Raw genomic sequence first — 57671 nt, 5'->3', positions numbered from 1 at the left:
TCTTATCAGCAGTCTCAGGACTAAAGCGCGGGATTCGTATTTTATCGTCAGTCAATGCCTATATCTTTTATATCTTTCTTTTTATTCTATTAGTCGTGGGTCCGCTTGGCTATATTCTCAGCTTATCGACCACCTCTTTAGGATACTGGCTAAACAATGTGATGCTATGGTCATTCGACACTAAAGAGCATGGCGGTGAAGCGCTAGTGACTTGGTGGACAATGTACGATTGGTCGATATGGATTGCCTACGCACCTCTCATGGGCTTGTTTTTGGCACGTATCTCTTATGGACGCACAATAAAAGAATTTTTGATTATTAACTGGATACTACCTGCAGTGTTTAGCATGGTTTGGTTCGCTGTTTGGGGGGCTTCTGCTATCAAGTGGCAACTGGATGGTACGCTAGACTTGATTCAAATCATTACAGACAATGGCGCAGTTGCTGGTCTATGGGCATTTTTACAAAACCTGCCTTTCGCCTTTATTCTAATACCGCTTGCCATTTTCACCCTGATTATTTCTTTTTCGACTGCTGCTGATTCTATGACCTCAACCATTGCGACAATCTGTACCAAAAATATCGATGCAGATGAAGAAGCACCAACATATCTAAAAATCGTATGGGGTGTCTCTATTGGTGCCATTGCTTATGTCATGGTGGCATTTGGTGGTGGTTCACAAGGGGTTGACGGCATCAAGTACCTGGCAGCGGCCGGTGGCTCGATGGTTGTCATATTGTTCATACTTATTTTGATGTCGACATTTAAGCTATTTATTTATAACAAAGACACAATGACGCCAGAAGCACTATCAAAGCCCAGTCAGAAAGAGGAACCATAATGCAAAAAATTATTATTGACGGTAATTTGGTCACTTGGAAAGATATTGCGGACATTGCTGACGGTGCAAGCATTGAACTTAGTGAGCAAGTTTGGCAGCGCATTAGTGAGTCACGTCAAGCGGTGCTCGATATGTCAAACTCAGACACACCTCACTACGGCGTAAACACTGGACTTGGCGCTTTGTGTGAGGTTGCCTTAAACGAACAGCAACTCAGCCAACTATCGTATCACACGCTTATGAGCCATGCCGTGGGTGTAGGTAAGCCTCTCGATAAACGCTCAGTGCGTGCCATTATGGCCTGTGCCGTTGTAAATTATAGCCACGGCTATTCCGGTATTAGCGAGACCGTTGTTCAAAGACTGATTGATTTTATTAGACATGACATTATCCCTGTTGTTCCAAAGCAAGGTTCTATTGGCTATTTATCACACATGGCGCATATTGGCTTGAGCCTTATCGGGGCAGTAGATGTCAATTATCAAGGTGAAATTCACGCCACAACAGCACTGCTGGATGAGCTTGGTTTAGCACCTTTGAAACTGGGCGCAAAAGACGGTCTATCATTAGTCAATGGTACACCTGCTATGACAGGAATGGCTTGTATTGCTATTCATGGTGCTGACCGCTTGGCGGAATGGGCAGATGTGATTGCTGCCATGAGTTTTGAAGCACAAGGTGGACAAATAAGGGCATTTGATGATCATATCATTCGCCTCAAAAGATCAATCGGTGTACAAGCCACAGCAAATAACCTCAGAACCTATTTGCAAGACAGCGAACAAATTACTAAAAATAAAGGGGTACGCGTACAAGATGCACTAAGTATGCGCTCAATCCCGCAAGTGCATGGTGCCTGCCGAGATCAATTAAGACATGCAGCTGTACAAATAAACAATGAAATTAATTCTGCCACAGACAACCCTTTAGTCATCAAAACACAGACAGGCTATCAAATTGTCTCGCAAGCCAATCCACATGGAGAATCAGTGGCAATAGCATGCGATACGCTTGCGATTGCAGTCAGTGAATGGACGGGGATATCTGAGCGACGTAGCTACCGACTAATCACACCGCAAACCAGTGGCCTGCCTGCTTTTCTGATAGCCGATAGTGGTGTCAAAAGTGGTTTTATGATTGCCCAATACACAGCAGCGGCACTTGCCTCAGAAAATAAGCGCCTTGCTGTACCTGCTGTCATTGATAATTTTATCACCTCAGGAATGCAAGAGGATCATGTCAGCTTTGGCGATAATGCAGCTATTAAACTAAACACTGCTATCCGTAATGCCTTTTACGTGTTGGCTATTGAATATCTATCGGCGGCCCAAGCTTTCGAGTTTATAGACAATAAATTTGGTAATACAACAGAGGTGGCTTATCAATGGCTTAGAAAGCATGTTGATGCTTACCAAGAAAATCATCCATTGGCAAAAGATATAGAGACCACATACAACCTGATTAGACAGCATCCCTTGTTTGAGCAGTTTGGTCGCGATGGCACAGACCATTAATCACTATATACCCAAAGATGTTTTCATTAATTTTAACAATACTGAGAAATGTGAGGTCAGTATCAGTCAAACAAAGAAGATAGTGCAGATACTAGCAAGCGACTACGAATTAGATTTAACGATCATTGAGTAGCTTGTCCAAAATTTGTATCAAGGAGGATAATATGATTGAGCAAAATACAGCACCTGATCTACACGATGAAAATGCAATGCCATCGTCAAAAAAACTGCTATCACCTACTATTGCTCTCGTACGGCTAATCGTATTCAGTGCCATCGGTTTGGTAATGTTTTTTGTGCCATTTACCATTGGCGAGAAAAGCACGATTTTGTTCGATCATGGTGCGACCTATCTGGTGACTCAGCAGCATACTTTGTCCGTTACGCTATTGTTTTTACTCATGCTCTATGGCGTGAGTAAACCATTTATCGACGGCTCATGGCGCAAAAATATCACGCACATGATTATGACTGCCTTCAAAGCCATTGGTCTGGTATTGGCAGTGATTTATGTGGCTGACATAGCACCTGCCTTTATGATGGAAAAGGACATGCTGCCGTTTTTATTTGAAAAATTGGCTCTACCAGTCGGTATGATTGTACCGCTTGGGGCATTGATATTGGCATTCTTGGTTGGTTTTGGCTTATTAGAAATGGTTGGTGTGCTCATGCAGCCAATCATGAAACCTATTTGGAAAACCCCAGGCTCATCAGCGATTGATGCCGTGGCTTCCTTTGTTGGTAGCTACTCTATTGGATTGCTCATTACCAATCGTGTGTACTTGCAAAAGCAATATTCAGCGCGTGAAGCCATTATCATTGCGACTGGGTTTTCGACTGTATCAGCGGCGTTTATGGTGATTGTTGCCAAAACGCTTGGCCTGATGGAGTTCTGGAATGTGTTCTTTTGGTCTACGCTAGTGATTACTTTTATTGTTACTGCAATTACTGCTCGTATTCCGCCTATCAGTCTCTTTGATGATCATGTCGAACGCCCCGCTTTCAACCATAAACGTGGCACACGATTGGCTGCAGCATTTGATTTGGGTTTATCCACTTCCCGCCGTGCCACTGACCTCAAACAAATATTGTGGTCTAACTTCCGCGACGGTCTAACGATGGCAGCCGCTATCGTACCCTCCATCATTGCTGTTGGCTTGACAGGCTTGCTATTAGCAAAATATACGCCTGTCTTTGACGCATTAGGCTTGCTCCTTTATCCATTCACATCGCTTGGCGGCTTACCAGAACCGCTAGTTGCAGCTAAAGGGATGTCAGCGGGATTGGCTGAAATGTTCCTGCCAGCATTATTACTGAGCAATGCTGACATATTGACGCGTTATGTGGCAGGGGTAATCTCCATCAGCAGTGTACTGTTTTTTTCTGCCATGATTCCATGCGTGCTGGCTACCGAAATCCCTATCTCTGTTGCCAAAATGGTCATCATTTGGTTTGAGCGCGTGGTACTCAGTATTTTGTTGGCTGCAGCTTTTGGTCATTTAGCGATATATTTCAATTGGATTGGCTAAAAAATTCAAACCTGACAATCGCTAAAAACACTTAAAACACGCCATTTTAGTAAAGATATGAATTAAAAATAATATAGCCCTTATGACTATGCAACTAGGATTACCCCTATGAACGACATCAAACCGTTAACCCTACACCCTCGCCAGCTTAGCTTTGCGATGCTGCGTGATATTTATGATCAGCCTGTCATATTAACACTGCCTGAGAGCGCTTACGAGGCAATAGATGCCTCGCACGAAGATGTACGAACCATCATTGCGCGAGACAAAAGCGCTTATGGTATCAATACTGGTTTTGGCCTATTGGCAAAAACGCGTATCAGTGATGACCAACTTGAGCTACTTCAGCGCAACCTGATCATTTCTCACTCAGTAGGCACTGGTGAAGCACTACCAGACGGCGTGGTGCGATTGATTATGGTCATGAAAGTTGCTAGCTTGGCTCAAGGTGTCTCTGGCGTACGTCGCGAAGTGGTAGACAGCTTACTTGGACTAATCAATAATCAAATCACCCCACATATCCCAGCCAAAGGATCTGTTGGCGCATCTGGTGATTTAGCGCCGTTATCACACATGACGCTGGCGATGATGGGCGAAGGCCATGTCTATGTCGACGGTAAAAAAGTACCTGCTGCTGACGCTCTAGCGCAGCATGGACTTGAGCCAATCACATTGGCAGCTAAAGAAGGCCTTGCACTTATTAATGGTACGCAAGTCTCAACCGCGCTCGCATTACGTGGTTATTTCTTAGCGCGTGATTTACTCGAAACCGCTACCATCGTTGGTTCATTATCGATTGATGCAGCAAAAGGTTCAGACTCCCCATTTGATGCACGTATTCATGAAGTGCGTGGCCATCATGGTCAAATCGAAATCGCCAAAGCACACCGTCAGCTAATCAAAGGTAGTGCTATTCGTGCCTCACACGACAGCGAGCAAGACGACAGGGTTCAAGATCCTTACTGCTTACGCTGTCAGCCGCAGGTCATGGGTGCTTGCCTTGATATCATCAATCAAGCAGGAAAAACTTTATTAATCGAGTCCAACGCAGTGACTGACAACCCGCTTATCTTCAATAACGAAGATGGCCCAGTTGCCATATCAGGTGGTAACTTCCATGCTGAGCCAGTTGCCTTTGCTGCTGATATTTTAGCTTTGGCCATCGCCGAGATTGGTTCTATGTCTGAGCGTCGTGTGGCCTTGCTTATCGATGCGACGCTATCGGGTGGCTTACCGCCATTCCTAGTGGATAACGCTGGGGTGAACTCGGGCTTTATGATTGCCCATGTAACCGCTGCGGCACTGGCATCAGAAAACAAATCTATCGCTCATCCAGGCAGTGTCGATAGTATCCCGACTTCTGCCAACCAAGAAGACCACGTATCTATGGCAACCTATAGCGCCCGTCGTCTACATGAGATGGCACAAAATACCGCGACTATCGTTGGTATTGAGCTCTTGGCCGCTAGCCAGGGCATCGACTTCCATCGCGGATTAGACACCTCAGAGCCGCTGACTATCGCCCACCAAAAACTACGTGAGCAAGTGACTTTTTATGACAAAGATCGTTATCTAGCCCCAGATATTGAAGCAGCTAAGCAGTTAGTATTAGACGGTACGCTTGCAGAACATTGGCAAGCACTACGCAGTGACTGGTATGAGTCTAAATAAAGATTGATTGATTAACGGAGAGCAGCGATGACGACAGCGATAACAGCAACGACTACCACACGCATTAGCCACACACCTGCTGATATGACTCAGTGGACAGGTCGTGCAGAGCCATTTGAGACTGTGCGTGCCCGCTATTGGTATCAGCTTGCTCAGCCCTATGAGAAACAACATATTGGGCTAATCGGCTTTGCTTGCGATCAAGGCGTCAGACGCAATCAAGGCCGCGTGGGTGCTAGACACGCTCCGCCATTAATTCGTCGAGCGTTTGCCACGCTGCCAGTCATCGCTGACTTGCAACAACGTTTTGATGGTCAACTATCAACCTTATTAGGTGACGCTGGTGACATTCATTGTCACGACGATGATGATTTTGCCGACAGCACTCTTGAGCAGGCACAGGTTAAATATGCTGATGAAGTTAGCACTATTATTAAGCAAGGCGGCTTACCCATCGGCATTGGTGGTGGTCATGCCATTGCTTATGGTAGCTTTTTGGGATTATGGCAGGCCTTAGGCAATACAAGCGAAGCAAATATCAGCACAAACACAGTGCCTACTATCGGAATTATTAATTTTGATGCTCATCTTGATATTCGTCAGTCGGATGTTGCTACTTCTGGGACACCGTTTCGCCAGATTGCCAAACATCTTGATACGTATGAACAGCCTTTTCATTATTGCTGTATCGGCGTCAGTCGGTTTTCCAACACGGCGGCGCTGTTTGATCGCGCTGAGCAATTGGGCGTACAAGTCATTAGCGATGAGGACTGTCATTATAAGCCTTGGGACGAACTGGCTAAACAGGTTATAGATTTTATCAATCAGGTTGATGTGGTGTATCTGACCATTGATATGGATTGCTTGCCATCCAGTGTCATTCCGGGGGTCAGCGCACCTGCCGCTTACGGCATTGAGATTGGGTTCGTTGAGCGCATGGTAAAAACCATCATGGCCACAGGTAAAGTAAAAATGTCCGACATTGCCGAGATTAATCCTACTTTCGATGTTGATGGTCGTAGCTGCAAGGTTGCTGCGCGACTGCTAGCCACTATTGTGGAGCAGCACTTATTTATCGCTTAGATTTTACCCACAACGATCACTGACTTTACAATAATCAGGAGCATATTATGCATCCATCAAAAAACTCTGCATTAAAAAACACTACAGAACAGACACTAGATGAGCCTACTATAACGTCTTTTGATCACATTATTATTAATGCCAATATCGCGACCTTTTCAGAGCAATACGGTTTTGATATTTATGCCAATAATCACGCTAATAGCATTCCATACGGTCAGCTACTTAACGCGGCTGTCGGTATCAAAAACAGTAAAATTGCTTGGATCGGGACACAGGATCAGATCACTGCTCATTTGCCTAAATATCAAGATAGCCAAATCACAGATATAGATGGTAAATGGATAACCCCAGGACTGATCGACTGCCATACGCATATTGTCTACGGTGGTAACCGTAGCAATGAATTTGAAGCGCGTCTGCAAGGCGCTAGCTATCAGGATATTGCAGCACAAGGTGGCGGTATTGTTGCGACAGTCGATGCTACACGCTCCGCTAGTATTGAATCGCTATTTGCACAGAGTGAGAAACGCTTAGTCGCGCTCATAAAAGAAGGTGTCACCAGTATCGAAATCAAGTCTGGTTATGGTTTGGACTTAGACACTGAACGCAAAATGCTCACAGTTGCCCGCCAGCTGGGAGAAAAATACGACATTCATGTGAACACCACTTATCTGGCTGCACATGCACTACCTCCCGAGTACAAGTCTCACGAGCAGGATCGCTCGGACGACTATATCGAGCAAGTCTGCGAGTGGCTGCCTATTTTGCATTCAGAAGGTTTGGTCGATGCGGTCGATGGTTTTTGTGAAAATATTGCCTTTAGTAGCGAGCAAATCAGACGAGTTTTTGAAGTGGCTCGCTCATTAGATCTACCAGTCAAACTACACTCTGAGCAATTATCCGATATAGGTGGTAGTGCTTTAGTTGCTGAATATAACGGACTATCAAGCGACCATCTGGAGCATTTATCAGAAGAAGATATCAAAAAAATGGCCACTAGTAATACCGTTGCCGTCATACTGCCAGGGGCGTTTTATACGCTACGTGATACTAAACTGCCTCCCATTGAGGCGCTACGTAAACACCAAGTACCCATGGCGCTTTCTACCGATTGTAATCCTGGCACTTCACCCCTCACCTCGCTTTTATTAACGATGAACATGGGCTGCACACTATTTTATTTGACCACTGAAGAGGTTTTAGCTGGGGTTACGGTTCATGCAGCCCAAGCACTGGGACTACTTAATAAAGGTAAAATAGAAGTCGGCTGTGATGCTGATTTAGTACTATGGGATATCGCTCGTCCTGCCGACTTGGCTTATCAGATGGGGCTAAACCCTATCCAAGGCGTTATGGTACAAGGCACATGGCGCAAGACAGTGTAATCTTCCCACCTTGACTTATTACTAAAAAAGCCACTAGCTGACATGTTCAGCTGGTGGCTTTTCGTTTGGCTTGTTTGAGCATCTTTACCAGCTCTTATACTTGTTGGCAAACGTCTCGCCTGTATTGGCATCCACATTAATACCGACGATCTCATTGCCTTTTAATAAGTCAACTTTATAATACAGAGGATGACCATCATAGTCGCGATCTGCTTCAAATTCGACATCTAATATCATACCGCCTACGTCTTTTTCAGCGATACCTATCGCGCTCATCACATTTACTTTTGCACGGCTCTGTACGTTATAGTCGCTAATATCACCACGATCTAATTGCTCAGTATCCGTACTAACAACTGCTCCCGTAATAGCATCAACGATTACTTCGTAGCTATCGCTAGCCGTACTAAACTCTATTTCATATACGCCGTTTTCTGTGTCATCGTCGTCCTCATCATAATCGACACCGATGAGCATACCTGATGCATTTTCGGTTGCAATCGTAATCGCTTGCTTTAGACCAACCTTGTTATCTTTTGCTGATGTGACTTCGGTAGATAGGTTTGTTTGAGCGGCTATCACAGTCGTGCTCATAGTACCCACTGTCAGCGCAACGATCAAACTCGCACCTAAAGTGTTCAACTTCATATTTTTAGACAGTTTTTCCATTGTCTTATCTCCTGCATTTGTGACTTACTTTATTCACCAAGTTGTTACGTTTAATCCATTAGTAGACTTTGGCTTCGTTATTCGCAGATATATGTTAGCTAGGTTTTCTACTCACTGTAGAATGAAAAAGTATCAAAGTGTAGTTACTTTGTTTGAGTACCCAATCTAGGTGCATTGCCGATAAAAATATTTATTTCCGATTAGCAATGGCTATTGTTTCGACAAATGTTTCGACAAAAAAAATGCTGCGTGTGCCTAAAGAAAGCAAACGCAGTATCGACTATTTCAATAACTAGATGGTTGTAAGGAATGCTAGTTTAAAATACCAAATGCGACCAACGCGTCAGCCACACGTTTAAAACCAACCATATTGGCACCAGCCATATAATCAACATAACCGTTGTCAGTTTGACCATACTCTGCTGAAGCGTTTGCAGCACTATCATGGATATCTTTCATGATACCTTTTAAGCGCTCATCAACTTGCTCAAAGGTTTGATATTGACGGACAGAATTTTGAGACATTTCAAGCGCCGATACCGATACCCCGCCAGCATTGGCCGCTTTACCAGGTGCATAATGAACGCGGTTCAGACGAATATAGTCAATCGCTTCTGCAGTAAGCGGCATATTAGCGCCTTCGACCACATATTTGATACCATTTTCAACTAATAGCTTAGCGTCTGCTTCATCAACTTCGTTTTGAGTAGCACATGGAATCGCAATATCTGCCTCAAACTGCCAAGGTTTTTGTTTGGCAAACCACTCACCGCCGTAGATATCGACATACTCTGCTAGTGGTTTATGCTGTTGTTTTTGTTTTTTTAGCCAATTTATTTTTTCTTGATTAAAACCTTTTTCATCATGCAAGACCCCTTGTGAATCAGAGACAGTTATTGCCATACCACCAAGAGCATTCACTTTCTCGGCGGCATGCAATGAAACATTACCTGCTCCTGATATCAGCACTTTTTTACCTTTAATAACGTCATTTTGGGCGATGAGCATATTTTCTAAGAAATAGACCGCACCGTAGCCAGTCGCTTCTGTACGCATCAAGCTACCACCAAAGCCCACGCCTTTTCCTGTGATAACACCTGTAGATTCACGCGTTAAGTTCTTATACATCGCAAACATATAGCTGACTTCTCGACCGCCGACGCCGATGTCACCAGCAGGCACATCCATATCCTTGCTAACATAATGATGTAGCTCACGCATGAAAGCGTAGCAAAAACGACGAATCTCGCTATCTGTTTTACCTTTAGGGTCAAAGTCTGACCCACCTTTGCCGCCACCAATAGGCAAACCAGTTAGGGCGTTTTTAAATATTTGCTCAAAACCTAAGAACTTCAATACAGACTGATTGACAGTAGGATGAAATCTAAGACCTCCCTTATAAGGCCCTAAAGCATTGCAGAACTGCACACGCCAGCCACGATTAACTTGTACTACGCCTTGATCATCTTCCCAGTTAATGCGAAAACCAAATACCCGATCAGGCTCTACCAAACGCTCAAACACCTTTAATGTACTATACTCAGGATGCGCATCGTATAAAGGTTGAATGGTAACCGCCACTTCTTTTACTGCTTGAATGAATTCTGGCTGATGGGCGTAACGCGCTTCGACTTTTTGGATCGCTTCACTGATGCTCATATGTCTCTTCCTTAGAATAAAAGTGGTGGTAGTAATTATTGATAGTAACTATTTACATCGACGCCATAACGTATGTGAGTAGACAAGAGGACTATAAACGTTGATGTAAAACTGAAAACGCCCCTATACAAGTTTATGCATAGAGACTAATGGGATTAGAGTAGCTGACTAAATTTGTCTTTTTATAGCGAGTTTAAAAGTAACAATATTTTTTATCTCATAAATATATATCATCTTTAATGCTTACAAGTCTAGTAAATATCTTCGTCATAAGCATCTATAAGCAATTTTTGTTGGCTAAATTTTAGCAGTTCCGTTTAATAGCAAAGGCGGACATTAATTGATAGTTACAAAAAAATTTCTACTCAAAAATACAAAGTGTTTTGATAGCTCTCTAACCGTTGATCAACCAAACTTAATAAAAGACGGCTACCTGCCTTATAAATTATGGTTAAAAGGTAGTTATTTGATGATAAAAGGCAAAAAATTCCGAAAAATTCACTTTTAATTGAGCAAGTGTATATCAATATTATTAGTGAGGAATTATAATACCTTTCTTAAAACAAGGATATTTTTGACTAACTTCATTAGCTCATCAATAAAAACCACTCACCAGTACAGAGAAAGCGATATGCGTACAGATTCATTTCAGCAGATATTGGAAGACTTAAACAGTTCATCAGCAGATGTAGAAGCATCTGCCCTAATCTCTAACGATGGTCTTATGATTGCTTCAGCTCTACCAACCGGCGTGGATGAAGATCGCGTGGGTGCTATGTCAGCCGCATTATTGTCATTGGGCGACCGTGCAGGCCGCGAGTTGGCACGCGGTAGTATCGATCGCATTATGATTCAAGGCGAGAAAGGCTATGTCATTATGACCTCATCAGGCGATGAAGCCGTACTTACCATCATGGCAAAACCCAATGCCAAACTTGGCTTGATATTTCTAGATATTAAGCGCGCCTCAGAAGCGTTGGCAAAGCTCATTTGATTAGCGGTTAACGAGTGAATTTAGGCTTTTTGATAAGTACTATATCTATTCGCTTGTTAATCCTTATGAATATTAATCATTATAAATATAACGACCAACGAAGGAGATGACCATGGGTTCTCCAATCCCTGATGCACACAAGCCCGATATGCCTGCTGAGCAAATCACGATGACCTATCATGATGGCACCTCACGAACTGTCTATGATACTGGTATAGAACGCCCCTACCCAGATGGTAAACTGATTGTCTCGCGCACTGATTTAGACGGCATACTGACACATGCCAATGATGCTTTTGTTGAGATTAGTGGCTACACGATTGATGAGTTAATTGGTCAACAGCATTATATTTTGCGTCATCCTGATATGCCAAAGGCTGCCTATAAAGACTTATGGAGTACTGCCGAATCTGGACAAAAATGGCATGGCTATGTCAAGAACCTATGCAAAGACGGCAGTCATTATTGGGTCTATGCCACTGTAGTACCTAACGTGCGTCACGGCAAAACCGTTGGCTACACATCAGTACGCCGCAAACCATCACGCAGTAAGATTGAAGCAGCGATGACTCAATATGCTCAAATGAAACAAGATGAGGAAGGCTAAGTCATGACGACACACAATATGTTAATCGCCCCTGATTTTTCGCCTGACCGCTTTGCAGGCTGGCATATGCTCAATACCTTGATCCAAAAACGTGCCAATCTGAACATGCATCTTAATATCCCTGCCTCTCATGCTGAGCAAGAGCAGGTCATTGGTGCTGGTGACATTCAAATCATTTACGCCAACCCTTTTGATGCAGCCACTCTCATCCGAGAGCAAGGCTATCGAGCCATTGCCCGTCCTATCGGCAAATCTGATGAGATGGTCATTGCAGCAGCGGCCAACAGTGCTATTGACCGTCTAGAAAACGTTCAAACAGGGGCTACTGTCGCGATGGCTGACAACCGAGATGTCAAACTGATTGGTCTGCGTTTGCTAGAGGCCGTCGATATAGAAGCGTCTGATCTTAGCTGGGATGTGACCGAGACCTATCAAGCAGCTGCTCGCAAAGTCATCAAAGGTGAGGCTCAAGTCGCGTTTTTCTTAGCAGAGATTTTTCATAGCTTTTCACGCCTGACCAAAACTCAGCTATCAGTACTGATCGAAAGTGACTTGGCTGATATCAGTCACGTGCTCCTTATTAAAGAAGACTTTCCTGATGCGAAAATATTCTCAGAGGCCATCCTCAATTTGCATAACGATGATGATGGTAAAGAAGCATTGGCTGAGCTTGGTATGCCTCAGGGGTTTGAGCCGATGAGCGAAGAAGATGCCGAATTTATGATTGATTTGATGCAGACATTATTGGACTAATCGCTTAATTGTTATATTGATATCAAGCGCTATTTCTCTGAACTAAATCATCGCTTGTTATACGACGCCATTATCACTACAGCAAGCACCGTCGTAATAGTAGCGATGACAGGAGGGTATTATTATGTCTGACTCAGACCTTATCAAAGAAAATGAAAGAGTCGCGCACCGAGTATTTCGGTTTTATTCACGTAAAGTGTTTTTGGCTCCCAATAACCGTCATTTTCATGAGCAGCGCATCAACGCCGCGTTACTATTGACGGAAAAAGAACCTCTACAAGGCGCGGTGGCAGACTTTTTCTATGGATGTTGGTTTGATATTCCATATGATGTAAATAACCTATTTACTCGTATTAAAGACCGTCTGTATCCTCATGTCCAGCAAGGCTTTCGCGATTGTATTGATAAAAAAAGATACATTCAGCGCAATAGTATGTTGGCCACTCGTTGGAGTGTGCTGATATCCCCTTCTCTCAATGAGCAGAAACAACGGCTACGTATCAGTAGCGACGATGCCCGAGAAATTGCTAAAGATATTACTACCGAGCTGATGCAAGCGCGTGATGACGAAGACTGGGGCACGATTGAACAAATCGAAAATGAATTTTTTGCCCATTGTACTTCGCGTAATGATCGTCTCGCATTTTCGCTAGTATGGTTCCGCTTGGGTAAAAGTGATTGGCAGTTCGATGCGCGTTGGGATGACTGCCAACAACACCTTGACCAAACCACCAAACCTTCTGCTGAACTATAAATTACCATTTGTTTATAACGTTCATCGCACTTTTATTACTTTTTGATCACTACGGTAGCCGCTATGTCCTCTTACTTAAACGCTGAAAAAACCTATCTTACTCTGACGCCAGCTGGTATTTTTGAGGCATTTTCACAGAACGAGCCGACTGATGAGCAGCTGGCATTACAGAATCTGTTGTCTTATGATCAGACACTGCTCGCTGCTGACTGGCTTCAGCGTTATTCTGAACAATGGCTACAGAGCTTTATAGAACAAGGCTGGATTGAAAAACTGTCGCTGTTTTTACCAGCACCCAACTTGCCATTAGACCAGTTTTTACCTTACGTTGTGGCAAGCTTGTCTGGTAAACGTCGAGCCGCGATTGGCTCTGACGAAGGATTCTGTTTGGCGCGAGTCGGCTACAGACAAGAAGAAGCAGACATGCTTAGTGTCGCTGCTGCTGATTTTTCAGGATTTATGCTTCGCCAAAAACAACGTGGTTGGGCAGTAGAAAGCCAAGCAATCTCGTTTTTTCAACAGGTTGATTTACTCATTCCTGAGACCAGCTTTGTGTTTTTATGGATAGATAATGCAGGCTACGTCCTCATCATCGATGGCGAACCCTTGACCAACAGTCGCGCCTTTGTAGAGCTGGTATGGGCACTCAAAACGTCTGGGCTCAAGTTTCTAAATTAACGAAGGGCGTTCTCACATCGTGAAATTGGTCAAGACAAATAAAGTTCTGAGCAGTTTGTCGTAGGCTCCCTATATACCTTGTTATTACTAACTATAGTTGAATTCAAATAATTTCGATACAAGAAAACCGAGTGCAAGTTATACATGAGTATACTTAGCGAGGGTGACGATGTAGCGGATTTATATGGATTTGACTATACCTTGCCATTGCTGACGAGTAATCTTATATAGCACATGCTCAGCAAGCGGATGAGTGGATTTGAGTGCAGGATGGTAGAAGTTATCTTGCGTATCAGTCATACCAATACGCTGCATAATCAGTTGCGAGCGCTTATTAACGGCTGCTGTAAATGAAACCACTTCTTCAAGCCCTAGCTCAGTAAAAGCAAAATCCAAAGACGCACGGGCGGCTTCGGTAGCATACCCTTGACCCCAATAGTCACTGTGCAATCGCCAAGCAATTTCAACTGCAGGGGCAAACGACATCTCTGCATGTGTCTCATTCAAGCCTACAAATCCGATAAAGTTTCCATTATTTTTTGGATGGTCTTTTAGGCTAATTGCCCAAAGTCCCCAGCCTTTATCTTGAATTAGCTGCTGGCACTTATTGGCGATTATATCGCTTACTTTTGGGGTCAGTAGCTTAGGAAAGTATTTCATTACTTCAGGGTTAGCATTCATCTCAGCGAATGGCGCAAAGTCGCTCGCTTGCCACTGCCTAAGATACAGACGTTCGGTTTCTATCATATTTATGATGTTATTCTCTCGCATTTCGTTGTTCAAAATGAATACTGTTCAAAATAAATTAAACCAATCAGGCTAGCTATCAAGCCAACCCTGTTTTCTAGCAAATGATAGCTGTTCAGGCGTATCAATATCATAGCTAAGTTGGTCATTGTCGACCTCACCTATTTGATCAGCGGACAACTCTCTAATGAGGTGACGAAGCCCTTTATCACCTATCAGTTCTGACTGCCACTGTCTAAGCAGTTTATAGTTAATCGCTAAGGGCAGACCTATGATATCAGATACCGTGTCATCTCGATTTTGATGTTTTTCTAAACCTTGCCAACTGTGATAGCGACTGGCCACTACCGTGTGCTTGCCCGCTAGCAAAGCGGTTAGATGTGGCTTATCTAATAATACTTGATCGACTCCCATGATGAGCACTCGATCGATTGAAGTCGACTCAAAAGCAGCAACTGTTTCAATACCCAAACTCAAACTATGCGCCATACCAGTATCAGCTCGTGTGTTCATCACTATTTGAACCGTTGGGTGTTGACTGGTTAACTCTGTAGTCGCACTAACGATCAAACGATGACTATCAGGAATGACAACGACAATAGCTTGTGGGTTGGTAGCTATTGCCAGTCGGGTCATAGAAGTAATCAACGGCGCGCCATTCTTAACAAGTAACTGCTTAGGTTGGCCGAGACGCTGACTGAGGCCACTTGCCAAGATAATGACCGCATGATTTTGGCTCTGTCGTTCAATACTTTCTGTATGTTCAATAGTTTTTGTAAACGTACTTCTGCTCATACGACACTCTGGACAATATCAGTATCTGTACCGCTATTCACCGCTGAAATGTTTGGAAAATTGTTATGCGAGCCACTCACTGGAGCGTTTTGATTGTACATGACGGCGTTTATCTGTGCCATGATGCCAAGCGCAAGTGCCTCAGGGCTATCTCCACCCAGCTTATACCCAATCGGATAATGTAATTTATGGATGCCAGCATCCAAAATAGTAGGATCGCTAAGGTTTATGCTGATTTCATTAATCAAGCGTTTAGTACGATAGCGTGGCCCCAACTGTCCTAAGTACTTATAATTGTCTGGATGCTTGAGCAGTATCGCTAGGCGAGTGCGATCTTGACTCAAGCTGTGTGACATCAGCGCGACTGCTGCATTGTTACTCAGTTTAAGCAAAGTCTCACTGTCCCCTAAAGGTAACGACATCACAGTATCCGCTTGAGGAAAACGCTTACGAGTTGCATATTGTGCGCGACTGTCTATAACTGTCACATGCCAATCTTGCAATTTAGCCATGGTCACCAGTGGCATCACATCGTTTCCTGCGCCGCAAATTAATAAACGTACTTGTGGTTGCAGACATTGCACAAGCCATTCTGTTGTTAACTCACCGCTTTCCACTGTTATGTATTTGGCATTTTTATCAGATAGATTGTATTGTGCTAATTCCTCTGCGGTATCGTAGAGTGTACTTGAAGGATTTATTTCCTCTTGTTCTGAAATATCTCCTACACTACGGTATTCATCTAAATTAATCCGCATACCGATTTGCACATCATCACTGCTTCGCGATACAACATCTTGATGCGGATAGCCGTTAGCACGAATTAAGGTCGCCACAGTGATCGGCTGCTGAGTACGTCGAGCGTTATGGATTAACTCTAACAATGGCTCAGCCGTTGCTAGTCGCTCAAATAATACATGCACTCGCCCATTACAACCCAATCCAAAATTTAGCTCATCGAAGTCTGCATCATTTAAATCATCATCTAAATCATTGTCTAAACCGTCATCTAAATTGCTATCTATCTCATCACGTATATCAAACTTAGTTTCGTTAGCGCCTGCTTGCGCTTGACCATTGTCAGCATATTCAATGTCATCACCCGTCTGATAAACCTGCACATTAGCACCGTTACGAGTAAGCCAAAAGGCACGTTTGATAATATGCGGCTCCAAGCAACCACCACTAATCATCCCAACTGAGCGACCATCCTCACAGATGAGCATCATCGCACCAGCACGGCGATACGCTGAACCCTCGGTACGTACGACCCTTGCCAATACAGCATCAATACCTTGCTGCTGAGCTTTGCTTGCCAGCCTAAGAATGTCAGCGACCTGATTCATAACACCTCTTATTTGGTAATTACTTTCTTGATAATGACAGTACTGCTGATTAAGTTATAAAAACCCGCTCATTAAGCGGGTTCTTGTCGTACATATGGCTCAAAAAATTACTCTGGCATTTCGTAAAGCAGCTTATCAAGCGTAATCGGAAAATCATAAACACGTACGCCAACGGCATTGTATATAGCATTAGCAATCGCAGCAGCTGCACCAGCGATGGCAGTCTCACCAATACCTTTGATATGCATTGGGTTGGTATAAGGATCATCCTCTTCGACCAATATCACATCTAACTGCGGTACATCTGCATTGACTGGTACGTGGTACTCGGCAAGGTCATGGTTACACAGACGACCGTCACGTTTGTCGTGGATGACCTCTTCCATCAGCGCTGAACCAATACCAAACACCATGCCGCCATAGCATTGTGAGGTTGCAGTTTTGTGATTAAGAATACGACCTGCTGCAAATGCACCCGTCATACGTTTTACTCGGATTTCACCCGTGACTTTATGCACGGCTACTTCAGCGAAATTGGCACCAAAAGATGATTGACGATACTTTTTACCATTTTTACCTGGCTTTATCTGTCCTTTAGCACTAACTTTTTGCTCCTCATAACCTGCGACTACCTCGGTAAGCGCATATGACTCTTTATTCTCAAAATTATACTTTTCTGTTTCTGACAGCGTTTTTTCTTCTAATACATTCTCTGAAGTTGTATCGTGCTTGCCTACTTGCTTAATTTGACCATTGTCTAGCTGAATTGTGTCAGGATATAGGCCGACTTTTTCTGCTAGCATTTCACGTAGCTGCTCACAAGCTAGATATACGCCGCTACCTGCGCTCGCCGCACCCCAACTACCACCTGAGCCTGATGCAGGTGGTAAGGCACTATCACCTAATTTCATCTCGATATGGTCAATGGGTAGTCCTAGTAAATCTGCAGCTACCTGAGAAAACACGGTATAGGACCCTGTACCGATATCCGTCATATCTGTCTCAATGACCGCTTTAACACCAAACGCTTTTGAATTGTCAATTTGGAGCGTTGCGCGTGCTTCAGAAGACTGTAACTGATTACCACGTGCGGCCGCAGCCATGCCTGTGCCTATCCACCAGTCGCCTTCTAACTGACTGGCAGGCTTTGCGTTTCGCTGACTCCAACCGAACTGCTCAGCACCTTGCTCCATACAAGCAATCAGCTGGCGCGTCGAAAATGGAATGTCTTTACTAGGGTCTTTTTCGGGTTCATTACGGCGACGCAGCTCTATAGGATCAATATCTAACTGCACGGCCAACTCGTCCATCGCACATTCAACGGCAATCATGCCGACCGCTTCACCAGGTGCCCGCATTGAGCCTGATAACACTTGGTTCATGTCGACCATTTCATAATTTACACGGCGGTTTTTACCGCGATATAAGTAATGAGTAGATAAGGCAGTTGGCTCAAAGAACGCTTCGTCTGGCAAATTGCTAGCAATGGTATCGTGTATCAACGTATCGATAACACCATCCTTGTCACAGCCAATCACAATGCGCTGCCGAGTGTTCGAGCGTCTGACCGTTGCTTCCATCACTTGTGAACGGGTCATGGTGATCGATACTGGACGACCAAGCTCTTTTGAAGCAATGGCAGCGGCAATAGATTCAGGGGCAATACCGAGCTTGCTACCAAACCCACCACCAACATAGTGCGCGATCAGCTGAACTTGGTCTTTGTTTAAGTCTAGCGCATCCATCACTTGCTGCTTACAAGACGCAAGCATTTGATTGGCTGTATAAAGAATAAGCTTATCGCCTTCCCAGTGGGCTAATGTTGCGTGCGGCTCCATCGCCGAGCTGTTTTGACTTGGCGTATGATAAAAACGATCTAGTGTCACCTCAGCATCAATCAATCCTTGCTCTGGATCGCCTTGGACATAATTTTTATCAGGGCCTTTTTTTTCATCGACTGCATGGGCGTTGGATAACTCTTTAGTAAAATTCAATGCTGCCTGGTCAGTCTCATCTGCATAGGTGACTTTAAGCGCATTAGCCCCTTCTGTGGCCGCCTCAAAGGTTTCAGCGATGACGACCGCAATGGGTTGACCATGATAAAAAATCTCAGTCGCTCCCTGCTTCGGGGCTTTTTTTAGCCCGCCTTGCTGAGAATTACGCAAAAAGTGCTTAGGATCTGTCACGACCTTGATAATATTAGGAATGCCGTCTAAAGAACTGCTATCAATATTCTTGACTTGTCCTTTAGCAATAGTCGCACCAACCAAGACACCATAAGCTTTATTGTCTAAATGGATTTCGGCACTGTAAGGCGCTTGACCACTAACCTTTAGCGAACCGTCAACACGGTTGATAGGCTTACCAACCAATTTGCTCGCTGTTGTACTAAACAAAGACTCAACAGGCTCATCCATGGTCATTTTTTTGGTCGGCTCTGACTGAGTGATTGATTCAAATAATGACATGATTATGCTCCCTCGCTCGCTAGTGCGCGCTGAATGACTTGTTTTAGTAGGCGACGCGTCAACGGTATCTTGAAGTCATTCTGACCATTACCTTTAGCATCCTTCAATAACAAATCAGCGGCTTGCGCGATAACGTCATTATTGCCATCGGTATCCGTCAACAGTGCCTCAACTTCTTCGTTACGCCATGGCTTAGTACCGATACCACCAAATGCCAATCGTACCGTTTTCAGATTGCCGCTATCATCAGTGTCTATCACTGCGCCACAGGATACCAGTGCAAAGGCATAAGAGGCGCGATCTCGTACTTTGTCATAGGTGTGCATGCCTTTGATAGGTGCAGGTAACACAACGTGAGTAATTAACTCGCCTGCCTCCAGTACGTTTTCGATATGCGGCGTATCTTTTGGTAAGCAATAGAAGTTTTTAACATCGATAGTACGAGTCGAGCCGTCAGCTTTGACTGTCTCGATAGTGGCATCCAACAAGCGCATTGCCACTGCCATGTCAGATGGATGCTGAGCAATACAGGCATCGCTCGTACCTAAAATAGCCAGCGTACGGTTCTCGCCATTGATAGCAGGACAACCTGTGCCCGGTTCACGCTTATTGCAGGCGCTATCTGTCTGATAAAAGTAGTAACAACGGGTGCGCTGTAAAAAATTACCGCCAGTCGTTGCTTTGTTACGCAACTGACCAGTCGCTCCTGCCAAAATCGCTCGGGACAATACTGGGTAATTTGCAATGACCTCAGGATGCGCTGCCAAATCACTATTGGTCACGAGCGTACCTATGCGTAAACCACCATCAGCAGTGGTTTCGACTTGCTCTAATTCCAAACGAGTAATATCGACCAATTTAATTGGCGTCTCGACCTCCAGTTTCATCAAGTCTAATAAGTTGGTACCACCTGCGATAAAAGAAGCCTCTTTATCACTGGCAGATATCGCGGCTTGCTCTGGTACATCAGCACGGTTGTATTCAAAGCGTTTCATGAGCGACCTCCTGTCGTAGCAGTCGCTGTCTTACTATTTGTCTTATTGTTATCTGCTGAGGCCTTTCCAAGTTGCGCCTCACTCGGTGGCGGTGACCAAATACCTGTGACACTTGAGGTTTGCACAGCGTTGTCAGCTGTTTGAGTTGTAGATTCTGATACCTCACCTTCAAGCACTTGTGAAATAGCTTTAATGATATTCGGATAAGCTGAGCAGCGACAAATATTACCGCTCATGCGCTCAGCGATTTCTTGTACAAGGTGACCATCAGGATTTTGCAAATCTGTGCTGACATGGCTTGGCCAGTTTTGCTTTATTTCTTCTATCAATGCAGTCGCTGAGCAAATTTGACCGGGTGTGCAATACCCACACTGAAAGGCGTCATTGTCCTTAAACGCTTGTTGTAACACCGATAGTGAGTCTGGCATTCCGATGCCTTCAATCGTGGTGATGTTATCGCCATCGTGCATAACAGCGAGCGTCAGACAGGAATTGACCCGTCGTCCATTGATAAGCATCGTACAAGCCCCGCATTGACCGTGGTCACAGCCTTTTTTGGGTCCAGTGATTTGCAGGTGCTGACGACAGACGTCGAGCAATGTCGTACGGGCATCAAGACTTTCAAGCTGATAATCTTGCTTATTGATTGTTAAAGTCAAAGTAGACATGCTGGCTTCTCGCTGGCAGGTGAACATAATAAAATGCTGAAATACGCTTCAAAAAGAGAGCGTCAATAAATTTATTATGGCTTATGAAAAAAATTGTTTTGTTTTTACTTTGTAGGGATTCCAGTGTAGTTTTTAATCTGCGAGACTCTAGAAATGTTAGCACTACTAATAGGTGATATATTGTTTATTGTCAATTTTTTACGTGATATCGGAGAAAATTCCGATAAAAAAAGCCCCATGAACGGCAAGTTCATGGAGCTTTCAAATAACTTTTTTCTATATAGAATTTGCTTACTGTATCTCTCAAATGCAACCTTTACGTAGCTAGAAACTGGCTACGCTTTTATGATAGTTGTTTTTTCATCCAAACATGATCTTGGTAGCTCAGCATTAAAATTATTTTTACTACAGCAACCAAGCGAAACGACCGCCACAGCGGTGTGACCTTTAATACGCAAATAAAATGCTTTTGTGCTGTAACCCCATTTTATCGCCTCAGTAATATTTTTTACCTGTGACTTCATTATTGATATTAAGTTTTTATTCCCTCTCAGCAAACTCTTCTTTGGTTATCATTTCAACGAAGCCACTCTGAATAAAAGCCTATTTTAGGATTATGCATGCTTGATTAAGTATACGTAGATTTTATTATTACCGAGTCATCGTATCGCAAGAACGCCTATTTACTCGTTAATAATAGTTACAATTACGCTATCGAATTGGTGACGCAGACGGCGCAGACTACATTGTAATCACTTAGTCATGCTCTTAGTATGAACTAACTTGCTACCCAATAATTAAGTATATCTACTTGATTCCAACTAATACGCCACTATCTATACACCCCAAATAAAACATACATAATAATACCTGTGAGGAAATATGAGCACATCAGAAAAACCGCTCCGAATAGACATCGTCTCAGACGTCGTTTGCCCTTGGTGCGTCATCGGCTATCGTCAATTAGCAGCAGCACTTGAGCAAACTAACACAGCTCACACCATCCACTGGCACCCATTTGAGCTAAACCCCAACATGCCAAGCGAAGGTCAAAACCTACGCGAACATATTATTGAAAAATACGGCTCTACTAAGCAAGAGTCAGATGCTAGCCGAGTCAGAATGACTGAAGCTGGTTCCGAAGTTGGTTTTGAATTCAATTTCAACGATGACACACGTATGCACAATACCTTTGATTTGCATCAGCTACTACATTTCGCTGACCAACAAGGCCGCATGCATGAGTTAAAACAAGCGTTATTTGCCGCACATTTTACCAATAACAGAGACATCTCTGATATCAATGTGCTTGCCGATATTGCCGCAGAGACTGGACTTGATCGTAGTGAATCATTGGCAGTATTAGAAGGTCAGTTCTTTGCAAATGAAGTTCGAGCAGAAGAGCAGCATTGGCAACAGCAAGGCATTCAAAGTGTGCCAGCGATTATCTTTAATGAACGTCATTTGGTCAGCGGCGCCCAAGGGGTCGAGAACTACATCAGTATATTAGAGCAATTGGCGAACATGACTGAATAAATCACCTAACGTTATAAAAATGCCATTCTATAAAAGGATCCTATATGTCTTCTGAACGCTTTCCCTCGATTATTGTGTTTGACGTCAATGAAACATTGCTCGACATCGACACGCTAACGCCTTTATTCACGCGCGTCTTTGGTGAGCAAATAGTACTAAGAGAGTGGTTCGCTCAGCTAGTACTGTACTCACAAACCATGACGTTGTCTGGTCTCTATACGTCTTTTGGTGAACTTGGCGTTGGGGCGTTGCAAATGGTTGCTGATATTAGACAAGTGACTTTGACAGACGACGATATCAATGAGTTCAAAGAAAGAATGAGTGCTATGCCTGCACATCCTGATGCTGCGCCTGCACTGACTCGTTTGCGCGATGCAGGGTTTCGACTGGTCACACTGACCAACTCAGCGAGCAGCACCTCTCCAACGCCACTAGAAAAAGCAGGTCTCAGTCAGTTCTTTGAGCAACACTTCAGCATTGAGCCTGTTGGCAAGTTCAAGCCCGCACCTGAAACATATCAGATGGTCGCTGAGACATTAGATGTTGACACGTCAGAGATGTGTCTTGTTGCTTGTCACCTTTGGGATACTGTAGGTGCGCAAGCGGCTGGTTGTCGCGGTGCGTTTTTGACCCGACCTTATAATGCGATGCTGAACGCGCCCAATGTACCAGTTCCAGATTTGACCGCATCAGATTTATCGGTACTAGTCGATCAACTTATTAGCAAAAGAACTGCTTAATACATCCAACTAATAGGCAGTGTTTAGGCATAACATACAAAAAAGCTGCTTCGATATTGAAGCAGCTTTTTTCGTTTTAAAAGTATAATGTGAAGGCGATGACTACCATATAATAGCGTTAATATGTTCGTCAAAAACCATACATCATAAGAAACTATGCATCGTAAAAACCACGATTAAAAATTGACGACTGTACGAATACTTTCACCTTTGTGCATCAAGTCAAACGCTTCGTTTACGTCTTCTATTGGCATCGTATGTGTGATGAAATCTTGTAATGGAATCTCGCCCGCTAGGTAGCGCTCGACATAACCTGGTAGTTCTGTACGACCTTTTACACCGCCAAATGCTGAGCCTTTCCAGACTCGACCAGTCACTAACTGGAACGGACGAGTAGAAATTTCTTGTCCAGCACCAGCCACACCGATGATGACCGATTCGCCCCAACCTTTATGGCAGCACTCTAGCGCTGAACGCATGACATCAACGTTACCGATACATTCAAATGAATAATCAACACCGCCATCAGTCAACTCAACGATCACTTCATGAATTGGCTTGTCATAGTTTTTAGGGTTGATAAAGTCAGTTGCGCCTAGCTTTTCGGCCAACTCAAACTTGCTTTCGTTAATATCAATTACGATGATACGGCTGGCTTTTGCCATAGCAGCGCCAATCACGGCTGACAGCCCGATACCGCCCATACCAAAGATAGCAACCGTTGCGCCCTCTTCGACTTTTGCAGTATTCATGACTGCACCCATGCCGGTAGTCACACCACAACCAAGTAAACAAACTTCTTCTAACGGTGCTTCTTTATTGACTTTAGCCAAAGAAATCTCTGGCAAAACCGTGTACTCAGAGAAAGTTGAGCAACCCATATAATGATAGATAGGCTCACCATCTTTATAAAAACGTGTGGTGCCATCTGGCATCAAGCCTTTACCCTGAGTCTCGCGTACTGCCGAGCAAAGATTGGTTTTGCCTGAGCGGCACATTTTACAGACGCCGCATTCTGCTGTGTATAACGGAATGACATGATCGCCGACCTGAACGCTGGTCACACCCTCGCCAACTTGCTCAACGATACCGCCGCCTTCATGGCCTAAGATCGAAGGAAACACACCTTCTGGATCTTCACCAGATAAGGTAAAGGCATCTGTGTGGCAGACACCGCTAGCGACGATTTTTACCAATACTTCGCCTTTGCGCGGTAGCATGACGTCTACTTCTTCGATAGATAGTGGCTGGTTTGGACCCCACGCGATGGCTGCTTTTGATTTAATAAATTTATCGGACATAAAAATCTCTCTTTTTAATTGATTGTTATTTATGGGTAATGACACAACAGTTTTGCTATAAGTACAAGCAGTTCTAATAAATTACTAATGCATTTTAGCGTTCACTATATCTACAGTTAAAATAAATAAATATAGACTGAGCTTATCTTGCCTGCCCTCTATAGGCAAGCATCGATAATAGTAAAACACCACTTTTTTTACATCGATACTAACTATTATATTTGTTTCTGAGCTGATAACAATATGCTATATTTGCAAATATCTTTTACATACTGGTAATAATCATGCGCTGGGAAGGGATTAGTGAGTTTGTCTACGTAGCAGAATATGAGAGCTTTACGCGTGGTGCAAAAGAGCTTGGCATCTCGACTGCACAAGTCAGCCGCCAAATCAGCGCATTAGAGAAACGTTTAAATATAAAGCTACTATATCGAACCACGCGCAGGGTCTCACTGACCGAAGAAGGCCGTGTCTTCTATCAGCACTGCCGCAGTGTGCTCGATGGGTTAGATGCGGCTGAGCAAGCCGTTAGCAACTTACAATCAAAGCCCCAAGGTAGGATCAAACTAACGGCGCCTGTGACTTACGGTGAGCAGCAGTTATTACCACTCATCAATGATTTTATGATGCAGTATCACGATATTGAAGTGACTGCCTTTTTGAGTAATCAGAAAGTCGACTTGATTGAAGGGGGTTATGATTTGGCCATTCGTATTGGCAAACTGCATGACTCGACGATGATGGCAAAGAAACTTAGCCTGCGCACTAATTTTGTCTGCGCTGCGCCTTCTTATCTACAAAAACACGGTATACCGCACCATCTAAGTGATTTGAGTCAACATAATTGCCTATTAGGTACTCGTGACTACTGGCACTTTATAGATACGGCTAAAGTAAAAGAGAACCGTGATACTCATGGTAAGGCGGATAACCAACAAACGAGTGTAGAAAGACACCTACGTGTCTCTGGTACTGTGCAATACAATAGCGGCTATAGTCTGATTGATGCTGCGCTAAAAGGTCTAGGTATTGTACAGCTGCCTGATTATTATGTGCAAAAGTACTTAGCGTCTGGTGAATTGGTTAGTTTGCTTGATGATTATAGAGAGCCTGAAGAAAGCATTTGGGCTGTTTATCCGCACAACCGTCATTTATCACCGAAGATTAGGTTATTAGTTGATTATCTGGCAGAACATTTGGTTTAACGTTCTGTTAAGAGCTGTTGCAATCACAAACCTGATTACGCACAATGAATATTCAATGTTGCTCATTATCGTTAGGGCTGACCATACTACAAATAACTTAAAGGTATCATTATGATTAAAATCGTCTCTATCGCTGCGCTAGCAGTGGCCGTTTCTTCTTGTGCCAGTATCGATACGTTGTTGGATAAAACCAATAGCACTGGTGCGATGACAAATACAACAACCTCTATCAATGCTGGAAAAGGTTTGGTCACTTTACAGAGCAATCATTCCGTCCAAGATACCGCAGACAAACTGGTTTCAGTTATCGAAAGCAAAGGTATGAAGGTATTCGCGCGAGTCGATCATCAAAAGAATGCACAAGGTGTCGACTTATCATTGAGACCAACTCAAGTCGTTATGTTTGGTAATCCTAAAGCAGGTACGCCGTTAATGAACTGTGAGCAAACCGTTGCCATTGACTTGCCGCAAAAAATTCTAATTAGCGAAGATGCCGATAAGAAAGTATGGCTATCATATAACAACCCTGACTACCTCCAGACACGCCACAATATTGAAGGTTGCGATACCGAAATTGCAAATATTTCAAAAGCACTTAATGCTATCAGTACTGCAGCTACGGCAAAATAATTCGATCAAACGTTTGAATAAATAGGTGAAATGGAAAATTAAAACTCTATTTGTTTACTTGATTTGCTTACTTGAAAGGCACTCCTATCAAGAATGACTAGATTGCTCTATCTGGTCATTCAATTCTACCTTTAATTTCTTTGCACACTCGATAATCTTTTTTCTATTGGCAGGAATGGCGCCTTGCGCAATAGCGATTTCACGCATTTGAAGCGTAATATCGTAGTGAGGATAGCTGGCATTACGATGAAATAGACGCGCATCTACATCAATAAACGCCGCAAAATCATGCAGCTCTTGCAAACTATCCGCCAGCATATGACACCACTTATGGCCTTTAAATTTTATCTGCACAAAATCTACATATATCGCCATATAACCGCCTCTCTTACTTACTCACTGGTTCGCTGATCTAACTTGTCGTCAATTCAAAATACCTTAGCAACTTAATGGCACTATTATCAAAAATCTTTATAACAATGCGCGCACATCTTTTTTAAGTTGTTTGAGTCGTTCTTGATATTCATTGTGACTGGTATCAAATGTACTCAGTTGTTTATAGCGTAACTGACGGTAGTTTTGTCTAATTTCAATAAGCTTTGTCTGAACAACAATTGGATCGCCACTATCTGTGAGCTGACTCGTAGCAGAGTAAGCACCGTTATTCTGGCGGCTATCAATGACCAGTGCCAAACGTTCCAACCAAGCCAGCTGCCCTTCATTATCCTTACGGGCTAATAACTTGTCATGTTTGGCAACACGTTTTGAGAGCTGAGCAAGAGGTAGGTCTGCTGGATGCCAGCGTTTGCGGCGGCGATACCAAATGACAAATACTAAGATAGCCATAACGGAAACCGCACTGGTAGCGAGCCAAATGATTTGCTGCATGATTGAGCTGATATTGAACCATTTGAGTAGCGAGTCGGCCTGTTTATCTTGGTCATAGCCGACCACATCTTTTTGCCAGTAGTAGCTCGCTTGGTCTGATAGTCGACGTAGCGTTTGTAGCATTTGATACTGCTGATAGTCGATTTGTGCACTGGCACCACTGCCGAACATAGCAGCCCCTTGCTGATCGGTCATCGTATTCATGCCTTGCTCTACTCGCTCAGGTGCCACAAAGGCTGTCGGATCTACACGTACCCAGCCTTGGCCCTCTAGCCAAGCTTCAGTCCACGCATGTGCATCCATCTGACGCACTTCCCATACGTTACCATTACGACTCGGCTCACCGCCTTGATAGCCCGCTACTACTCGTGCAGGAATACCAGCGGCGCGTAGCATAAAGGTAAAGCTTGACGAGTAATGCTCACAAAACCCTGCTTTGGTTTCAAATAAAAACTCGTCAATACGATTGGTATTAAGCCGTGGTGGCGACAACGTATAGCGAAACTCTGTTCGATTGATCCATTCCTCGATAGCAGCTATATAGCGAACAGGATCTGAGCCTGATTGCTCAAATAACTGCTTAGCAAGCGCGCGTGCTTGAGGATTACCTTCGTTAGGCAAAGCAAGGTTTTCACGTCTTGATGCCTCGGTCAGAACCGGATCAATACGCATCTGGGTAAACTGCAATACATCATAGCGAAGCTGCTGTGTAACAGGCTGCTCCTTCGATAAGGTAAATTCAGAGGTAGTATTGATATCTGGCTGCTGAGAAAACGGATAATCAAGACCGAATAGCCAGTTCTGCTGCGTGGGTTCTAAGATAATTTTGTAATTAACAGGTGCCGCCCTTGCATCATCAGGTACAGTCGCGAAGGCATTCTGAACCCATGCAGGGGCTTGCAATCTCGACGACCATTGATCCTTTTGAGGGGCTGGACGCCATGTGACACCATCGAAATCACTAAATACCAGGCCGCGCCAATACAATTGCTGTTGCGGCGGGCGATCATCAGCAAACTCTACTCGAAAGGCCAGCTCAGTTGACTGTCCTAAATTGGCAAAATCACCGGGAGACATACTATCAGACACACCTGTAGTGGCTTGCTGACCTGAGAGTTGTACCGACCACAGCGGTGGCAGTCTCGGAAAAAACAAAAATAGCACCACTAATAATGGCAATGCACCAACCCCTAATACGCCCAATGTTCGCAGACGCCCATCACCGCTAGCATTGCTATCGTCATTAAGCGTAATAAATGCGAGCAATATAATGACTGCCCCAACGATCACTTCTAAGGTAGTCAGTAAACCTTGATCCATCAAAAATAATGCCGCAAGTACGAACAACGATAGATTCAGCACTACATAGGCATCGCGGCGCTTATACAGCTCCCACAATTTACTAACTAGGCATAACACTAAAAACGCCACACCCATATCAAGCCCAAATGCCGTATTGTAGGTCAACCACAGACCTAATAACCCCAGCAAAAACCCCAGCATTTGCATACTTTGATAGATACGTTTTAGGTGCGACAGTTTTTTGAATTTAGCTTTGATATGGGGTAACTGAGCAGCGATACTGACAGCGGCAAATCCTATCAGCCATAATGGTAAATGTGCGGAATGCGGCAATACGACAACTACTTGAGCAATTAATACCCAGTAATAAGCTGGTAGTGCCAATATTTTACGATACCATTTAGTGTCATTTGGCTCAGGTTGAAGCGAGATTTTTTGACCTAAGGCCAACTGCTCAAAGCTGGCCGCTTGTGTAGCATCGGCCTCAGAATACTCTGTGGACAGTGCGTCAGCAGCAGTAGAAGATAAGCGTTTAGAATTGGTCATGGTGCTTTCGCAAGCCTTAGCAAGCATGCTTGCGCAAAAGATTCTCCGTTACCCATCTCCGCAATAGCAGGATTATCACTAGGTAAACGCATTTTAAACGGCACGCCTAGCTGACCTAAAGTCAATGCCCCATAAGCCAATTGTGCAAGTTTTTGTTCATGATGTGCGGCTGGCATATCTACATAATCAAGCATTTGCTCGTGACCGACAGGATCAGCGAAGTGTTTAGTTAGCATACCTTGTCCCCGTGCCACGTGCCCCCAAGAGACTCGTGCCAGCGACTCACCCTCGATATAGTTATCTAACCGCTCAAAGTCGTCTTGACCCTGTCTATACTGCCCGCCTGTGGGTAAATCCTCTAAGCTTGCGACTGCATGTCTCTCTTGCCAGTCAAAGGCTTCAGGCTTTGGATATATCCAAGCCGTACGCGCAAAGTAGACATAAGACCATGCACGCATGATACCTAGAGGATAAACTGTTGTTATTTTTAGCCGTGGCAGTTCAAGCTCACCACGAGTATCGGTCTGGACAGGTAGCCGAATGATTTGCTCTCCTTGCAACCGCGTGATAAGCACTGAGTTTTGTGCGTTTATGCCATTTTTGGTTTTCGTATTGGCTAACTGCTCAAATTCAAACAACAACTGGCGTCTTGGTTGGCGGCTATCACTATTTAGTTGTAGTGTTACCCAAACAGGCAAACCTTCTTCTGTCATAGTGACTTCTAGCAAACGTACCTTTAAGCCCGATATATGGGCAAAAGTAACATGAAAACTAATTAGCCAAACACTGACTAGATAAAAGCATAAACCCAGCACCAAATTATTGCCATAATTGATACCTGCAACAAAGGTAATCACTAACAATACGGCGAATAACATTCCTTCACGACTAAAGAAAATATAAACGTTACGTAAATTAAGCGTAGCACTATCACTTTTAGGGGCGCGCGAGGCAAACCAACGGCTCAGTGCTAATTTTATTGGTGCGGTTAATGCCTTTGGCAACAAGCTCATGACTACCCTATTATTACCATCTGATTGACAATGTTGTCGGTGTTTGTATTTATATCTGACTGACAGACTCAGGAATAGAACGATATAGTTGATTCAGGACAATTTAAATATAAGAAAAGCGGGTAAAAATACCGTGGATAGTGCACTAAGTGGCGTTAATATTTTTTAAATTATATAGCTTTGACTATGTAAGAGACCATGATCAATTGATGTATTTGATCAATACAGGTAAACAATATATCAACTACTAAGCGACGACTGACACTTCTGCTAGGATACGTTGGGCAATAGTTTTGGTCGCTTGTCCACCAGTCACATGCGCAGGTACAAAGCGCTGGCCGAGACGATGATCGGTGACCGCAGCAAATACCGCTTGGATATCTTCAGGTGTCACTTCCATATATCCCGATACATAGGCATGCGCTTGGGCGGCGCGTTGCAGCGATAACACGCCGCGAGGTGATAAGCCATGATACTCTTGGCTTGCACGAGTTTTTGCAACCAACCTTTGCAAATAATCTAATACTGTATCTGCCACATAAACCTGCTTGACGGCTTGCTGAGCCAATAGTACAGCCTCAGTATCGAGCACTGTATCCAAACCTTTAAGTAGCTCGCGACGATCTTTACCTTTTAACAGCTCACGCTCTGCGGTAGGTGACGGGTAACCCAATGATAAGCATAATAAAAATCTATCTAGCTGCGACTCTGGCAGCGGATAGACACCTGCTTGCTGCAATGGGTTTTGAGTGGCAATGACAAAGAAAGGCTGCGGCAAAGGATATGTCTGACCATCTTGCGTGACTTGTCGCTCCTCCATCGCTTCAAGTAGCGCGCTTTGTGTTTTGGGACTGGAGCGGTTGATTTCATCAGCTAGTAATAATTGAGTAAATATGGGGCCCGGACGAAACTCGAATTGCTGTTTATTTTGGTCGTAGATGCTCATACCTAAAATATCAGCTGGTAACATATCACTGGTAAACTGTACTCGACTGAAACTCAAACCTAATAACTGTGCTAAACCCTGCGCCAGAGTCGTCTTACCCATACCAGGTAAGTCCTGCAATAACAAATGGCCGCCTGCTAAGATACAACTGAGTGCCAACCTAACGGCTTGCGGTTTATCCAATACAATTTGATTTAGTTGCGCTATTAGCTGTGCAATTTTCTGCTGATTGTATTTAATATCAGCTACATCAAGCTTAGTTTGGCTAAGTATTTTGGCTGTTGATGTATGTGACGGTATATCGTGAGCTGCATAGGTCATAGTAGGTTATTAACTCATTTTTTAGGTCGCAATGCTGATAATTTAGATATCAATTCACATCATCTATAACGGCAGGTGCAGCAGCCCGTAGTGTGGATAAATAAGCAATGATATCAGCACGCTCTTTAGCATCCGGTATCGGGTCAGACAACATTTTGGAGTCTGGCATGGCTTTTTGCGCATCTGCAATATATGGATCGAGTGTCTCTGCATCCCAGACCCAACCTGATGCTTCCAACCCTTTACTATAGGTATAATCTTTTAATTCAGCAGCCGGCGCACCATATATATTCATTAGTTGTGGGCCTTTTTTATTCAAACCCGCATTGCGTTGATGACATTGACCGCAAGCATCTTTATAGATTATCGATCCATTGTCAGCATCCCCTTCAGTATATAGAGGCAGGGTCACGGGATTACGGTGGTCAGGTGGTGTTTTCTCACAAGCTGCGAGCAATAGAACAGCAGCCAAAAGGCTGCTCATTTGATATTTACTGATAAGTGACATTGTTAGCAATCTTTGGTTGAAGAATATCATCGTCATAGTATAAACGATATGACGCACTGTTCTTTTAACTCGCTACCTTTATTGTACTACTGGGCTCTTCTAAGTAGTACCCTTGTAAATAGCGTGCACCCACACTCCAAGCGACTGACATCGTTGCTGCATCTTCAATATAAGGCATGAGCACGTCAACTTTGATCTCGTTAGTACGTATGATAAGAGACTTAACCGTTTCTAGATTTTCTGCTGAACCAATATCTTGAACATAGCTACGCGCTAAGCGTACCATATTAGGTTGGACAAAATTAGCAATTTCAATAGATTTGACGGAAGATCCAAAATTATTAATACCAATTTGACAGCTGACATCATTGAGTGCAGAAAATTGAGATTTCGCGATGGTCAAGTGATCAGAGATATCTATTTCATTGAACTGTAGCGTTAATACACCAGCTGCGCCGCCTACTGCTTTTATCAGCTGACTTGCCACTAGCGGCAATTTTTTATCGACCAATGAAGCACTGGTTAACTGTACTAATAATTTGGCTTCAGGATATGATTTACGGACATCATTGACTTTTTTACAGGCATTGATAAGTACCCATCGATCTATCTTTTCTAGTAACTGATGCTTCTTAGCCACTGCCATGAACTGATCAGGGGTTAGTACCGTATTGTCAGCATCGGACAATGGTAGTCGTAGATATACTTCAAAAAAGTCGCTACGATCGTTGTTGATATCGTATATTGATTGAAATGATAGCTCAAAGCGATTATTAGTAATGGCGTCAACCAACGATTCAGCAAGGGCATGATCATCACTATTGGCATGTTCGCTTGGATCATATATGTGGTAAGAGCCACCGCTATTAGAAGTCTCTACCATGATTTGACTCATAGCGTCCATAGCACGTTCTAATATGATAGTGGGCTCTGCGGTGTTCCTTTCAATTCTGACAACGGCAGTACTAACCGTTGTATTTGTGGTGCGTTTATCAACTTCAATAAACATATTCTTGATAGTTGAGCCGATACGCGCAGCAATCTCTTCAAGCTCGCTTGTTGTCTTATTTTTCACTAATATTGTAAATGCGGTATCACTAAAACGGCTAACATGACCATCAGATACTAGCTCATCTAACATATAGGCAACTTGTTTAACTGTAGCGTCTATTCCTTGTAGACCTAAGCTACTTCTTATTTTACCTACATTATCAAGCTGCACATATAGCAGCGCCGCCGTCGCCAATCCTTGTACTGCCTGCTGATGTATTATTATCATCTGCTCTTCAAAGCCGCGACGATTATCGAGACCTGTCAAATTGTCTTTGCGCTCAGCTGCAGCTAAGCGCTTAGCAACCTCTACACTATTACTATTATTTTGTTGAATAATAATTTGAGTGACGGGCTCACCTTCTAGTGTTGCCGATGCCAATTGTAACTTCGCTTCAAACGTGCTGCCGTCTGTCCGCATACTTTCAAAGTTGAACTCAACGTCTTGACGACTGCCTTTATCGAATTGACGTAAGAACTGTTTAAACCCTTTGACACTATCCACACCTGAAATCAGGTCAATAATAGGGACGCCTATCACTTCGTTCATCGATTTAAAACCGAATAGCTGAAGGTAAGGATCATTGGCAAAGATATGAATACCCTCATCTATATAAGCGACCGCGCTCTTAGAGTTCTTAATCAACACGTTAGCACGTTGCTCTGCTTCAGAAAGCACTTGGCGTAAGGTTTTTAGCTCACGGCGACTGCGCAAACTACTATGCTGTAAGCAAATGGCCATCACGACTGGTATTTCTTGGTCCACTTTAAGCGCTTTGACCATTGTGCCACTAATAATAGTAGGTAGTTTTTCCTCATTATAACCAGTCGATGCTACCTCGTTGCTCATCAAACAGATCATCGGTAAATCAATATTTTGTTCTTGTACAATGCTTACCACATCTGTAAAGCTCATATCATAAGCCTTACCAAATACTAAGACGTCCCACGATTGACGCAAGAGTTTCAACAGCTCTTCTTTATCGTCTAAAAAACCCAAATTCACATTGTCATAATAAGGACTCAATAATTGCACAAGACGTTCAGCGTAAAGCTGATCATCATTAATCACCAATAAATTCAAAAGAGATTGAGAGCGCATAGGGAGCCTTTTAGTCGTATTTTTATCTTGGTACCTTACACCTTTCATTCAAACTAGCCTAACATGAAAAAAGCACTAGAATGAATCTCAGAAAGTCTTATCGTATTGACTGAGTTTTGGCTTAGGTTATTTTTTATTGCTAGGGCTAGCATAGAAGTCAGAGTAACAATATTCGTCATTATAGACAATAATTCAGTCCGCTGCAGATTAACTTATGCTCGTTACTCTTCATCATATTTTCGTTAAGGACCTGCATAGCTTCGCTGCTACCAACCTGTCCATCTACGTTTTGGAAACAAAGATGAGACCTATAGTTGTGCTATCTCATATTGGCTAAACTCATCAGTCATTATCAGCCTACGTCCTAACCGCAAGGAAGTTTGTTTGTTGCCGATACGCATAACGACTCTATCGTCTACTTGAAAGTAAGAAGGTGGAACGATTAGCGTACCCGTTGTTTTCAGTTTTTCGTCTTTTCCAAGGATAAATGCTGGTACAAAATGGCGACTTCGCTTCTGACTGCCTTCTAAACGTAATCCACACGCTACGATTTTATGCCCGAGCACCTGCCATTCTACCTCTGGATTTTTATTATCAACATTAAGCCAGCGCACCACTCCTATCGACCAATTAGGTTGTTGTGTCCGGTCAGATCGAGAGACCAAAATCAGACCCATTATATGTAAGGGCTGCGGTGCTGTTGTAGAAACGTCAGGGTTAATTTCCTCTACGCTGTCCTCTTCTTTATTTAGAATATTTTTGTCGGCGACACTCTTCTTGAGCCCGCTATCTTTTGGTAACAAGTACAATGTGCGATATGCTAGAAAGCTATCTTTGTCATCAAATACCTTAATATTTATTGCGCTACTGCGACCACGATCATTATCAAATGTTTCGTATAAAGGCCTGTCTTCTTCTCGTAGGTATTTAACGTCGATTAAATTAGCAAAGGTTTTCGAATGACTTACGTAGTAATGTATATTGTTAAAGTTAGTGATTAACTTTTCCGGCTTTTCGCTACTATATTGGGTTGGCAGTGTAAGTGGCTGCTGCAAGTAGCGGTAGCTTATTGTCATTGAAATAGTATTGAGCAAACTATACTCTATTGTGTTGCCTTCCTTAAACAAAACTTTTTTCCGTGAGTCAAAATGCCGAACCATCGGCGTTAATTCTATAAATAGACAATCATGACGATCTTCATATGGATTGATATAAGAGTTGACAGTTAAATAGCTTGGTGGATGACTACTATGAAGATCAACAAAGACCTTTGTATCGGTGGTGGGCTCCATTGTCGCAACCACATGTCTAGCCCATTCAGGCAATAAACGCTGTACGAGTAAGATGTTCGGGCGTCTCATAGCACGCAAATTTAACAAATCATGCAAACAGATTTGGCAATATAGCTGATGAATACTATTCGTTTGATGGGTGACGGTATGTAAGCTCAATTCAATATCAGCCACCTTTCTCTCATAGGCCAGATAATATAATTGATTGACTCTAGACCACAGGTAATCGGATGGCTTTCGATAGCACAGTGTCTCTTCTGCTAATAGTTTTTGGTATCTTAATAATGATTGATAAATCGCAATAGCAAGCGTGCTATCAAGTTTAGTCTCAGCGCCAAAAAAACGTTGCCATCTTTTCCCAGAAGAGTGATTTGAAGGGTCTTCTGACAACTGAGTCTCAAAACGTATGACCTTGTCGTAGACCATGATAATCAAATAATGTAGTGATTGTATTTGTGCAACACATAACATTTGAGTCTGATCAAGGGCGCCTGTCTCATATATATAATGCTGCCTCAAAGTCGCTATCAATCGATCTGAGGCATCAACGACTGCTGTCATTAGTTCTAGGCGTTGTTGATTATCTATATTTGCTTCATGTAATACTCTCAGCACGCTTTCTAAATGTTCTATTTGCTGCTCTTGGGTTTGCGTCGGTAGCGTTGTCAACGTTTTTAGCAAGTAGCGCTCTTGACCATTTACTGAACGATTAGATAACGGAGATAATGGTTCTGTAGAATTTAAAACTTCTCGGAACATTGATAAAGTGATCATCAGTATCTTTACTCACTATTGGTCGTTTTGAGGCACTCAGTAATATGCAGCAGTACAAATGCATGTATGCTATAGAAATATTTGTTGAGCTCGACTATAGAAGAGTAATGATATTTATCGATTGTGAGTCTGAATCTAGCAATACAGTACTATCCAAAGATATCTAAATACTATTATTAGAATTCCATTTCTAACGCCGCATACTCTTTTATTGATTTGCGTGCCAACGGTTATATTCCGTTCCAATCATATATCTATTTGTACTCATAAAAAAGCATAAATTCTAGATTTTAGTTTTTTAAAATATTACTTACGCTTTTTTAAAACCCATTCTTTGTTTACTAAATCCCTAAATCGATATAGTGTCTTGCCTTAGCTATTACTGTAAATATCAATCGGTACTTTAAAGGGTTTATTCGGCAACTCCCTAACCAGCTTAGGGACAAGATAACCTGGCAATGATGCTAGTAATGCCCAATACAGCTCAATCTCTGCTTGCTCATTACTATCGAAATGCGCCGCGCCAGCCACTTTATCTAGTACATGCAAATAGTATGGTAGCACGCCAGAAGTAAACAACCGCTGACTAAGATCCACTTGCGTATCCAGAGTATCGTTGACACCTTTTAGCAACACAGCTTGGTTTAATAGAGTAATCCCAGCCGCTTGAGTACGTTGCAAATGTTCAGCGGTCAGTGCATCGATCTCATTAGCATGATTACAATGAATAACCATAACGATATGACAGCGACTCTGAGACATCCTTTCTAGCAACGCAGCGTCTAAACGTGCAGGTATCACCAATGGCAAACGCGTATGCAGCCGAATAGTAGTAATTTGCGGAAGAGATTCCAAAGTATCGAGCCACGTAAATAAACGCCGGTTAGTCACATTTAAGGGATCACCACCGCTTAATATCACCTCATTGACCTCAGGATGTGCACCAATATAATTAATAATATTTTCTTTTGCATCAGCAGTAGGCATATTGGCACTATAGTCAAAATGCTGGCGAAAACAATAACGGCAGTGAATAGCGCATGCACCGGTAATGGTTAACAACACTCTCGATTGATATTTATGAAGCAAGCCTTTCACGGGGTTCTGTGTATTTTCGCTGAGTGGATCTGCCACATAGCCTGTGATGTCGATTTGCTCTTGTTGATCTGGTAACACTTGTTTAAGCAGAGGGTCATTTCGGTCGCCAACAACCATTTTTGCTACAAAGCCACGCGGTACACGCAGTTCAAAGTGTTTAGGCACGTAAACTTCTGCTTGCATTGATTCAAGCTGTAAGATGCTTAATAGCTCATCAACAGACGTAATAGCTTCCGATAATTGCGTTTGCCAGTTTTTTTGTGTGATTAAATGGTTTATCATGACAGCCTACTACCTGTGCCCAAAATCCGATATTATACGCCCTTAGTGTCTAGCCTATCAAAGTATCCTCGTTAATCCGTAAATACTTGGCATAACAGAAAATTTTGGTACAGTCAGCCCTATGTCTTACTATTATATTTACAACCCCTAGGAGTTTTTTGTGGCAAATTTTTCTACTAATGAATTTAAAGCTGGTCTAAAAGTGATGCTTGATGGCAACCCTTGTGCCATTCTTGAAAACGAGTTTGTCAAACCAGGTAAAGGCCAAGCCTTTAACCGCGTCAAACTGCGCAATCTTCGTAGTGGTAAAGTATTGGAACAAACTTTCAAGTCAGGTGACAGCCTAGAAGCCGCTGACGTGCTAGATACTGAAATGAACTATCTATACAACGATGGCGAGTTTTGGCATTTTATGCATCCTGAAAGTTTTGAGCAGATTCAAGCTGACAAGACAGCATTAGGTGATTCCGTACAGTGGCTAAAAGAAAACAGCAATGCTCTATGTACCATCACTCTATTCAATGGTAGCCCATTGTCAGTAACGCCGCCTAATTTTGTTGAGTTGCAAATCACAGAAACAGATCCTGGCGTACGCGGCGATACTTCAGGCGGTGGTGGCAAACCTGCTAAATTGGAGACAGGTGCGGTCGTACGTGTACCACTATTTGTACAACAAGGTGAAGTGGTGCGTGTCGATACACGTACTGGTGATTACCAAACTCGCGTAAACTAATATCACTCCAAACATGACTGATAGTTGATATTTACAAATGCATCTATCATTAATAAAAAAGCTTAACCGCTGATATAGTGGTTAAGCTTTTTTTACATTCATCAATCATGGTTACATCAAGATGCTAGTTACTGTTACTGTTGCTGTTACTGTTACTGTTGCTGTTGCTGTTGCTGTTGCTGACAATAATATTAGTAAGTAAGTCACTCTTCTTCCAGTGATTGCTTCTGTATTAGCCAATATTGTACCAAGGCATTTAATTGTTCTTGCTTAAAAGGTTTGGTGCAATAGTCCTGCATACCGACTTTTAGATATTTCTCACGCTCACCATCCATTGCATTAGCAGTCAGAGCAATGATGGGCGGCAATAGTTGAGGGTCATATAATTCATGCAGTTTAATGGTTGCCTGTACACCATCTAAAATCGGCATATGGTGATCCATTAATATCACGTCATAGCGTTCAGGAAATAAAGCAAAGGCCTCAATTGCTTGCTGACCATCAGTGACATGAGTGACCATATGGCCACTATTGGTTAATGCTTTTTGGGCAATAATTGCATTGACGGTATCGTCCTCAACCAACAATATATGCCCAGATCGTTCATGGGTAGGCTCAATCATGGTCGTATCGTTAGCATCTTGCCATGTCTCATACTTATCTTCATCTATAGTGGTTAACGGCAATAAGACACTGAATGTGGTGCCAACGCCTACTTCACTATTTACATGAATCTGACCACCCATCAAATCGACCAAAGACTTACAAACCGACAGTCCAAGTCCAGTACCACCATAAATACGATGGGTAAATTTATTTGCTTGGTCATAAGCATCAAATATCGCCTCTAACGATTCTGACTTGATACCAACACCCGTATCTTTAACCTCTATACAAAGCGTCATATTGTGACCAGCTTCATCATCTATCGCTACATTTACTTTGTTTTTTTGACCCGCATTAGCAACATTTTCGTCGCTACTATTTGGACAATAGCAGTTATTCATATGTTTGACATCGATACTGACTCGACCACCTTCACGAGTAAATTTAATCGCATTATTGACCAGATTTGCAATGATTTGTTTTAAACGTACAGGATCACCTTTAACGTAGGGAGACAGTTTTTCAGTATAATTATAATCTAGGGCTACGCCTCTTTGGCGTGCCTTAATTGCAAATAAACTGATAACCTCATTGCACAAACTAGATAAATTCAATGGAATAGAATCAATCGTCATTTTTCCAGACTCGACTTTCGATAAGTCCAAAATACCATTAATAATGACCATCAAATGCTCGTTAGAAACCTTGATATTATCAACGTACTCTCGTTGTTCTTCACTAAGTTCGGTTTCGCCTAGCATTTCTACCATACCGATAATACCATTCATCGGTGTGCGGATCTCATGGCTCATATTGGCTAAAAAGCTCGATTTCATTTCGTTAGCATGCTTAGCGTCACGTTGCTTATCTTGTAGCTGCAAGGCATCAGCCGCCATTTTTGCAAATTCCGCCAAAATCGCTGATTGTTGCTCATTAAAACTATGGTTAGGCTTTGTATCCATCAGACATAAAGTACCTAGACGATAACTTTTATTATCCTCATACAAAATGATAGGCGCACCAACATAGAATCGTAAATACGGAAAGTCTGTGACCATAGGGTTTTGGCTAAAACGATCGTCGTTCCATGTATCTGGCACTACAAAAATATCATCTGACAAGATTGTATAATTACAAAATGCAATATCACGCGGTGTCTTACTGACACTCTCAGGTTCACTATCAAATTTACAGGCTGGCTTTAAGTATTGCGTTTCCTCATCCATAAAAGTGATCGTAACTACGGGTACATCAAAGAACAATTTTGCAAGTTCAACTAGCCGATCAAATGCGGGTTCATCATTTTCATTCAGTACTTGATATTTTTTTAGCTTGTTGATGCGCTCTAATTCATCTACCGCTACAGGGTAGCTCTGCTTTGGTAAGTTAGATATAGACAAGGTAAACTCCATTAAATAACAGCAGGCGTATTAATTACGATTCGTCTGCTTTATTAATAATTGTAATGCTTCACTCACCATAATCATCGCTACCACTGATGTAACGACCACTGCTGAGCCATAACCACCGCACTGCAAACCACCTGCCTGACAGCTCTTATCTACAATTGGCGGTTCTGTCGAATAGACGCATTTGATACCAAACTTTTCTTTCAAAGCACTATTAATGCCCTTCTCATGGCGTAGTTTATTGCGTAACTTAGCAAGTAGCGGATCTTGGTAACAATCACGCAAATCACTCACTCTAATCTGACTTGGGTCTATCTTACCACCTGCGCCACCTGCGCAGACCAACTTTAGTTTATTGAAACGACAATGTAAGGCAATTGCTAGTTTAGCACTCATGTCATCTACACAGTCTAAAATCACAATCGGTTTACCATCAGCAATTGCAGATTTGGCTACATCACGACTTGGCAGTAATGTTGAAACATTCTCTGCCGTTAAAAAGTCATCAACTAAGTTCAATTTCACTGCAGGATTGATCTCTTTGATACGGGTTGCCATTGCTTCAATTTTGCTTTGACCAAATGTGCTGTCCAATGCGGGTAGTTGGCGATTGACATTAGAAGCAACTAACACATCCAAATCAATCAGTGTAATCGTTCCCACTGCTGTCCGAGCCAGTGCCTCGGCTGCCCAAGAGCCAACCCCTCCCACACCAATAATGTAGACGTGAGCTGCCGAAAAATTATCAACCGCTGATGTGCCATAGAGTGTCCGTGTTCCTTGGAAACGACGATCGTATTGCTCATCTTGTTGGTGCGATCCGTCTCGTGCAATGCTGTCTTCAACGGATTCTAACTGTTCACATTGTTGGGTATCACTCATAACAGATCAAATTCTCTTTTTGAATATCTTGGTTGCTATTTCTTCGGCTCATACTTTCTTGCTTCTAATTGCAGTTGTGCTTTTACCACACAAAATATGATTATACTGGATAAGCCCAGTTTACTTTCAGAGCATTACGGCTATTTTGCCATAATTGCTTAGCAAGTTTATCATGTGGTATCTCTAATAGCTTACTCAAGCTTGCTAATACCCAAGGCAAGTTGGCTGGTACATTTCTATTATGTGCATGGGTATCATCCGATGTCTGACACATAATAGGTGTCATATCTGGACAGTCCGTCTCAATCACCAAGCATTCGATGCCATGACTATTGACTGCTACTTGAATAGCACGGCGTAGTTTTTTAGCATTCGGATTGGTAATTTGACCAGTAACACCAAGCTTAAACCCTAACTTTACGAAAGCCTTGGCTTCTTGTTCACCACCGCTGAAACTGTGAGCGATGCCACCCAGTTTATGTGCGTCATATTCATGCGCTTTCAAGATCGCAAGTGCTTCAGCATGCGCTTTACGAGTGTGTAGCATTACTGGCAGACCACTATCCACTGCCATATCCAATTGTGCCTTAAAAAACCTCTCCTGTTTGGCAAATACATCAGGCTGTTTCATTGTATCAGTAAAAGTATCTAATCCAATTTCACCGATGGCTAGCGGACGACGCTCAACTACCATCTGCTCAAGTTGTTTTAAATGTTCTTCAGTATGCTGTTCAATATAGAAAGGATGTAAGCCTAATGCGATATGCGTTTTAATACATTGTTGATCTTGGTTATTTGCCTCTATCGCAGACGATTGCGATATTTTATTAATAAAATCTTGAGTACCATACATTCGATCAAAATACTGATGTAAATAACCTACTAGCACTAAGTGGCGGATACCTTGACGATAGGCTTGCTCTACCTGCTGTCTTCGGTCCTTATCAAATACTGTAGCATCAAAGTGCGTATGCGTATCAATTAGAGGATAAGCATTTTTTAAAATTTCTCTAACGACTTTTTTTTCAGCAATCGTTGCTGATTCGTTACCACACATTGATAGACTCCAAAAATATCTCTTGAAAACATAGAGCTAAGTAATAAATGCTAAATAACTGTTCCAATACTAAACATGGTTATATGAAAATATTGCCATTACTCTATTATTAAGCTTTTATTTTTTGATTACTAGCTTTTACTAACTAAGCTCATCCCTACAATCAGCTTCAACGCTATTGCTCTTAGAAACAGCATCATAGTTATCAGCTATTTTCGTATTAGCCTTTCGACTACTACGTCTAGGGATAAGTAGTAGCGCAGTAGCAGCTACACTCAATACAAGCCATTTTTTTGTGTTTTTATTATCTGTCATTTTAGCGTCTGATGTACGGTAGTGAAAAACATAATGCGTAACTTATTATATTAGTAACTAATATACTTAAATATAAGAGTGGTTATGTTTATCTGTGTTATGAGTACGCAAGCTAATGTACGATGTAATTATCTTCTATCACATCGTACATTAGCTAATCGCGTTGAATCATATTAACCGTTATATATATGGCTATAGTTTCAACGATTGAGAGGATAAGTTGTGATACCGCTATTAGGGCTATCTACTCTCGTAAAACCTTGCGTAGTAGATTTTGGCGCTTGATCGCGTTTAGGGACTAGGGGGTTAAGCGGCATTAGCTCGTAATCTGCACTGACATCTCCATTCCAACCTTCAGTGCCGCTCAATGGCAATTGCTTGATCGTACCGTTTTTATCAATGACCAGCTGCAATACTCGCATCTGATTGAATTTGCGTTCAGTCACACTCGCTACTGCGCCGCCATCACGTAAGATAGTCGGTTGTAAGAATATGATCAAATTGCTCTTTTGGGTGCTATCGTTGTCAGAACGAAAGAGTCTACCGATAACTGGAACACTACCCAACCCAGGAACTTTTTGTTGGCGTGTAGTCGTGTTATCACGCATCAGTCCACCTAGAGCTATTGTCTGCTGATCATCCGCTAGAATGGTCGTATTAATAAGGCTTTTATTGGTAATCAATCCACTAGAGTTACCCGTACTGCCTGGTACGACTGACGAGACTTCTTGTGATACCTCTAAACGTACTGTACCATTGTCACCAATATGAGGGATGACATTCAGATTAATACCAATATCTTGACGATCAATGGTCTGGAATGGGTTGTTTGAATTGTTACCACTGGTGGTAAAAGAACCTGTAACAAAGGGTACGTTTTGACCAACCAAAATACTGGCTTTTTCGTTATCCAATGTCAAAATTGATGGCATGGACAGTAGATTAGCACTGGTAGATGTGTCAAGCGCCTGTAAGATAGCACCATAAAACTCTGTATTACCCTGACTGTCTTTGCGACTGTCTCCAATACCTATCAATGCACCTGCAATAGAGCTAGCAGCAGCACTAATACCTGCCGTACTCGACCCTGCTAGCGCAGCAGCTGCAAGTGTCGTCGCGCTCGCCCCTACGTTATTAAAGTTAACAACACCATATCCACTATTGGCATTACCTAGCGCCCATTGAACGCCAAGCTGAGTTGCATCATCACCTGACACTTCAACAATAGCGGCTTGAATCAATACTTGTGCGCGGCGACTATCTAACTGGTTGACCGCATCTTCAATCTCAAACATCAGCTCAGGCGATGCATTAACGATAACGGCGTTTTGAGTCTCGTCAGCGATAATACTGAACGGACGACCGTCTTTCCCTGTACTTGTTCCATTTGTGCCGCTAGTCGATACGGAGGCCGCACTACTACTACCGATGCTATTGCTGGCTGTATTATTAATTGTGGCGCCTACGCTACTTGCATCATCTAGCGAAGCTGACTCTAGTGTCGAGGTTGCGCCTGCACTATTGATAGATTGATTAGCGAGTAAACCGCGTAACATATCAGCGATGTGGCCGGCACTAGCATACTTTAAGCGAAAGACACGTAGACCACTTAAACGTCTGGTAGGTGTGGTATCTAATTGACTGACCATTTCTTGGACTTTCGCAATCATTTCAGGACTGCCTTTGACCAACAGCCTATCACTCGACGTATCAGCAATAACTTTTAGCTGATTGTTACCACCTTGCGCTTGTCCATTACCCGCACTTGCGACTAAAGCGCTAATTAACTCCATCATGCGTTCCGCATCGACGTGGCGTAGCGGTATCACTTGCAAACTGTCATTTATATTACTGTCTAAATCACGGATAAGTGCTGTCAACTGATTAAGGCTATCTGCTCGATCGGACAACACCAGCGCATTAACACCAGGTACAGCGGCTGCGTGAGCCGATTGCGGCATCAATGGACGAATAACCCCTAACACTTCTGCAGCTTGGGTATTGGTCAAATAAATAACCCGAGTGGCGAGCGACTCACCCACACTATCACCGCGTAAATCAACAGCCACACCCGATTGTTTAGCAATATTATCTGGTACCAGTTTTGTCGTCGTTCCCGATTCAATCGCAGCAATACCATTCACTTGCATCACGCTCAAAAATAACTGATAAATCTCATCGCGAGATAATGCTTTGTTGGAGATGACGGTGACATTGCCATTGATACGTGGGTCAAGAACAAAGTTTTGTTCCGTAATAGTTGCAACTTCATTGATAAAGGCTTTTATATCAGCGTCTTGTAGATTGACTTTCCAGCTCTCAGCATTGGCAAGACCAACACCAGCAGCCCATAATGGTACTGCTAGACAAAGTGGGCGACACAAGCGCATCAGACGCTGTAGGCTACGGTGTAAAGGCTTAACTGAAAAATTATAAAAACTTACCATATTGATGATTACCTACAGTGATATTGCTTACTATGTGCTGAGTTTTTAAGGAGTAATTTTGCTAAAAATCCATCTTGCTAAAACTGCTGGCGAATCGTAATAACTTGCTCACCACGTTGAACCTCTATCTGTGCTTCACCTGATTGTTGTACTTGCTGAAGTACACCAGCATCTTGCGCAGGGTTGTTACCTACGCTCTGTCCATTAACGGTTAATACCTTATCACCTGGCTCTAACCCTAAACGATTACGTAGTCCAGCAGGCATCGCCGCTGTTACTTGGTAGCTCTCACCTGATGCCATTACCCCCATCCTACTTAGATAACTGGCAGGGTTTTCCTGCAAAGCTGTAACCGCTTCTTCGATAACTGATTGTGGGTTACTTGGAGTACTTGAGCCATTTGTTCCTTCTGCCTCCGGAACAGCGTTTGGTACTGGCTGGGGCGCTGTAGGCAGCATACTATTATTTGGCAAACGTTGATTACTGATGCCACTCGCCAACATATCACTTTGGTCTAATGGCATCGCTTCTGGCATATTAATGACGGTCTCTTTATCGTTGGCATCAGCGATGATAGCTGAGTTCCAGTCAACAGCCACAAGTGTATAATTACTTTCTCTTAGCTCATCACCAACTCGGTAATTTTTGACTTCGCCATTGACATTCAATAACGCCGAAGACATGCTCCTAGGTATGGCTAGCAATACGCCTTTTAGTTCAATATTGGCAGGTGGTTGCACGGCTGCGGTGATCGGATCAGGATCAGCAAAGATTGCGAATAAGCCGCTATAGTCATTGGTAGATTTGGCATTATTCTGTAGAGGTGCCAAAGGCAATGTAGGTGCTAAAGGTGCAGCGAGTAATAGCCATAAAAGACGGGCGGCTGTCCAACATAGCCAAGCAATGGCTAACAATAATAGCCAACCTGAAAAACGATTAAGAGTATTAACAATAGGTTTTAGGCTTGCGGCGATATTAATCATTTAATTCGCTCCCAAACCAGATAACAATGGCTGGCGCACACTAACCACCGGTGTATCCTGAGGCGCTTGCCCTTTATACTCAGGCATATTCTCTAGCAAGCGCTGCGTCAAACTGACATCAAGCATATTATCGCTATCGATATACAGATCCCCTAAACGCTTATCTTGATTATTCAGTAAGTTAATATGCAGCAAATCTTGATTGTTTTTTTGCTCTGTACTAAGTTCAGCTCTTAGGGTAGGCATCTTAATATAAAAAACTTTATCACCGCTAGGATAGCCTACCTCGCCACCGATCCAAGTCAACTGACCATCTGCGGCACTGAATCCGCTAGAATCTTTAGCAGGCTCACTATTAGATGAGTTACTTGTATCAGAATGACGTGTTAGTGATACATTGTTTACTTGAATAGGTGTGTTTGGCAGCTGCCAGTTGACCATGCTCGCTAGCGTCTCAGGTGCAATTTTTCCACTCATGTTGTCCACTTGCCATGAGTTTAACCCAAGCTTAACTTGACCATTCAGGCGTGTCTGTGATGAGTGGATATTGACATCCGCACCTAGCTTACCTGTAAATAGCAGCCAAGGCTGCCATGACCATTCTGCCATACCTGTGAGCGACGACGATGACATAGGCAATTGCCAAATAGCTGCACCTTGCCATACATTGCCAAATACATGCTGCACATAAGGCGTATCTGGTGCGTATTTCTCAAGTAACCATGCTGCTGGCATTTGCAAAACAGCAAATAACGCAAACAGCACAAACCCAATCAGCCACCAAAGCTTACGGGGACGTTTATGAGAAAACTCAGATACTTGGGCCACAGTTGTACAACTCTTATATAAGACAAAAACGTCATTATCATAACAAACAATGGCATACAGATGACAGAAAAAAAGCCAGTATCTTTTTGCCAAAATACTGGCATTAAAGATACTGACTTTTATTTTCAGAACAACAGCTCTATCTATCGCTAAATAGTTGTAAATACACCATTATCAATCGCGACTTCGAACTGGCTCACAGGGAATACTTCTATAAGAAAATAACTAATTAAATAGCAAAATCTTCGATATCGCGACCTGCTGCTAGCGCTTCAACCAACCACGTTGGTTTACGACCACGGCCAGTCCAAGTTTCACTATGGTCGCTAGTATTACGGTATTTAATACTGCGTTTTTTCTCTAATTTTTCGCCAGCTTTCAGTATTTCTTCGATCGTTGCATTGCTATCTTCAGCAATCTGCTCGAACTGCATGTAAGCATCATATAAACGTTGATGTTGTTTTTTAGCAATAAGTTGTTGAGCGTTTTCAGTTATAGCACGTAACTCCTCTACGTTCAAATTTTCTAAATCAATTGCGTTATTTTTGCTCATAATAAATCCAACTATAAAGTAAGAGTGTGACCTCTATTGAGGTACTATTTTTCGTTAAAATATGCCACGAACAAATCATTCATTGGCAGTTAAACCTTTGTATAAAATATAACTAAATCATATGTACTCTCTAAGCACACCTTGTATGACCATCTATAAATAAAAACAAGATACTTATTGTATCTACTTTAAATAACTTAGTTTAAGGTAAATCTAAACACATAAGTCATCATTATTTATATAACAAGCACAAAAGTGTTTTTAGCAAGAAAACAAAATTTTAGTATCTTTACTATTATAAGAATTTTATAATAGTATTTCGACAAAAATCTATTATTAAAGTAATAGCAATTCTATCGAAATTATACCTAATAAAGATTAGGTGTAAAGCCTAAACACTACAGTTGGTAAATTTCTGTACTACCCTCTCGACAACTATTAGTCTTAAAGGTAGTACTACAGTGCCTCTGTCACTTACTATGCCAATATTAGAGTGCTTTTTAAAGAAGTCTACTACTTCATATAAATGTATTTTATCTAAACAGCTTTCGATTTATTAACTAATCATAAGTAGAAGTAAAACTTTAATCATTATTATCGAGAGTTATTTTATTTATAGATAATCAATATATATTAACTATGCGTCATATAAAAATAGTATAGCAATTTTTAAAACTAAATATCACTAATCATCATTATTTTTTGGTATAAACGGTCTATATAGGATATAGAAGGTATCAATCATACTAACTAATCCATAAATTAATAGTATTCGATCATTATTAAATAAACTTAAGTTTAATAACAATCGAATACTAAGAGAAAACTAAACACGTTAAAAATGTCTTTAATAAAATTTTAGTTCAACTATGTCAAAAGTATAACAACTAAACTATATTTTCAGATAGCAAGCATTAAAAAAGCCCTGCAATTGCAGAGCTTTTTCAACACTTCCTTTCTTATATGATTCAAAAAGGAATATCATCATCTACAGGGCCATCTGGCATTGCTTTAGGCTTAGATTGTGCAGGTTTTTGCGCTGGTGGATTGAACTGGTTTTGCGGTGCAGGCGCATTTTGATTATTGAAGCTATTCTGACCGCCATTTGCTTGATTGTAACCACCTTGCTGGGCTGGCTGATTGTTGCCTTGTTGACCAAAGTTATTCTGGCCGTTCTGATTGTTATAGCCCTGATTTGAGCTACCTTGATTACCACCATAGCCACCGTTCTGACCACCTTGGTTATTACCAAAGCCGCCATTGTCACCTTGTCCACCGCTGATACCATCAAGCATCTGCATTTGTTCGGCACGAATCTCAGTAATATAACGGTCTTGCCCACTTTGGTCTTGGTATTTACGTGTACGTAAACTACCTTCGATATAAACTTTACTGCCTTTGCGCAGGTATTGCGCTGCGATTTCACCTAGACGATTGAAAAGTGCAATACGATGCCACTCTGTCGCTTCTCTTTTTTCGCCGCTTTGCTTGTCTGTCCATTGCTCTGATGTTGCAACCGAAATGTTGGTTACGCTACCGCCATTGCTGAATTGGCGTGCCTCAGGATCTGCTCCGAGGTTACCGATGATGATAACTTTATTAACTCCGCGCATGATACTGTCCTTTCATTTGTGAATAATTTAACAAACTGTTTTAATCGTTATCTGATAGCATCAATTGGCACTATCACTTTTATAATTTTACTTTAACCAATTTTTATCAAAATAGCTACAGGCTACCTATGGCGCACGTCAGTATATGTCGCTTAGACAGTTTATCTTGGTATATCAGTCAATCCTATAGGGTTTAATAGATAAAAGTGCTGCTATTTTGCCATTTTAAGATACTCAATAAAACCATTTATCTTTATCGATATTGCATCGCACCTTATTTGTTACCAAGCGATTCAGAATTTTTTATTTAGTATCAGCAGGCTTGCGATGCATGCTCAACGTCACGCTACCTAGCTCTACACCAAACTTTTTCATCACTGAGCGATTAAGCATGACATCCTCATCGATAAGATACATCCAATCATCAAACGTCACTTTGTATATCTTGTCCTCAACAGGTAACTCTAATAAATAATTCCAGTGCAGCGTATTGCCAACCACTTGTCCTGTTGCCTCACCAATGACATCACCTGCCACACCTTTCCAACTGCCATCTGCCTGCTCAGTCAGACGCCATATACGCTGCGATTTGGTGCCATCTGCCCACGAGAATTTCTCATTTAGGACAATGACATCGTCACCTTCATGGGTCGAATCAATGTCGACATAAAAGCGCTTTTTGACTTCGCCATTTCGACCTTGGAACATGCCCCAGCCATCGATTTGACCCGAAAAAAACTCATGCATATCGAGTGTCGGTGTAGTGCTCTGATACGCCTGAATATTCTGCGTGGCACATCCAGAAGTTAATAGCATGGCTGATAAGCCCAGACCTACTGTCAACTTCGCTATTGAGCAATGCGCTTTCTTTCTACTCTCAATGACGCTACCAGACAACATCTTAAACTTACTCATATTAATTCCTTTTAAATAGAGATAAACAGTTAGTTTCCACTTATTGATATTGGTAGTTTATACGATTGATGTCTGTGCAGTTTTTGCTATTTGGCTTTATTTCTGTATCAAACTACAAGCCTGAAATTATTATATAGCGTATTAGATATCTAACGGGCTTTGTGCCAAGCTCGATAGCTGCTGACGTGAGTCATCCGTCAACTGTGTTTTGTCTAGCTTTAGATAAGCGACTTGCTCTTTTGCCATTACAACCAGCTCATCAACACCATCTACTGCTAACATTCTCCGTGACCAGTCTTGAATGTTGATGTCTTTGGGAATAGTGACCGTCGTGCTCGATAGATAAGGTGGCTGTGCAATTGGAATAATTAGGAGTAATGCTGCACCCATAATGATAGCCAATATGCCCCACGCCAATAAATTAGACTGACTTAATAACAGACCACCCATTGCCCCGCCGACAAACGCACCAAAGAACTGACTAGAGGAATTAAGACCCATCGCCGTCGCTTTATTGGCGACTGGTGCACGCTTAGATATCCACGAAGGAATCGTCGCCTCAAGCAAGTTAAAACCCATAAAGTACAGCAGCAAGCCCAATATGATACCAACACCAACCTGACTACCAAGCGCCAATAATGCTAAAGCAGCAGTCATCAAGGCAATCGCGCCCAAAAACACCTGACGCATTTTGCGTTTCTTTTCAGCGATGATGATAAATGGTATCGCAACTGCAAAGCCAATGAATAATAGCGGCAAATAAACCAGTCCTTGCTGACGTACTGATAAGCCAAGTACTTCGCTAAGCTGGTGCGGCAATATCACAAATATGGCAGTCATCGTTAGATGTAGCGCAAAGATACCAATATGTAAGCGGTTTAGATCGCCAATTTTGAGAACTGTCGCTAATTGCTGACCAATGGTTTTATTATCCAGATTGTGCTTGAGTACACGCATAGGCGTCGGTATGACCATTAATAGCAGCATCGCCAAAACAGCAAATCCTGACGTCAGCCAAAACAGTCCAGAAATACCGAGCGAACCGACTAATAATGGCCCAAAAGCAAAGGCAAGCATGATGGAGGTCGCAATGGTTAGGCCCATCGTGGCCATCGCTTTGGTACGCATCTCTTCACGAGTTACATCTGCCAATAGTGCCATGAGTACCGCAGAGACCGCGCCACTACCTGCCAGCGCCCGACCAATGATAACCTCATAAATGTCCGTCGCATTTGCCGCAATCATGCCGCCTACAGCAAACAGTATCAATCCCAAAAATATAATAGGCTTACGCGGGAACTTATCAGCAGCAAGGCTCATCGGTATCTGAAAGATCGCCTGCCCTAATCCATAAATACCAACGGCCAAACCAATTAAAAACGGCGTTGCGTGTGCATAATTTTCACCATAAACAGAAAATACCGGCACAATCATAAACAAGCCAATCATACGTAAGGCAAAGATGCCACCGACTCCGAGGATTGCTCGTTTCTCTACGCTATTCATACTTGCCTCACTGGTTGATCATTGCTGGTTGCTCATTGCCATCTTTCATGACTAACACTTGCGCTATACCATGATGCATCACTGCTGGTTTATTAAGGTATTAGCCTATAAATCAAGCCCCCTAGTATAAGACATTCGTCGTTTGGTTGCCGAGACTTTTGTCTTACTGATGCAGCAATGTATATGCTCTTAACCCAAGCCTTTCATATTATGAGATTATTTTGTTACCAAGTGCATCAGATGCATAGTCATGCCTTGAATAATGCTATCACTATGACAATAAAGTAAAACGTCGTAAGCATAATTAATACCTAGCTCGCCACATCTATATAGCGACGAACGCCTCTATAAAATGACATTTTTGGTCAAAACCATAACAAACGATGCCTGTTACTTAACACTAATTTGATTTAGATTTGCGTAGTCCTATAAAAAAGTCATAGACAAAGACTAATAGAAAACAAACAACTAGACTCGCACGGCTTTTACCTTATAAATAATTAAATCATCTATAACAACACGATTTATAACCGCCCCTTTTGTAACGACACTATAACTTTAGAATAACTCACGTTTTAACCAATTATTTTACTGACCTGTATTTACTTTTTGAATTGAGATATTTCCCAATCCCCTTTTAGCAAATAGGAAACCTGTAACCGATGGCACATGACCATATCGCAATACGCGGCGCACGTACTCATAATTTAAAAAACATTGATTTAGACATTCCACGAGATAAATTCGTGGTTATCACTGGCCTATCTGGCTCTGGTAAATCTTCACTGGCATTTGATACGTTATATGCCGAAGGACAACGTCGTTATGTCGAGAGTTTATCGGCATACGCTCGTCAGTTCCTCTCTCAAATGGAGAAGCCTGAAGTCGATAGTATTGAAGGCTTATCTCCTGCAATTGCTATCGAACAGAAATCAACCAACCATAACCCACGCTCGACTGTTGGTACAATTACCGAGATTTATGACTATCTTCGTCTGCTATATGCACGTATTGGTACACCATATTGCCCTGAGCACGGTGAGCCGATGGTCGCACAGTCGGTTACTGAGATGGTCGATCAGGTCATGGCATTGCCAGAAGATACTAAGCTGATGATATTAGCACCGGTAATTCGTGAGCGTAAAGGTGAGCATACCGTTTTACTTGAGCAGCTGATTGGGCAAGGTTTTGTCCGTGTGCGCGTTGATGGTGATGTCTATGATACCGATGAGCTACCGACACTGGATAAGAAGAAAAAACATACCATCGAGGTGGTAGTCGATCGCTTTAAAGTTCGTGATGACTTAGGTAACCGTGTCGCTGAAAGTTTGGAAACGGCTCTCCGCTTAGGTCAAGGACTGGTGACTCTACACTTTATGGATGGCAATCCGAAAGAAGGCGGCAGTGACAATCAAGTTATGTCAGCCAAGCACTCTTGCCCTGTTTGTGACCGTGCCGTGCCTGAGCTTGAACCACGTATGTTCAGTTTTAACAACCCATATGGCGCGTGCCCAAGCTGTGACGGTCTTGGCAAACGTCAGTACTTTGCTGCTGAAAAACTGATTACTCATCATGAGAAATCACTTAACCAAGGCGCGATTAATGGTTGGGACAAGCGTCATGCCTACTATTTTGGCCTACTTAGCACTGTCTGTAAGCACTTCAAAATCGATATGGATATGCCGTGGCAAGACTTGAGTAAAAAGCATCAAGACATCATTATGCATGGCTCTGGCAAAGAAAAGCTCACTTTCAACTTCACCGATGAACGCGGTCGCAAGACGAACAAGACTGTACCATTCGAAGGCGTGCTGCCTTACTTAGAGCGTCGTTATGCTAAGACGCAAAGTAACCTCGTCCGTGATGAGCTGGCCAAATACTTGGCAGATACGACTTGTAACGTCTGTGATGGCGCGCGCCTAAATGAAATCTCGCGCAATGTCCGTGTTGACGATCAGACTATTGCTGAAATCGTCAAACTGTCTATCGGTGATGCTGCGGACTATTATAAGACGCTAAAAATTAGCGGTCACAAAGGTGAAGTCGCCGAAAAGATCTTTAAAGAGATTAATGAGCGCTTGAATTTCCTCGTGAGCGTCGGACTAGATTACTTAACCCTTGCTCGCTCTGCTGAAACACTATCGGGCGGTGAAGCGCAGCGTATTCGTCTGGCTAGCCAAATCGGTGCAGGTTTAATGGGCGTGATGTATGTACTCGATGAGCCATCTATCGGTCTGCATCAACGTGACAATGACCGCCTGCTAAAAACCCTCACCCGCTTGCGTGACTTAGGTAATACGGTACTGGTCGTTGAGCATGATGAAGATGCCATTCGCCAAGCGGATCATGTCATTGATATCGGTATCGGCGCAGGCGTCCACGGGGGTCATGTGATCGCTCAAGGTACGGTCGACGACATCATGGCAAACAAGGAGTCGTTGACTGGACAATATATGTCTGGTGAAAAGAAAATCGAGATTCCAGCGATACGTCATACTGCAAAAACCATGGACGTGGAAGTCAAAGGCAAAGCCAAAGCTAAAAAAGCGCCAATGATGATTGAACTAAAGGGCGCATCAGGCAACAACTTGCATGATGTAGATCTGACCATCCCTGTAGGCGTCATGACCTGTGTAACTGGTGTATCAGGTTCGGGCAAGTCTACCTTGATTAACCGTACGCTTATGCCATTGGCAGCGACGCAACTAAATAACGCTTCTACCTTGCTCGCCGATAAGTTTGAAAGTATTAGTGGTCTTGAGCATTTGGATAAAATGGTCGATATTGATCAAAGCCCGATTGGTCGTACGCCGCGCTCAAACCCAGCGACTTATACTGGCGTGTTTACTCCAGTACGTGAGATGTTTGCTCAAACGCAGGAAGCGCGTGCCCGTGGTTATAAGCCTGGCCGCTTTAGCTTCAATGTAAAAGGCGGACGCTGTGAGATGTGCCAAGGTGATGGTCTCATCAAAGTTGAGATGCATTTCTTACCGGACATGTATGTGCCTTGTGATACCTGCGAGGGCAAGCGCTATAACCGTGAGACGTTAGAGATTCACTATAAAGGCAAGAGCATCGCCGAAGTGTTAGAGATGACTGTGGAAGATGCGACTGAATTCTTCTCAGCGATACCTGCGATCTATCGCCGCCTGCAAGCGTTGATGGATGTTGGTCTTGGCTATATCCGTTTGGGTCAGTCAGCACCCACGCTATCTGGCGGTGAAGCGCAGCGAGTCAAACTGGCGCGTGAGCTTGCTAAGCGCGATACGGGACAGACGCTCTATATCTTGGATGAGCCAACCACGGGCTTGCATTTCCATGATATCTACAAACTGCTACACATCCTGCATACCCTACGCGATAAGGGCAATACTATCGTGGTCATCGAACATAACTTGGATGTCATTAAAACAGCAGATTGGGTTATCGATCTGGGCCCTGAAGGTGGTAAAGGTGGCGGACTGATCATCGCTGAAGGCACGCCTGAAGAAGTCGCTGAAGTCAAAGGCTCATATACGGGTGAATTCTTAAAGCCCATGCTTGAGGAAGGACTCAAAGACGTCAGCTAATACAAACCGATTAATCGTTGATGAAAGGCCACTCTTTATAGGGTGGCCTTTTTTGTTGAGTGCTGAGAATATCAAAGCTTGTATAACTTACAAATTATAGGCCCTAGTCAATATATCTATATTCCGTTTCAACTACCTCTACTGCCCTACGTTACCTTTCTTAATGCTTGTTAAAGTTACTTAAAGGTTGAATATATTAGTATTTAAACAGCTCCACACTATGCTCAAATGTATACGTTATAGAAATAACTGATTAAGAACGATATAACACGCACGAATTGACGTTACTCACTCTTGTATGACCACTAAAACGTTTAAGGACTTTCCATGAAAAAATTATTATTTATTTTGTTAGCATCTACTGTTGGTGTTGCGGCCTGCGCTTCAAACGGCACAAGTGATCATAATCATAAAAGACCTGCGATGTCAGCAGACATGAAACAAGCCATGAATGACTGTGCTAAAAAAGCGGGCGTAAAAATGAATAAGGACGGTCGTCCAAGTAAAAATGATATGAAGAAAATAGATTCATGCATGAGTGCGAAAGGGTTTGAGAAACCTGCAGGCCAAGGTCGTCACTAATAACTAATGATTTTTAGATAATCATTGATGAAAGGCCACTCTTTAGGGAGTGGCCTTTTTTGTTGGATTGGGGTTTTATTTTAGTGTTAATATCATTATCAATTTAAGAACATGTGTAAGGTAACCAGCGATGGCAAATGCATCAAATCTTGAGAAAAGACTTGTAGATTTGATCGATGAAGAAAGCTCATTCGCTACTGCATTGACTGGCGAATGGGGAATTGGTAAGACACAATTTTGGAAAGATTTCTATGAGAAAAATCATAAAAATTTGGGTCTCAATAAATATTCTTATGTCTCTTTATTCGGCATTGACTCAATAGATGCTTTAAAGTTCGAAATTGCCCTTAGCACCCATGAGACCACTCAAAAAAAAGACTACCTTTCTGGTCTTAAAGGTATCTTTAAAAAGAGCTTGGATGCTATAGACCTGCCAAAACTTGAAGGTGCAGGTGTCAGTTTGTCTCTTGGTAAGGGCTTAATTAGCAGTGCCATTACCAGTATTATCGGAGACACTTTGGTTTGCATTGACGATATTGAAAGGCTATCTAAAAACTTAGACATTAAAGATGTGATGGGATGAGTGAATCACCTAAGCTTAGAGAAAAACTGTAAAGTAGTAATGATATTACACGAAGGTAAGGCAGATGAAGAATTTAGAGAATATAAGGAAAAAGTGTTTGATGAAGTATTAGTTTTAGATGACTCATTATCAATTATTAAAGATAAGATTAGTGATGTCGATACATTTCCTATCTACGATAAATTCTATCAAACTATGGGTGTTAGAAATCTTAGGTTTTATCAGCGCGTTCAGAAGGCCTATCAAGAAATAATAAAACACTCATCATCTCTATCAAAGTTGAGCAAGGAAGAAATTCTAAGACAAATTCTTATTATTAAGCTTGTTAATGACATTCCCAAAGTTCTTGATATCAATATGAAAGAGTTAGAAACGTATTTTTCCGAAGATGGTCTCGATGACCGATCAGATATCTTTTTGAAAAGTGATGATGAAGCATTAAAAGCACCTGTTAGAACTAAGAAAGACGATGTAGAGGAAAAGCTTTCAAAATTCTGTTCTAACTTTCGTATGGAAGGGTGGACTGAAGTTGTTATCGAACTGATTACAAATATTGATATAAACAATGATAAGTTTGAGAGTCTACTAGACCAAGACATAATCACTGAACAAGCTTTAAAAAGTGATAGGGAAAAACGAGATTTGATGGCTGAATATCATAGCTTAAGCCCTGAAAAAGACTTCAACCAAAGACTTTTTGATAATATTAAACATAGAATAGATAGAGAAATGCTACCCAATTTAAGCTCCTACTGCAATATATTAAAGAAAAATGGAGCTTCTAATCTATCTAATCAACTTGAGGAGTCAGTAAAAGAACACATTGAAGCAAGAGTTGCAGAAGGTTCAGAGCAAGATTTGATACAAAGCTACTATTTTAACCATTCAAATAGAGATAATTTTTTTATAATTTTCTCCAAAAAAAGATCAAAGAGCATAAGAGAAATCTTACTCTAAATAATGACTCTGATACTATGTCTAAAATCTTTATGCGATTTTATGAGCATGGTAACCACAGTGAGGATTTTTTTGATGCTATACAAAATATTAGCAAAGTAATTTTTAGTCATGTTATTTGGCAGCCAATCACTAACGGGTCAAGTAGAATGCTATATATTCGAGAAGTACTAAAACACCCTGCCTTTAAAGTTGATATTGTTAAGTTTAATAACGGAGACAGAGTTGATACAGCAATTTGGCATTATAAAAAACTTGTAGATACTCAAAAGCCATCTCCTTCTATCCATCAACCAGTTATTATCCAAAGTAAGTTAAATGAGGTTAAGCAATGGACTCTTGAGTTACTTCAAGGAAGAATTACAGAAAATCCAAATAGTAAAGCTGCTATCGAACATCTTTTAGAACTTACGAATAATCTAGAGAATATTTGACAACA

At 42.4% G+C, this 57671-nt stretch carries 48 protein-coding genes (1 of these 48 running past the window's edge); 21 read left to right on the top strand and 27 right to left on the bottom strand.

Annotated features, from left to right (window positions below; all coding sequences use genetic code 11):
- The 6 genes from ACT3QN_RS04830 to hutI all read left to right on the top strand — a co-directional run.
- Positions 1–842, top strand: partial view of a BCCT family transporter gene (locus ACT3QN_RS04830; protein WP_444522434.1) — the 3' portion only. 739 nt of this gene lie to the left of the window's left edge; only the last 842 of its 1581 coding nucleotides appear in the window; its start codon lies beyond the left edge, outside the window; the stop codon is at positions 840–842.
- Positions 842–2356, top strand: coding sequence for an HAL/PAL/TAL family ammonia-lyase (locus tag ACT3QN_RS04825; protein WP_444522433.1), 1515 nt, complete (start codon positions 842–844; stop codon positions 2354–2356). Before ACT3QN_RS04830 ends, ACT3QN_RS04825 begins: the two co-directional genes overlap by 1 nt.
- 164 nt (positions 2357–2520) lie before the next feature.
- Positions 2521–3885, top strand: coding sequence for a YjiH family protein (locus ACT3QN_RS04820; RefSeq protein WP_444522432.1), 1365 nt, complete (start codon positions 2521–2523; stop codon positions 3883–3885).
- 108 nt (positions 3886–3993) lie between these two features.
- Positions 3994–5556, top strand: a complete 1563-nt coding sequence (hutH, locus tag ACT3QN_RS04815; RefSeq protein WP_444522431.1) for a histidine ammonia-lyase — start codon at positions 3994–3996, stop codon at positions 5554–5556.
- Positions 5557–5583: 27 nt separating this feature from the next.
- On the top strand, positions 5584–6639 hold the full coding sequence (hutG, locus tag ACT3QN_RS04810) for a formimidoylglutamase (protein WP_444522430.1): 1056 nt from the start codon (positions 5584–5586) through the stop codon (positions 6637–6639).
- 47 nt (positions 6640–6686) lie between these two features.
- A complete protein-coding gene (gene hutI, locus ACT3QN_RS04805) occupies positions 6687–8027 on the top strand; it encodes an imidazolonepropionase (RefSeq protein ID WP_444522429.1) in 1341 nt (446 codons plus the stop codon).
- A gap of 84 nt (positions 8028–8111) precedes the next feature.
- On the opposite strand, the gene ACT3QN_RS04800 is transcribed toward hutI, so the two are convergent.
- Together ACT3QN_RS04800 and gdhA are read right to left on the bottom strand one after the other, a co-directional pair.
- Complete coding sequence (locus ACT3QN_RS04800) at positions 8112–8696, bottom strand: PepSY domain-containing protein (protein WP_444522428.1); 585 nt, start codon at positions 8694–8696, stop codon at positions 8112–8114.
- A gap of 312 nt (positions 8697–9008) precedes the next feature.
- Positions 9009–10355: an NADP-specific glutamate dehydrogenase gene (gene gdhA, locus ACT3QN_RS04795; protein ID WP_444522427.1), complete on the bottom strand. Its 1347-nt coding sequence runs from the start codon at positions 10353–10355 to the stop codon at positions 9009–9011.
- A gap of 631 nt (positions 10356–10986) precedes the next feature.
- Between gdhA and ACT3QN_RS04790 the strand changes: the two genes are divergently transcribed.
- The 5 genes from ACT3QN_RS04790 to ACT3QN_RS04770 all read left to right on the top strand — a co-directional run bounded on the left by ACT3QN_RS04790 (position 10987) and on the right by ACT3QN_RS04770 (position 14141).
- Entirely contained in the window at positions 10987–11349 is a 363-nt protein-coding gene (locus tag ACT3QN_RS04790) for a roadblock/LC7 domain-containing protein (RefSeq protein ID WP_010201036.1), read from the top strand.
- A 112-nt stretch (positions 11350–11461) separates the two neighbouring features.
- Positions 11462–11956: a PAS domain-containing protein gene (locus tag ACT3QN_RS04785; RefSeq protein ID WP_444521450.1), complete on the top strand. Its 495-nt coding sequence runs from the start codon at positions 11462–11464 to the stop codon at positions 11954–11956.
- 3 nt (positions 11957–11959) lie between these two features.
- A complete protein-coding gene (locus tag ACT3QN_RS04780) occupies positions 11960–12709 on the top strand; it encodes a PhnD/SsuA/transferrin family substrate-binding protein (protein WP_444522426.1) in 750 nt (249 codons plus the stop codon).
- A gap of 124 nt (positions 12710–12833) precedes the next feature.
- Positions 12834–13463: a hypothetical protein gene (locus ACT3QN_RS04775; protein WP_444521448.1), complete on the top strand. Its 630-nt coding sequence runs from the start codon at positions 12834–12836 to the stop codon at positions 13461–13463.
- 63 nt (positions 13464–13526) lie between these two features.
- Positions 13527–14141, top strand: a complete 615-nt coding sequence (locus ACT3QN_RS04770; protein WP_444522425.1) for a hypothetical protein — start codon at positions 13527–13529, stop codon at positions 14139–14141.
- 180 nt (positions 14142–14321) lie between these two features.
- Here the strand turns inward: ACT3QN_RS04770 and ACT3QN_RS04765 are convergent, their stop codons facing one another.
- The 6 genes from ACT3QN_RS04765 to ACT3QN_RS04740 all read right to left on the bottom strand — a co-directional run bounded on the left by ACT3QN_RS04765 (position 14322) and on the right by ACT3QN_RS04740 (position 21160).
- Positions 14322–14888, bottom strand: a complete 567-nt coding sequence (locus ACT3QN_RS04765) for a GNAT family N-acetyltransferase (protein WP_444522424.1) — start codon at positions 14886–14888, stop codon at positions 14322–14324.
- A 72-nt stretch (positions 14889–14960) separates the two neighbouring features.
- Positions 14961–15683 carry a nucleotidyltransferase family protein gene (locus tag ACT3QN_RS04760; RefSeq protein ID WP_444529081.1) on the bottom strand — a complete coding sequence of 241 codons (723 nt, stop codon included), beginning with the start codon at positions 15681–15683 and terminating at the stop codon, positions 14961–14963.
- Positions 15680–17029 (bottom strand): XdhC family protein, encoded by a 1350-nt coding sequence (locus ACT3QN_RS04755; RefSeq protein ID WP_444522422.1) that lies wholly within the window; start codon positions 17027–17029, stop codon positions 15680–15682. Before ACT3QN_RS04755 ends, ACT3QN_RS04760 begins: the two co-directional genes overlap by 4 nt.
- 107 nt (positions 17030–17136) lie before the next feature.
- Positions 17137–19497 carry a molybdopterin cofactor-binding domain-containing protein gene (locus ACT3QN_RS04750; RefSeq protein WP_444522421.1) on the bottom strand — a complete coding sequence of 787 codons (2361 nt, stop codon included), beginning with the start codon at positions 19495–19497 and terminating at the stop codon, positions 17137–17139.
- A 2-nt stretch (positions 19498–19499) separates the two neighbouring features.
- Positions 19500–20492: an FAD binding domain-containing protein gene (locus ACT3QN_RS04745; RefSeq protein WP_444522420.1), complete on the bottom strand. Its 993-nt coding sequence runs from the start codon at positions 20490–20492 to the stop codon at positions 19500–19502.
- Positions 20489–21160, bottom strand: a complete 672-nt coding sequence (locus ACT3QN_RS04740) for a 2Fe-2S iron-sulfur cluster-binding protein (RefSeq protein ID WP_444522419.1) — start codon at positions 21158–21160, stop codon at positions 20489–20491. Before ACT3QN_RS04740 ends, ACT3QN_RS04745 begins: the two co-directional genes overlap by 4 nt.
- Before the next feature lie 882 nt (positions 21161–22042).
- Between ACT3QN_RS04740 and ACT3QN_RS04735 the strand changes: the two genes are divergently transcribed.
- Positions 22043–22696, top strand: coding sequence for a DsbA family oxidoreductase (locus tag ACT3QN_RS04735; RefSeq protein WP_444522418.1), 654 nt, complete (start codon positions 22043–22045; stop codon positions 22694–22696).
- 44 nt (positions 22697–22740) lie between these two features.
- A complete protein-coding gene (locus ACT3QN_RS04730) occupies positions 22741–23436 on the top strand; it encodes a haloacid dehalogenase type II (RefSeq protein ID WP_444522417.1) in 696 nt (231 codons plus the stop codon).
- A 176-nt stretch (positions 23437–23612) separates the two neighbouring features.
- Here the strand turns inward: ACT3QN_RS04730 and ACT3QN_RS04725 are convergent, their stop codons facing one another.
- The gene (locus tag ACT3QN_RS04725) at positions 23613–24737 is read right to left on the bottom strand and encodes an S-(hydroxymethyl)glutathione dehydrogenase/class III alcohol dehydrogenase (protein ID WP_444522416.1); all 1125 of its coding nucleotides are present in this window, start codon (positions 24735–24737) and stop codon (positions 23613–23615) included.
- Positions 24738–25021: 284 nt separating this feature from the next.
- On the opposite strand from ACT3QN_RS04725, the gene ACT3QN_RS04720 reads away from it, so the two are divergent.
- Positions 25022–25942, top strand: coding sequence for a LysR family transcriptional regulator (locus tag ACT3QN_RS04720; protein ID WP_444522415.1), 921 nt, complete (start codon positions 25022–25024; stop codon positions 25940–25942).
- Positions 25943–26053: 111 nt separating this feature from the next.
- The gene (locus ACT3QN_RS04715; RefSeq protein ID WP_444522414.1) at positions 26054–26572 is read left to right on the top strand and encodes a DUF302 domain-containing protein; all 519 of its coding nucleotides are present in this window, start codon (positions 26054–26056) and stop codon (positions 26570–26572) included.
- Positions 26573–26659: 87 nt separating this feature from the next.
- Here ACT3QN_RS04715 and ACT3QN_RS04710 read toward each other — a convergent pair whose 3' ends face one another.
- From ACT3QN_RS04710 to epmB, 8 genes are all read right to left on the bottom strand, one after another.
- Positions 26660–26947 carry a DUF4031 domain-containing protein gene (locus ACT3QN_RS04710; protein WP_444522413.1) on the bottom strand — a complete coding sequence of 96 codons (288 nt, stop codon included), beginning with the start codon at positions 26945–26947 and terminating at the stop codon, positions 26660–26662.
- 96 nt (positions 26948–27043) lie between these two features.
- Positions 27044–29308 carry a transglutaminase family protein gene (locus tag ACT3QN_RS04705; RefSeq protein WP_444522412.1) on the bottom strand — a complete coding sequence of 755 codons (2265 nt, stop codon included), beginning with the start codon at positions 29306–29308 and terminating at the stop codon, positions 27044–27046.
- A complete protein-coding gene (locus tag ACT3QN_RS04700; RefSeq protein ID WP_444522411.1) occupies positions 29305–30321 on the bottom strand; it encodes a hypothetical protein in 1017 nt (338 codons plus the stop codon). Before ACT3QN_RS04700 ends, ACT3QN_RS04705 begins: the two co-directional genes overlap by 4 nt.
- Before the next feature lie 247 nt (positions 30322–30568).
- Positions 30569–31588 carry an AAA family ATPase gene (locus ACT3QN_RS04695; protein ID WP_444520111.1) on the bottom strand — a complete coding sequence of 340 codons (1020 nt, stop codon included), beginning with the start codon at positions 31586–31588 and terminating at the stop codon, positions 30569–30571.
- Between the two features lie 49 nt (positions 31589–31637).
- A complete protein-coding gene (locus ACT3QN_RS04690) occupies positions 31638–32096 on the bottom strand; it encodes a c-type cytochrome (protein ID WP_444520112.1) in 459 nt (152 codons plus the stop codon).
- Positions 32097–32160: 64 nt separating this feature from the next.
- Positions 32161–34248 (bottom strand): EAL domain-containing protein, encoded by a 2088-nt coding sequence (locus tag ACT3QN_RS04685; RefSeq protein ID WP_444529080.1) that lies wholly within the window; start codon positions 34246–34248, stop codon positions 32161–32163.
- A 308-nt stretch (positions 34249–34556) separates the two neighbouring features.
- Positions 34557–36314, bottom strand: coding sequence for a hypothetical protein (locus ACT3QN_RS04680; protein WP_444522409.1), 1758 nt, complete (start codon positions 36312–36314; stop codon positions 34557–34559).
- A 372-nt stretch (positions 36315–36686) separates the two neighbouring features.
- Complete coding sequence (epmB, locus tag ACT3QN_RS04675) at positions 36687–37694, bottom strand: EF-P beta-lysylation protein EpmB (protein ID WP_444522408.1); 1008 nt, start codon at positions 37692–37694, stop codon at positions 36687–36689.
- A gap of 160 nt (positions 37695–37854) precedes the next feature.
- On the opposite strand from epmB, the gene efp reads away from it, so the two are divergent.
- Positions 37855–38427, top strand: a complete 573-nt coding sequence (gene efp / locus ACT3QN_RS04670) for an elongation factor P (protein WP_444520116.1) — start codon at positions 37855–37857, stop codon at positions 38425–38427.
- Between the two features lie 203 nt (positions 38428–38630).
- Here the strand turns inward: efp and ACT3QN_RS04665 are convergent, their stop codons facing one another.
- From ACT3QN_RS04665 to ACT3QN_RS04620, 10 genes are all read right to left on the bottom strand, one after another.
- Positions 38631–40433 (bottom strand): ATP-binding protein, encoded by a 1803-nt coding sequence (locus tag ACT3QN_RS04665; protein ID WP_444522407.1) that lies wholly within the window; start codon positions 40431–40433, stop codon positions 38631–38633.
- Positions 40434–40463: 30 nt separating this feature from the next.
- Positions 40464–41324 (bottom strand): tRNA threonylcarbamoyladenosine dehydratase, encoded by an 861-nt coding sequence (locus ACT3QN_RS04660; RefSeq protein WP_444522406.1) that lies wholly within the window; start codon positions 41322–41324, stop codon positions 40464–40466.
- Between the two features lie 100 nt (positions 41325–41424).
- On the bottom strand, positions 41425–42381 hold the full coding sequence (locus tag ACT3QN_RS04655) for a TatD family hydrolase (protein WP_444529079.1): 957 nt from the start codon (positions 42379–42381) through the stop codon (positions 41425–41427).
- 515 nt (positions 42382–42896) lie between these two features.
- Entirely contained in the window at positions 42897–45143 is a 2247-nt protein-coding gene (gene gspD, locus ACT3QN_RS04650; RefSeq protein ID WP_444522404.1) for a type II secretion system secretin GspD, read from the bottom strand.
- A 77-nt stretch (positions 45144–45220) separates the two neighbouring features.
- The gene (locus ACT3QN_RS04645) at positions 45221–46126 is read right to left on the bottom strand and encodes a type II secretion system protein N (protein WP_444522403.1); all 906 of its coding nucleotides are present in this window, start codon (positions 46124–46126) and stop codon (positions 45221–45223) included.
- A complete protein-coding gene (gene gspN, locus ACT3QN_RS04640; RefSeq protein ID WP_444522402.1) occupies positions 46127–46954 on the bottom strand; it encodes a type II secretion system protein N in 828 nt (275 codons plus the stop codon).
- Positions 46955–47183: 229 nt separating this feature from the next.
- Positions 47184–47507 (bottom strand): H-NS histone family protein, encoded by a 324-nt coding sequence (locus ACT3QN_RS04635; protein ID WP_444522401.1) that lies wholly within the window; start codon positions 47505–47507, stop codon positions 47184–47186.
- A gap of 968 nt (positions 47508–48475) precedes the next feature.
- Positions 48476–49120, bottom strand: coding sequence for a single-stranded DNA-binding protein (gene ssb, locus ACT3QN_RS04630; RefSeq protein WP_444522400.1), 645 nt, complete (start codon positions 49118–49120; stop codon positions 48476–48478).
- A 303-nt stretch (positions 49121–49423) separates the two neighbouring features.
- Positions 49424–50035 (bottom strand): DUF3833 domain-containing protein, encoded by a 612-nt coding sequence (locus ACT3QN_RS04625; protein ID WP_444522399.1) that lies wholly within the window; start codon positions 50033–50035, stop codon positions 49424–49426.
- Positions 50036–50176: 141 nt separating this feature from the next.
- The gene (locus ACT3QN_RS04620) at positions 50177–51541 is read right to left on the bottom strand and encodes an MFS transporter (RefSeq protein WP_444522398.1); all 1365 of its coding nucleotides are present in this window, start codon (positions 51539–51541) and stop codon (positions 50177–50179) included.
- 662 nt (positions 51542–52203) lie between these two features.
- Here ACT3QN_RS04620 and uvrA point away from each other — a divergent pair.
- The 5 genes from uvrA (at position 52204) to ACT3QN_RS04595 (ending at position 57666) form a co-directional block, all read left to right on the top strand.
- Entirely contained in the window at positions 52204–55110 is a 2907-nt protein-coding gene (gene uvrA / locus ACT3QN_RS04615; RefSeq protein ID WP_444522397.1) for an excinuclease ABC subunit UvrA, read from the top strand.
- 327 nt (positions 55111–55437) lie between these two features.
- Positions 55438–55692: a hypothetical protein gene (locus tag ACT3QN_RS04610; protein WP_444522396.1), complete on the top strand. Its 255-nt coding sequence runs from the start codon at positions 55438–55440 to the stop codon at positions 55690–55692.
- Positions 55693–55822: 130 nt separating this feature from the next.
- Positions 55823–56275 carry a P-loop NTPase fold protein gene (locus ACT3QN_RS04605; RefSeq protein ID WP_444522395.1) on the top strand — a complete coding sequence of 151 codons (453 nt, stop codon included), beginning with the start codon at positions 55823–55825 and terminating at the stop codon, positions 56273–56275.
- 39 nt (positions 56276–56314) lie between these two features.
- Positions 56315–57232, top strand: a complete 918-nt coding sequence (locus tag ACT3QN_RS04600) for a hypothetical protein (RefSeq protein WP_444522394.1) — start codon at positions 56315–56317, stop codon at positions 57230–57232.
- 17 nt (positions 57233–57249) lie between these two features.
- The gene (locus ACT3QN_RS04595; RefSeq protein ID WP_444529078.1) at positions 57250–57666 is read left to right on the top strand and encodes a hypothetical protein; all 417 of its coding nucleotides are present in this window, start codon (positions 57250–57252) and stop codon (positions 57664–57666) included.
- Positions 57667–57671 lie beyond the last annotated feature (5 nt).

Source organism: Psychrobacter sp. AOP7-C1-14, from assembly GCF_052376135.1.
Lineage (GTDB): Bacteria > Pseudomonadota > Gammaproteobacteria > Pseudomonadales > Moraxellaceae > Psychrobacter.
Note: the sequence above shows the minus strand (reverse complement) of the source record. Positions and strands in the feature narration are given on the sequence as shown.

What these genes read in the sequence shown, in the direction of transcription:
- ACT3QN_RS04825 (WP_444522433.1), top strand. Translation starts at nt 842, where the DNA reads ATGCAAAAAATTATTATTGACGGTAATTTGGTCACTTGGAAAGATATT.
- ACT3QN_RS04820 (WP_444522432.1), top strand. Translation starts at nt 2,521, where the DNA reads ATGATTGAGCAAAATACAGCACCTGATCTACACGATGAAAATGCAATG.
- hutH (WP_444522431.1), top strand. Translation starts at nt 3,994, where the DNA reads ATGAACGACATCAAACCGTTAACCCTACACCCTCGCCAGCTTAGCTTT.
- hutG (WP_444522430.1), top strand. Translation starts at nt 5,584, where the DNA reads ATGACGACAGCGATAACAGCAACGACTACCACACGCATTAGCCACACA.
- hutI (WP_444522429.1), top strand. Translation starts at nt 6,687, where the DNA reads ATGCATCCATCAAAAAACTCTGCATTAAAAAACACTACAGAACAGACA.
- ACT3QN_RS04800 (WP_444522428.1), bottom strand. Translation starts at nt 8,696, where the DNA reads ATGGAAAAACTGTCTAAAAATATGAAGTTGAACACTTTAGGTGCGAGT.
- gdhA (WP_444522427.1), bottom strand. Translation starts at nt 10,355, where the DNA reads ATGAGCATCAGTGAAGCGATCCAAAAAGTCGAAGCGCGTTACGCCCAT.
- ACT3QN_RS04790 (WP_010201036.1), top strand. Translation starts at nt 10,987, where the DNA reads ATGCGTACAGATTCATTTCAGCAGATATTGGAAGACTTAAACAGTTCA.
- ACT3QN_RS04785 (WP_444521450.1), top strand. Translation starts at nt 11,462, where the DNA reads ATGGGTTCTCCAATCCCTGATGCACACAAGCCCGATATGCCTGCTGAG.
- ACT3QN_RS04780 (WP_444522426.1), top strand. Translation starts at nt 11,960, where the DNA reads ATGACGACACACAATATGTTAATCGCCCCTGATTTTTCGCCTGACCGC.
- ACT3QN_RS04775 (WP_444521448.1), top strand. Translation starts at nt 12,834, where the DNA reads ATGTCTGACTCAGACCTTATCAAAGAAAATGAAAGAGTCGCGCACCGA.
- ACT3QN_RS04770 (WP_444522425.1), top strand. Translation starts at nt 13,527, where the DNA reads ATGTCCTCTTACTTAAACGCTGAAAAAACCTATCTTACTCTGACGCCA.
- ACT3QN_RS04765 (WP_444522424.1), bottom strand. Translation starts at nt 14,888, where the DNA reads ATGATAGAAACCGAACGTCTGTATCTTAGGCAGTGGCAAGCGAGCGAC.
- ACT3QN_RS04760 (WP_444529081.1), bottom strand. Translation starts at nt 15,683, where the DNA reads ATGAGCAGAAGTACGTTTACAAAAACTATTGAACATACAGAAAGTATT.
- ACT3QN_RS04755 (WP_444522422.1), bottom strand. Translation starts at nt 17,029, where the DNA reads ATGAATCAGGTCGCTGACATTCTTAGGCTGGCAAGCAAAGCTCAGCAG.
- ACT3QN_RS04750 (WP_444522421.1), bottom strand. Translation starts at nt 19,497, where the DNA reads ATGTCATTATTTGAATCAATCACTCAGTCAGAGCCGACCAAAAAAATG.
- ACT3QN_RS04745 (WP_444522420.1), bottom strand. Translation starts at nt 20,492, where the DNA reads ATGAAACGCTTTGAATACAACCGTGCTGATGTACCAGAGCAAGCCGCG.
- ACT3QN_RS04740 (WP_444522419.1), bottom strand. Translation starts at nt 21,160, where the DNA reads ATGTCTACTTTGACTTTAACAATCAATAAGCAAGATTATCAGCTTGAA.
- ACT3QN_RS04735 (WP_444522418.1), top strand. Translation starts at nt 22,043, where the DNA reads ATGAGCACATCAGAAAAACCGCTCCGAATAGACATCGTCTCAGACGTC.
- ACT3QN_RS04730 (WP_444522417.1), top strand. Translation starts at nt 22,741, where the DNA reads ATGTCTTCTGAACGCTTTCCCTCGATTATTGTGTTTGACGTCAATGAA.
- ACT3QN_RS04725 (WP_444522416.1), bottom strand. Translation starts at nt 24,737, where the DNA reads ATGTCCGATAAATTTATTAAATCAAAAGCAGCCATCGCGTGGGGTCCA.
- ACT3QN_RS04720 (WP_444522415.1), top strand. Translation starts at nt 25,022, where the DNA reads ATGCGCTGGGAAGGGATTAGTGAGTTTGTCTACGTAGCAGAATATGAG.
- ACT3QN_RS04715 (WP_444522414.1), top strand. Translation starts at nt 26,054, where the DNA reads ATGATTAAAATCGTCTCTATCGCTGCGCTAGCAGTGGCCGTTTCTTCT.
- ACT3QN_RS04710 (WP_444522413.1), bottom strand. Translation starts at nt 26,947, where the DNA reads ATGGCGATATATGTAGATTTTGTGCAGATAAAATTTAAAGGCCATAAG.
- ACT3QN_RS04705 (WP_444522412.1), bottom strand. Translation starts at nt 29,308, where the DNA reads ATGACCAATTCTAAACGCTTATCTTCTACTGCTGCTGACGCACTGTCC.
- ACT3QN_RS04700 (WP_444522411.1), bottom strand. Translation starts at nt 30,321, where the DNA reads ATGAGCTTGTTGCCAAAGGCATTAACCGCACCAATAAAATTAGCACTG.
- ACT3QN_RS04695 (WP_444520111.1), bottom strand. Translation starts at nt 31,588, where the DNA reads ATGACCTATGCAGCTCACGATATACCGTCACATACATCAACAGCCAAA.
- ACT3QN_RS04690 (WP_444520112.1), bottom strand. Translation starts at nt 32,096, where the DNA reads ATGTCACTTATCAGTAAATATCAAATGAGCAGCCTTTTGGCTGCTGTT.
- ACT3QN_RS04685 (WP_444529080.1), bottom strand. Translation starts at nt 34,248, where the DNA reads ATGCGCTCTCAATCTCTTTTGAATTTATTGGTGATTAATGATGATCAG.
- ACT3QN_RS04680 (WP_444522409.1), bottom strand. Translation starts at nt 36,314, where the DNA reads ATGATCACTTTATCAATGTTCCGAGAAGTTTTAAATTCTACAGAACCA.
- epmB (WP_444522408.1), bottom strand. Translation starts at nt 37,694, where the DNA reads ATGATAAACCATTTAATCACACAAAAAAACTGGCAAACGCAATTATCG.
- ACT3QN_RS04660 (WP_444522406.1), bottom strand. Translation starts at nt 41,324, where the DNA reads ATGAGTGATACCCAACAATGTGAACAGTTAGAATCCGTTGAAGACAGC.
- ACT3QN_RS04655 (WP_444529079.1), bottom strand. Translation starts at nt 42,381, where the DNA reads ATGTGTGGTAACGAATCAGCAACGATTGCTGAAAAAAAAGTCGTTAGA.
- gspD (WP_444522404.1), bottom strand. Translation starts at nt 45,143, where the DNA reads ATGGTAAGTTTTTATAATTTTTCAGTTAAGCCTTTACACCGTAGCCTA.
- ACT3QN_RS04645 (WP_444522403.1), bottom strand. Translation starts at nt 46,126, where the DNA reads ATGATTAATATCGCCGCAAGCCTAAAACCTATTGTTAATACTCTTAAT.
- ACT3QN_RS04635 (WP_444522401.1), bottom strand. Translation starts at nt 47,507, where the DNA reads ATGAGCAAAAATAACGCAATTGATTTAGAAAATTTGAACGTAGAGGAG.
- ssb (WP_444522400.1), bottom strand. Translation starts at nt 49,120, where the DNA reads ATGCGCGGAGTTAATAAAGTTATCATCATCGGTAACCTCGGAGCAGAT.
- ACT3QN_RS04625 (WP_444522399.1), bottom strand. Translation starts at nt 50,035, where the DNA reads ATGAGTAAGTTTAAGATGTTGTCTGGTAGCGTCATTGAGAGTAGAAAG.
- ACT3QN_RS04620 (WP_444522398.1), bottom strand. Translation starts at nt 51,541, where the DNA reads ATGAATAGCGTAGAGAAACGAGCAATCCTCGGAGTCGGTGGCATCTTT.
- uvrA (WP_444522397.1), top strand. Translation starts at nt 52,204, where the DNA reads ATGGCACATGACCATATCGCAATACGCGGCGCACGTACTCATAATTTA.
- ACT3QN_RS04610 (WP_444522396.1), top strand. Translation starts at nt 55,438, where the DNA reads ATGAAAAAATTATTATTTATTTTGTTAGCATCTACTGTTGGTGTTGCG.
- ACT3QN_RS04605 (WP_444522395.1), top strand. Translation starts at nt 55,823, where the DNA reads ATGGCAAATGCATCAAATCTTGAGAAAAGACTTGTAGATTTGATCGAT.
- ACT3QN_RS04600 (WP_444522394.1), top strand. Translation starts at nt 56,315, where the DNA reads ATGATATTACACGAAGGTAAGGCAGATGAAGAATTTAGAGAATATAAG.
- ACT3QN_RS04595 (WP_444529078.1), top strand. Translation starts at nt 57,250, where the DNA reads ATGTCTAAAATCTTTATGCGATTTTATGAGCATGGTAACCACAGTGAG.